Origin of the sequence: Mesobacillus maritimus (assembly GCF_044803185.1) — a bacterium.
GTDB classification, from domain to species: domain Bacteria; phylum Bacillota; class Bacilli; order Bacillales; family Cytobacillaceae; genus Mesobacillus_B; species Mesobacillus_B maritimus_B.
On record NZ_CP085225.1, the window covers coordinates 1,845,487 to 1,903,157 of the forward strand.

The window sequence follows — 57,671 nt, forward strand, 5'->3', positions numbered from 1 at the left end:
AAGCTCTAGTTAAATTGGTACAATCAATTTCGAGATTAAATAATAAAGGAGTTATGGAATTAGAGAATGAGAGGGGGATTCGTGTTGACAGTTGAACTAGTTGGTTTATTTGTCATCATTGCTGTTTTTGTTTTAATGTTTTTGCGAGTACCGATTGCCATTTCAATGGCAATACCCGCATGCATCGGTATTTTTTATTTACGCGGATCTGAGACCCTTATCACCTTTATTAACAGTGTTATTTGGGAACAGAGCTTTCATTATACGTTAAGTACAATTCCTCTGTTCATTTTGATGGGACAATTTTTGTATGTATCTGGTATTAGTCAGGAATTGTTTACGACCTTTCAAAATTGGTTTGGAAAAATAAAAGGTGGTCTGGGATTTGCGACAATTGGTTCATCAGCTATGTTTGCCGCTGCGTCCGGTTCCAGTGTTGCAACAACTGGGACAATGGGGATCATCGCATCCCGAGAAATGTTAAATGCGGGGTATAATAAGAAGCTAACGGGTGGAGCGATTGTAGCAGGGGGTACCCTAGGTATTCTAATTCCACCAAGTACAACCTTTATTATTTATGGAATGATAACGGAACAATCTATCGGAAAACTCTTAACTGCGGGTATTATACCGGGAATATTACTAACCTTATTATTTATGCTCACAATCGCCATTTGTGTTCTTGTAAAACCTGATATGGTAACTACCCATTCCCAACGAGATGTAGGTTGGAAAGAGCGTTTTCGTTCATTAAAATCAAATATCTGGATTTTTATCTTATTTATAGTTGTAATTGGAGGACTCTACTTTGGTCTTTTTACTGCTACGGAATCCGCAGGTGTTGGTGCTCTTGGTGCATTTCTAATCAGTTTGCTTCGAGGGAAGCTTACTAAAAAGACTTTTGTTGATGCTTTTTTTGAAACAATTAAAACAACTGGCTTTATGTTTGCCATTGTCTTAGCTGCATTTACCTTAAACTATGTTTTAACCATCACCCGTCTTCCATACGTACTTACTGATTTCTTGTTTTCATTAGATCTTTCAGCAACCATGATCTTTATTTTAATTGTACTTATGTATATTTTACTAGGTGCTGTCATGGATACATTAGCCATGATGGTTGTAACCATTCCGATTATCTTACCATTATTAGAAAGGTTGGGTTTTGACCTCATCTGGTTCGGCGTTATTATCGTTCTGGTCATCGAATTAGCCCTCATCTCACCACCAATCGGAATGAACTGTTTTGTTCTAAATGGAGTAGCAAAGGATTTAAAACTAGGTGAAATTTTTAAAGGCGCACTCATCTTTATCGCCCCAATCCTAGTCTTAATCACACTCATTTACATTTTTCCAGATATCGCCCTATTCTTACCAAACACTATGCAATAGTGAAGGAGATAAGTGAAACAGGGATAAATTTTTTGTTAACAACGCGGGGACGGTTCCTCCGTTTCAATATTTGACTACAAAAAACACCGGATCCGTCCCGTTGTTTTCTATATGGGGTGCCTGGCACTTTCTATTTTTTTCGGGATGGTTATGGACTAATTGATTGACTAGATTTCTTCTTGTCGTACATGTCAATAACAAAAAAAGGAACTTATCACACTAGTAAAAAGGGAGTGTTCATATTGGGTAAAAGATTAATGTCTGAAATGACTTGGATGGAAGTCAGAGATGCAGTTGATATGGGAGAGGGAGTCATTCTACCAATCGGTGCGACGGAACAGCACGGTCCACATATGCCTCTTTGTACAGATGCACTTCTATCGGAGAAAATGGCACTTGATGTGGCAAAGAGGAGTAACTTGATTGTTGCACCTACGGTTTGCTACGGATTTCGCTCACGTCCTACAACAGGTGGTGGACAGACCTTCCCCGGTACAACTTCAGTTAGGGGCTCTACCTTGACAGCAATTATAATGGACGTTGTCAAAGAATTCATTCGTACGGGCTTTAGAAAAATCGTGCTTTTTAATTGGCATTTTGAGAATACCAATTTTATCTATGATGCAGCGTACAATGTGATGGAGGATACAAAACAAGAGTATCCCGATGTAAAGTTGCTTATTATTGAAACACCCTTTAGCAAATTGAAGCCAGAGACCATGGAGTATGTCTTTGAGGGACAATTCCCAGGCTGGGGGATTGAGCATGCTTCTATTTTTGAAACATCTGTCATGATGTATGTAGCACCGAATCTAGTTAATTTTTCGAAGGCAAAGGATGATCAAGCGGAGTATTATCCATTTTATGACATGCTTCCTATTCCTAAAAGAATTACGACAGAGAGCGGAATTCTGTGGAAGGCAACCTTAGCATCTAAAGAGAAGGGGGAAGTGGTATGGAAAGAGATTTGTGAAAATTTAGTAAATTCAGTAAATATGGAATTCACGAGATGGGAAAAGGAAAACTAGATAGCTAATCTACTAGCATGACGTGAAACCCTTGTAGCTGGTGTCAATTAGGCTCATTAAAAGGCCCCGTGCTGGAGGTAACGGGTAAATGAAGATTTCTCGATCACATTTTGGGAGGGGAAACAATGATAGGTTTTCAGCCGAAATCGGAACATAATCTTTATAGTGAATCGTTGGCTCCAGTAGAGTTTTCCGAGAGAAAAGTAGGGTCATTTGGTATTGGCATGATTTGGTTTGGTATCGCGGTCCAGGTGACGAGCTTCTTGGTTATGACACCGTTGGTACAATATTATACAGTTGGGGAACTTGTATGGATTAATCTGATTGGTCAGTTACTCGTGTGTTTAGCCTGCTTTGTCACACAGGAAATTGGGTTGAAATATGGCGTGTCCTTTGCTACAACCATAACGGCGGTGGCAGGTCCTCTGGGTGGGAAAATTGTTGGAATTGTGCGTGCGTTACCAGCGATTATATTTGTGGGATTAAACGGTTTTATCGGCGCAACCGCAGTCAACATGTTTATGAAATCTGTGTTTGGATTTGACAACATGTTGATTGCCATCATCATTAATGCCTCGTTACTCATACTAGTCACAATTACCGGTGCCAAAGGCATCGAACGATTTACGACTTTTGCGGCACCACTGATGATCATCATTGGCGCTATTATGTTTTATGTATTAATGAAAACGCATGGTGTCGGCTTGATTGATGTTTGGGACCTTGGTCGTACGTCGGGGACAGATAAAAGCTGGTTGTATGGGTTTGGTGTCTGTTTAGGTGGCTATGCGGCCGTAGCAATGGGATTTAATGATTTTACTAAAGACTGTAAGGTGAAAAATGGCAACATGAAGAAAGCCGCAAGAACTCACTTAATTTTTTATAGCCTGATGTCGGCACCATCATTTATGTTCTTTACTATGATTGGGATTATTACCGTAGTTTTGGTACCTGGAATGACCGGAGCGGAAGTACTTCCTTATCTTACGGAATTAGTAGCTGGAGGAAATAATGCCATCATCGCAATCTTAGCCTTGTTTGTATTTGTCGCACAACTATCAACCAATACTGCGGCAAATCTGTTCCCGTCTGAGTATGTAATCTGCGCACTTGCTCCTAAGAAGATTAATTTCAAAACAGCTGCCGTTATTGTAGGCGTGGTTGCGTTTGCTATACAGCCTTGGAATTTTGGTCCAATTCTTGATGTGTTTCTAGCGGTATTCGGGGCAGCAGGCGGTCCTGCACTAGGAATCATTGCGGTAGATTATTACTACTTCCGGAAAAGGAAATACAGCCTTGGGGATCTCTTTAATAGCAAGGGGAAGTACTCATACTGGTATGGAATCAATCCCGTATCCTTATCTTGTTATTTAATAGGAATCATAATTGGTCTTATGTTCCTAGACTATAATTACTTTGTTTCTTTAATTTCTACTTCTGTCCTTTATATGGTTGCAGGCAATTTGTTTGCAAAGAAATTCCCAGTTATGGTGACTGAAACAGCAGAAAATATTACGAACTTCACTATTAATGATGATCCTACCATTCCGATGTAGTTTGCCACTTCTCAATCGTATTAAATGAGGAGAATGATTTGGAACCTGGATTCTGGTAGCAATCTTCTAATCCTGTCCTAAGGCTGGTTTGTCTCGCATATTAGATTGCACAAGGAGTTGGGGAACATTGTATTTTTTTATGGAATATAAATGGGTCATCTTAATAACCCTTGAGGTGTTTGCGTGGGCGTCCATCTTTTTTCTCTTATATGCTAGATACGGGTTGAAATCAGACTTCTGGTTCAAGGTTGCCACAGTTCTGTTTGCCATCACAGGAGTGATACCCCAAGTAATAATGGGGATTATTAATTTCATTATCACAAAAAAAGTAGACCTTTTTACGCTGATTATTGTGCTATTGATTCTGTATGGATTTACTGTCGGAAAAAAACACATAAATAAGCTGGATGCCTGGGCACAGATGAAATTTTCAAAGCAAAGATTATAACTAGAACAGTGCCAGTGTTAGCTCGGATATTCTTGTTTCACAGAAATGTTTCAGGTTAGACTGTTTCCATTAATACCTTTCCTACGTTGATGATAACAAGATAGTTGCAAGGTACAAGCGGGCGTTTCCTACTTAAAGGATGCGCCCGTATTTAGTTTTATTAGGGATTCTTTTACATAGGTGGTTACAGGGATATTTTTTAAAAATATGATATGGACAAATCGCCCTCTCGTCCGTTAAGCAGGCAACATAAATTAGTAGTGGCCTGTCGCCCGCAACGCAATTGTTTCCTAGCGGAAGAACGATCCCAGGTAAATTTATCCTCGACCTTACAGCGGGGAAGAGTCATGTGTATTGCTGAAAAAACTTTTTTAGGAAGCTTGATGAAGGCGGAGTACTTACTCAAAGACACCGTGATTCAACCTGAACAGCTAGAAAGTACACGGCATATAGAATTAATGCGACGGATGGTGGGGTTCACACAAGCTGGCAAGCCTATTGATTGCTCCACTTAACCACCTAGCTATGCCGTATTTGTACCGCACAATTTTATGATTCGTTTACCTCAATCCATACGAATATAGCCTTTACATATAAGTATCGTGTATCCAGTTCAAATCTCAGAGAAACTAGGTTAGAAAGGTTGTCACAAAACCAACATCTCTAGGCATAAATGTTACTCAAAGGCGTACCACCTTGCATCTCCCGATATTTTTGAAGGGTATAGAGCAAACTATGGGGGAAAGAGATTCGAATAAATCTACATAGTTTAATAGTTAAATACGATATCTCAATGCGCGAACTTTGGCTTATTCCGGATATTCGTCATGCCACCCTTGTTGGGCTGGCGAATGGGAAGAGACAAACATCCACTTCAATCACAAGAATTGCGGATGCCTCTGGATATAACCGATATCAATAAGATTATTTCCATTGTTGATGTAGATATTATTAATCAAAACTAAACATCATCGTTGACTTCTGTCTTACCTAACTACCTGTCGTCACACCATCGATAGGGGGATATAGAGTGGTCCGTCACTCTATATTCAATTCTTTTAATTTTCGATACAATGTTGTTCTACCGATACCTAAGTTCTTTGCTAATCTTCCCTTATTCCCATTAAACATTTCTAAAAAAGTGGACAATATTACTTTGTCAGCTTCGAATACACTATCTTTGTAGCTTTCCATAATAGGTATTTGGATTTTGCTTCTTATATTACTTTCATTATCAATCTCCATGCATTCTTTTAATAACTGAAGGCAGGACTCTTTTGCTATTTCTTCATTAGAAGGATATAGAATAATAAACCTTTCTAAAATGTTGTATAGCTCGCGTATATTACCAGGATAATGATAACCGCTTAAAATATCACATAGACTTTTGAAAAAAGGTTCGGTTGAATAATATAGGGATTTATTATTATCCAATATGAATTGTTTAGCTAAAGGGAGGACATCGTCAATTCGGTTACGCAGTGGTGGAATATGTATTTTTAATACATTAAGTCGATAGTAAAGGTCTTTCCTAAATTTATTTTCTTTAACTAGGGAACTTAAATCCTCATTGGCGGCAGCAATGACTCTAATATTTACAGGAATGACTTTACTTCCGCCAATTTTCACAACCTCTCTCTCCTGTAAAACTCTTAATAAGCGAGATTGAAAATGAAGAGATACTGAGTTAATTTCATCTAAAAAGATCGTTCCATTATGAGCGATTTCGAATAATCCCTTTTTTCCTTTTTTATTAGCTCCAGTAAAAGCACCATCCTCATAACCAAATAATTCACTTTCGAGTAGGTTTTCTGGTAATGCCCCACAGTTGATTGCTACAAAAGGGCTGTTATTTCGATTGCTATAGTTGTGGATACTTTGAGCAAACAATTCCTTCCCTGTTCCTGTTTCCCCAATAATTAGAATTGTGGAGTCCGTTTGTGCATATCGCTTCGCTTTTTCAATATTTTTTTTCATAATTGGAGTTTGGTAAATGATTTGATTAAAACTGGTTTTTGCTATCAGTCCTTTTGCTTCGGTTTCATAGCGGTATTTTTGTTCCAGTTTTTGAATTTCAGTAATATCTTGAAAAATAGTAACGTTTCCAGCTTTAGATTCTTTAACCATAATAGGCACTCTATTGACGTTAAATGTCGTATTATTATACTCAATTAACTCATCGTTTAAAATTTTCTTGCTAACTATATTCTGGTGATCGGTCTTAGTAAAAATAGATTCAACTTTTTTCCCGATTTTATTTCCCTCAAGTGATAATAGTTTACTAGCTGAATGATTGATAAGCGTGATTTCATTTTCTTCATTAGTAGCAAGTATTCCATCACTAACTGAGTGGAAGATAGCTTCAAATTCTTTTGCCTTTTTTTCTTCTTTTCTATTAAAATCAATGATTTCAATAGCTCTATTGATTGCTTCTAAAATAGTATTTTCAAGTGAATATATTAAAATATTGTTTAGATTATACTTTTTAGCATAATTAACCGCAACGGTTGTTCCAATTACTGTCCCGTTAGATGAAGCAAACCCTTTTATTTTGGTTTCAAGTTCGTCTTGCGTATTATAAGTGATAAATTCAAAATTTAAATCTAATAAATCCACTAAAATAGAATAATCATATTCAATTTCTTCAAATTTAGCCATAGCAATAGCTATATGATTTGAGTGCTTAAGCGCCTTTTTTATTGCTGAAAGTATATCGATTGCAGTTATTTTAAAAGTAATAATAGGTATGTCAGTTATTTGTTTAAGTAATTGCTGATTGGCTCTGCCCGTAATAATAATATCTGTTTGTTCCTCAGTTAGGATAGGTAGGACTTCCAGACACTCCTCCAAAAGGCACTGATAAACATCAATGGTTACATTATTATTAATATTTTTTATAATGCCTTTTGTGAGATCTATAAAATCTTTGTAACCAAGTATAGCTATCTTTGGCTTCATCCTTATCCTCCTCAGAAACGTAATATACTAATTTTAAAACAAAAATCCCATTTTTGAAACAATTTATCTATATTTTCTGAAAAGATTAAAATATCTATTTATTAAAAATGTGAAAAGTTATACTATATAAAAAAACAGGAAAAATTACAATTTAGATAAGTTTATAAACGATAATTTAAAATTTACAGCTAAAATAAATTACGAATCTAGGGGGTTGGCACAAATCTTGCAATACTTTTTTATAAGTTTGAAAGGGGGAATCTGAAAAATGAAACTAGGTCTTAAGATTTATTCTGTTTTGTTGTTACTTCTTCTTGTAATTTCTGGATGTAGTTCAGAAAGTAATTCAGAAGGTAGCGGCAATAGTAGTTCCGGAGAAACCTTGAAATATTCCATAGCAGCAGGTAGTACCGGAGGTGGTTTCCATTCAGGTGGTACCGCTCTATCAACGGTCTTAAATGAAAACACCTCGAATCTGGAAACTGTCGTAGAAGTTACCGGTTCGTCAAAAGACAATGTCCAGTTATTGCAGGCAGGGGAAGTAGAGATGGGTTTATCTTCGACAGAAATTGCTTGGGAAGCATATAATGGTGAATTTACTTTTGAAGGACAGCCCCATGATAAATTACGGACCTTATTTCCCGGGTGGCCTGGCGTTTATATGTTTGTAACTCTTGAAGACTCAGGGATTGATAGTGTTCATGATTTAGATGGGAAAAAGTATAGTTCAGGACCAAAGGGAAGTGCGAATGAGGTTTATGCTGACAGGGTTTTTAAAACCTTTGGAATAGAACCAGAAATCGTGAATTTGCCAACATCAGATGCTGCTAATGCATTGAAAGATGGAACAATTGACGGATTTTCCATTGCTTGGCCTTCATCAGCCGTAACGGAATTAGAAACAAGTCATGACGTTAAAATAGTGTTGCTTGGTGACGAAGACAAGCAGGAATTTCTAGATCAGAACCCACCATACGTTTGGCTTGATATTCCTGTTGGAACATATAAGGCTGTTCCAAATGGTGCTGAAAGCTTTGGGTTATACAACTTATTCCTTGTTAGTAGTGATATCAGCGAAGACACAGTTTATGAAATTGTGAAAGCTGCTTATGAAAACACCGACTATATTAAACAGGTTTGGCCGCAGATGGCAGACGGGATGGCAACAGAGTTTGTTGATAAAACGACGATTCCATATCACCCAGGTGCAGTGAAATACTTTGAGGAACAAGGGGTAGAAATTCCTGAAGATTTATTACCTCCGGAATCAAACTAACTATTAAGCGGGAAGCGGGATTTTATTCCCGCTTTGAACATTCTAAGAGGTAGGTGATGGGAAATTGAAAGATGTATCATTTAAACTTGCTGGAGTGGTCCTTTCACTCTTTGTAGTTTGGACATTAAATTTTTATCCTTTAGGTCCTGATTTATTTAGACCCGCCATTGTCCTATTATCAGCCATAATTATTTTCACTGTTTATAAATCAAAATTCCGATGGCTCGATTATATTTTACTGATTCTAGGTGTTATTACGTTTGGATATGCGCTGAGAGAAATAGAAGGTATATTGGATAGGGCGGGGATTTTTACCACTAATCTAGATTTAATTTTTGGAACGCTTGCTATTTTACTTATATTAGAAATGACCCGAAGAACCGTTGGGATAGCACTTCCAGTAATAGGGTTATTGTTTTTCTTATATGCAGTCTATGGGCACATGTTACCTGGAGACCTTGCTCATAATGGATATTCTTATAAGAGGGTTATTACTGCACTTTTTACGTATAACGGGATCTTCGGAATGCCTTTAGCTGTCGCTGCAACTTTTGTTGCCATGTTTATTGTATTTGCCGCAATTTTGGAGTTAACAGGAGTTGGGAAGATCTTTTTGGATTTATCAAAAGGGATTGCCGGAAGAACAAGAGGCGGTCCGGCAAAAATGGCTACTCTAGCTAGTGCCTTATTTGGTAGTATTTCTGGTAGTGCCGTTGCAAATGTTGCATCAACAGGTTCGTTTACAATTCCTATGATGAAAAAACTAGGTTATAAAGGAACTTTTGCTGCAGCGGTTGAATCGGCTGCTTCCACCGGTGGTCAGATTATGCCCCCGATTATGGCAGCTGGAGCCTTTTTAATGGCTGATATTTTAGGAGTGCCTTACTCAGAAATAATGAAGGCGGCACTCATTCCAGCCATTCTCTATTTTGTTACTATCTGGTTTTCTATTGACTTGCGATCTGCTAGGAGAAATCTTAAGGGATTACCAGCGAATGAACTTCCAAATGTCAAGAAACTACTATTAAAAGATGGGATGATGCTCATTCCACTTCTAGTGTTAATCATCGAACTTGCAGTATTTAAAGTTTCTCCAATACGTGCGGCCTTAATTGCAATCTTCATTTCATTAATTCTCAGCCTATTCAGCAAACAGAGAAGACCTAATATAAAGGGAATCTATGATTCTTTATTTGAAGCATCCAAGGGGATTGTGTCTATTATTGCACCAGTTGCTTGTGCAGGGATTGTTATCGGTGTCATCGGATTAACTGGGGTAGGTGGAAAAATTGCTAGTGCAGTAATTAGCCTTTCTGGCGGAAGTCTATTTATAGCTCTTGTACTTGCTATGGTGACGGCAATAATTTTTGGAATGGGTTTACCAACCACAGTTTCTTATTTACTAGTTGTAGCTGTTTTGGCGCCTGTATTGTCTGAGCTAGGTATTGCGCCAATAGCTGCACATTTATTTATCTTTTACTATGCTTGTTTATCGGGAATTACTCCACCGGTTGCACTTGCAGCTTATACAGGTGCCAATATTGCGGGTGCACCACCGATGAAGACAGCATTTGAAGCCAGCAGATTAGCTATTGCAGCCTATGTATTGCCCTTCTTATTTGTATTAGAGCCAGCACTATTAATGAATGGTTCAGGGGCGGAGGTGATTGTTCAGACTACCATCGCAATGGTTGGTATACTCGCACTTGCTTCAAGCTTAGAGGGATGGCTTTTCGGGGAATTATCAAGACTAAAGAGAGGGATATTATTTACAGCTTCCATTATTTTAATTATTCCAGAGTGGGTGACAGATATAATAGGAATCTTACTTTTGGTTGTAATTGCCTCTTTACAATTCATTAAATCAAGATCATCACAATATTCAAATAATGATTCCAAAATGGAAACATAAATATTCAAAAAGAGCCGTCTAGGCTCTTTTTTTTAGTTCTCGAGGGACCTTTTCGGTAAATGGTATAACTGTTCCAATTTTGGAACGCGCTGAACTTAAAGTGTTATCTGTAAGGCATTTCCTTTATATATATAACAAGGTTTTTATAAAAAAGTAGGTTTGGCACGAATATTGCATTGTTTTATGTAAAGAAGATTTATTTTAAAGGAGGAAATGCTATGGGTTATAAATTAGGTGTAGATGTAGGGGGAACCTTTACAGACCTTTGTCTGTTTAATGAAATTCAGCGAGAAACAAAGGTCTTAAAACTTCCTTCAACACCAGAAGATCCTTCCAAAGCAATTATAGAAGGTATTAAAAATATATTGAAATTAAATAATGTAGAAGCCGAATCTATTCAATATGTGGTCCATGGTACCACGGTTGGAACAAATGCAGCAATTGAGCGAAAAGGAGCCAAAACGGCACTAATAACGACAGAGGGATTTCGTGATTTATTAGAGTTAGCTAGACAGACTAGACCTTCTATTTACAATTTATTTAAAGATAAACCAGATCCATTGATTAATAGAAGCCTTCGTAAAGAAGTTACCGAACGATTAAACTTTGATGGTTCCGTAGATACAGCAATTAATAAAGAACAAGTAGAGCAAGTAATCAAAGACCTTGTAAAAGATGACATTAAAGCTGTTTCAGTATGTTTCTTACACTCATATGTAAATCCGGTCCATGAGCAACTCGTAAAAGAGATGATCCAAGAGATACTACCAGATGTCTATGTGTCCATTTCTAGTGAAGTGCTATCTGAATACAGGGAATATGAGCGTTTAACCACCACCACCTTAAATAGTTATTTAGGTCCTGTTGTGAGTCAATATGTCACAAACTTTGCCGAAAATGTTGAAAAAATAGGAATTCCAGTTAAACCGTATATTAACCAATCCAATAGTGGGGTTATGTCCATTGAGGTGACAAAAAACAACCCTGTTCGGACAGCCTTGTCTGGTCCAAGTGCAGGTGTATCAGGCGCTGCGCACATTGCAAAATTAGCTGGTTATGAAAATATTATTACATTTGATATGGGAGGAACAAGTACAGACGTAACTTTAATTGAAAACTCTACCCCAAAAGTCTCTACAGGAAAATCAGTAGCAGGATTCCCTGTTCAAGTACCTATGACAGATGTTCATGCTGTTGGTGCGGGTGGTGGTAGCATTGCATGGGTGGATAATGGAGGAATATTAAAAGTGGGACCTCATAGTGCTGGAGCAAATCCAGGGCCTGCTGCTTATGATCGCGGTGGTACAGAACCAACGGTAACAGATGCTAATGTCTTCCTTAAAAGACTAAACCCTGAGTATATTCTAGACGGTAGTATGAAAATAAATTATCAGGCTGCTAATGGTGTGATTACAGATAAATTGACCAATCAACTCGGGCTTCAAACAGAGGAAGCTGCAAAAGGAATTATTAAGATTGTTAATTCCAATATGGTACGCGCCATACGTGTGGTATCCGTGGAGCAAGGACATGATCCTCGAGAATTTACCCTCGTTGCATTCGGTGGTGCGGGAGCCTTACATGCTGCTGATGTTGCCAGAGAATTAGGGATGAAGAAAGTATTAATTCCAGAAAACCCAGGTATCCTTTGCGCACTGGGCCTACTTGTTTCCGATTTAAGAATGGACTATGTCAGAACAAAGCGCTTATTATCTGGCATTTCGAATCTTCCTTTAATCAATCAGGAGTTGGATCAATTAAAGGACCAAGCCAATCAATGGCTACAACAGGAAAATGTGCCGGATGAGCAACGACTGATTGAATGTAAGATTGATATGCGTTATTTAGGGCAAAACTATGAGCTCTCGATTCCAATAAGCGGGGAACTCAAAACGGCAGAGGATTTACAAAACTTAAAGAATATATTCCATACAGAACACCAAAAGACGTATGGGTACGCCAATGAAAAAGAAGAAATTGAGTTTATTAACTATCGAGCAGTAGCAAAAGGGGAAGTATCCAAAATCGATATGCGAAACTACGAAATAGGAGATAATGATCCTTCGCAAGCATTAGTAGGAGAGAGAGAAGTTTATTTTGAAGAAGAAGGCTCGTTTGTCAAAACGTCGATTTACAAAAGGAAAAGACTGGTACCAAATAATATCATCGAAGGTCCTGCAATTGTAGAACAGATGGATTCTACCGTTGTGATTCCGCCTAACTGTAAAGCGGAAATAGATTTATATCTTAATATCATTATCACTTTATAAGGAGGAACTGACATGCAAACAAGATCTATTGATCCGATAACAATAGAGGTAATGGGGAATGCCTTGCTATCCATTGCCGAAGAAATGAGTGTGACACTTGTACGCACCTCGTATTCTACCAATATCAAAGAAAGAAAAGATTCTTCTACAGCTATTTTTAATGAAAAAGGGGAGACGATTGCCCAAGCTGCCGCCATACCCGTTCACCTTGGGTCCATGCTTGGAATATGCAAGGAAATACTCGGAAAATATTCTTTGGTGGATATCCACCCAGGAGATATGTTTATTGCCAATGATCCTTATAATGGTGGAGGAACCCACTTACCGGACATCACCATTGCACAGCCCGTATTTAAAGACGGGAAAATCCATGCCTTTGTTGCAAACATTGCCCATCATTCAGATATTGGTGGAAGAGTGGCCGGCAGCTCTTCGGGAGATTGTACTAGTATCTTCCAGGAAGGGTTGAGAATTCCACCAATAAAGATTTGTGAAAAAGGAAAAATCAAGCAAGATATTCTAGATATGATACTCCTAAACTGCAGAACACCTCGAGAAAGATTAGGAGATTTATGGGCTCAAATCGCTTCTAATCGAATTGGGGAAAAAAGAATACAAGAAGTAATCAATAAATATGGAGAGTTTATGTTTAAGGAAGGAATGGCAGCCTTCCTGAATTATTCGGAAAAGAAGATTCGTGACGGCATTAGCAAAATTCCAGACGGTTCTTATGAATTTACCGATTACTTAGATGATGATGGAATTGAACTAGAAAAAACAAATTTACCTATTAAAGTAACCGTTACCGTACAGCATGACAACATTTTACTTGATTTCACAGGCTCATGTAACCAAGTAAAAGGTGGGATTAACGTGGTGAAGACTGCCTTATATGCCACTGTTTATTATGCCTTAAAAGCCATTATTGACCCGGATATCCCTTCCAATGCAGGTTATTACAGGGCGATAAAAGTGGTTGCACCTGAAGGTACTATCGTAAATGCAGTACCGCCAGCAGCAGTAGGGGGAAGAACAGACACTTGTCAAAGAATTGTGGATGTTATATTCGGGGCACTTGCAAAAGCAGTACCAAATCAAGTGGTTGCAGGTTGTAATAGTGCTGTAACGACCGTTCTGTTTTCGGGCGTAGACCCACGAAACAACAATTTCTTCGTGTATCCAGAATCACTGGGGGGAGGTCTAGGAGCAAGACCTTATAAGGATGGAATGGATGGGGTCCACGTGCATGTCACGAATTCCTCTAACTTACCAATTGAGTGCCTAGAAATGGAATATCCGATTAAGATTGACCGTTTTGAACTTATTCAAGATTCTGGTGGTGCAGGAGAATACCGCGGAGGACTTGGAATTCGCCGAGACTACAAGATTCTAGCTCCGTTGGAATTTGCTTCCCATGCGGACCGACAAAAAAATGCACCTTGGGGATTACTCGGTGGCCTACCTGGGAAGACTGGCAAGTTTGTCATTAACCCAGGTACGGAAAACGAAAGGATTCTCCCATCGGGGAAGGTTTCTGAAATCAAACTCAATCCAGGGGACATTTTAAGTGCTCAAACACCAGGGTCAGGTGGATATGGAGATCCATCCGACCGTGTGAAGGAAAAGATTGTGAAAGATCTTTTGAATGAAAAGAACAGTAAAAGCGAAGTGCAAAAAAGCTATGGCTTTGAGCTTTAGACAGCTTTCACATACATGATACACACTTCTGTCTTTAGAAAAAAATCTTAAAAAGGATGGGCGTTATGAATCAATTCAAAATGCTTTTTTTAAATCAACATGATGTGAAAGAGTGTGGCGGAGACCAAATGCCATTATTTATTGAAACAATGGAAAAAGTATTTGCACTTCATGGAAAAGAGGATTATGTTCTCCCACATAAAACAGTCCTTCGTTGGGGAGATCTTGATTCGGAATCTACGCTCGGTCGAATTAATTCAATGCCAGGTCATATAGGAGGGGAATTTGGTGCATGTGGTATTAAGTGGATTTCAAGTGCACCCAATAACCCATTTAAGCATAATCTTCCTCGTGCCACAGGAATCGTCATTTTAAATGATCCTGAAACGCTACTTCCGATTGCGATCATGGATGGAACACTTATTAGTGCCATGAGAACAGGAGCGAATTCAGGAGTTGTGGCCAAACACTTAGCAAAAAAAGATGCAAAAGTACTTGGGCTAGTAGGAGCAGGTGTGCAAAATCGGACACAATTATTAGCTATCTACCATTCAGTGCCGTCATTAGAAAGAGTTAAGATTACAGATCTTGATCCGGTACGTGCTCAAAGTTTTGTTGACCAAATGAAAGAAATAATTCCATTACCGATTGAAGTGGTGAAAAATGCGGATGATGCGGTGAGAGGATCCGATATTTTTATTACAGCAACAGTCACTAAAAAACCGATTGTCCAACCAGAATGGGTTGAGAACGGTTCCCTTTATATTCATGTTGGCAGCCACGAGTGTGAATTTGATGTCATTCATCGATCAAACAAAATCATCGTCGATGATTGGGAGGAATTGAAGCACAGAGGTGTAGAAACTATTTCGATTATGTATAAAAATCAAGAATTTGATGAAACCAACTTATATGCCGAGCTGGGGGAAATTGTCACTGGTAAGAAGGCAGGAAGGGAAAATGATTCCGAGAAAATTTACTTTAACAGCTGTGGTATGGGGATACAGGATATTGCTATGGCGAAGGTCATTTACGAAAAGGCATTAAAAGATAACCGCGGAGAATGGCTTTCTCTCTGGGAACAGCCTGCCTTTATGTAATTAAAACATCCTAAGGCAGTGATCAATTAGTCACTGCCTATTTCCTTTAAATTAATATGAAAAAGCAGGTTGATAGAAGATGTTGCTAATTCCTAAAGCCCATCTGCCAAAGAAATTATTCTACGGGAAATTCATTTTCTTAATGTGCTTCCTGTATATACTAAGTTTCATTTTTGAAACCATGTATATAGAGATTGTGTATAGTACAGTAATTTTGCTCGTTTTTATGATTTCGTTATGGAAAGCTAACAAAATACTTTCCTTCTTTAGTGTTGGTATGGCTATAACGGGAATCATAATCATCGTTTTAAAGGGTGGGGGAGTTGAAGAACTTTCAACAGGAATAAAAGTCAATATCCCCATTTTGACCTTAATGCTTTTGGCTCCCTTAATATCGATACCTTTTCGTTTAGGAGGCTATCTTTATCCTATTCAAGCTTACTTAATAAAAATTTATAAAAACTCAAATAAATTTTTTCTATTAACAACCATTTTTATTTTTTTTATTGGACCGATCATGAGCCTTGGAGTAATTAAAATTTTACACGATCTAATAGAAGATTTTAAAGTGAACCCTGAATTTCTCGCCAAAAGTTATCTAGGTGGCTATTCAACAGTCGTTATCTGGTCTCCCTATCACGCATCCGTTGCACTTGTTCTTTATTATTTAGATGTATCAATTAGAGAGTATTTTCCATTAGCACTAGGATTATCACTTATTCTATTAGTTATTCTAAATGGTTTATATAGGATAAGTAAAAAGAAGCAACCAGATGATATTACCTTAATTGACCATATTGAGGGATCTAAACATAGATCACACCATTCACTAAAGAGGCTACTCATTCTAGTATTCTTTCTCATGGGATTGATATTAAGTGTTGAATATGTGACCAAGTGGCCAATGGTCTTTATTGTTTCTTTAACAGCAATATTGTTCCCCTTAATCTGGTCACTTGTAAAAAAAAGAATAGAATCTACTCTGATAGAATTTAATAAATTTAGTGAAAACCTGGCAGGAAAATCAAATAACGAGGTTGTTTTATTTATTAGCGCTGGTTTATTAGGGACTGCATTAAAGGATACATGGATTTTGGAAAGGTTTCATTTTCTCTTAGGCACTATTTATGAAGAATCTTATTTTATTTTTATGTTGTTTATCATTTTTATCATCATCCTCTTTACTTTTATTGGCATTCACCAAGTGGTAATAGTGACTGCATTATTAATTCAAATTGATCCTGAAACAATGGGAACATCATCTGTATTACTAGCTCTGTTGTTTATGTTGGCTTGGTCATTGTCAGCTGTATTAAGCCCTGTTAACCCATTAAATATAATCGTTAGCAATCTAGTAAACCGACGAGGAATCATTTTAGGAGCAAAATTAAATGGCGTTTATTTATTCCTTATGGTTTTAGTAGGGTGTGCTTATATTTATATTCTTCATCTATTCATAGATGGAGTGGTCTAATACGCACACTGTCGTTTAGATAGAAAAATAATTGTTAAGAAGGTGTTATTATGCACATCGAAAATCACCCAGTGTTTGGGAAGCAAATGCATGAACCTGTAACCATTTATTTTAATGGTAATGAATATAAGGCTTATAAAAACCAAACGGTTGCTTCAGCCCTTATCGCAAATGGCGTTAAAAAGTTCGGAGTAAGTAGAAAGCTTGTTCAATCAAGAGGATTGTTTTGTTCTCGAGGAAGGTGTTGTAGCTGCTATATGACAGTAAATGGGGAGCACCATGTACGTACATGTATGAAGAAAGTAGAAGAAGGAATGGATATCTATCCGAACTTAGAAGACCCAGAGGTAAGGAGGGATTGAGATGGATACGGACGTTCTTATAATTGGGGCAGGACCAGCTGGACTTTCAGCTGCATATGAAACGGCATCAAGAGGATTAGAGGTGATGGTTGTGGATGAAACCCTCACAAAAGGAGGTCAGCTCATACAGCAGACACAGCAAATTCATTCTTTACCCTCTTTATTTCCGCCAATGCGTGGATTTGAACTAGCTAATAGATTAAAAGAAGCCTTAAAAAACTTACCTATTCAATGCTTACTAGGACACCGAGTGGTTGGCTTATATAAGGATGGCAGTATTGGAATTACCAATGAGGAGGACGTATTCCCAGTAAAAGCAAAAAAAATAATTGTAGCAACGGGCGCTTCGGAAAATGCCATTTCATTTCCAAAGTGGACGTTACCTGGGGTTATGACGATTGGAGCGGCTCAAACACTCATAAACAGGGACTTTGTTGTTCCAGGGAAAGAAGCCGTAATCGTTGGATCGAGTGATTTTACAATGGATGTCGTTCTACAGCTTTTAGCAGTTGGGGTTAAGGTAAAAGGGATAGTGGAAGAAGGGAATACAGCTGTTTCGAAAAATACGGATCTGGTTAACCAGGTTAAAGAAACTGGTGTTCCTCTTTATTTCGGTTCTTCAATAAAAGAAGCAAGAGGAAATGGCGAGGTCGAGGAAATCGATATAGAGACGACCAAAGAGCTTTTAACGGTTCCTGTTGATTTAGTATGCATAGATGGCGGAAGAGCGCCTATTTTGGATGTTTTTTATCAACTAGGTTGTGCTTTTGGTTATCAGGAAAAGCTGGGAGGATGGATTCCACTGTATAATACCAAGTTTCAAACCAACCGAGAGGAGATCTTTCTAGCTGGTAATGCTGGTGGAATCAGTACGCAAGGAGTCTTAATTCTAACCGGTATGATAGCTGGGGTTAGTGTATGTGAATCCTTCAATCTAATAAAAATGGAAGAGGCAGAGCGAATAAGAGGGTCTCTCTGGGAGGAACTCGAGATATTTGAGAATAAGTTGGATGCCGCAAAATGGCAGGGGCGAAAAAAGCATATGGAGAACTTTAAAGTTCCGCTAATTAAAGATCAATTTATATCGTAGACTGATAGACTCTAAACTAGAAGGTGAAATATGTTGGAGAAATCAACTATTATTTGTCGATGTGAAGAAATTACCTGTGAAGAAATAGAGGAAGTGATTGGGCTAGGTGCAAGAACCTTAGATGATATCAAAAGATTAACACGTTGTGGTATGGGTCCTTGTCAGTCAAAAATCTGTGCAAATCTTGTTACAAAAGTGATACATGAAAAAACCGGTACACCGATAAAGGAGATTCCACTACCAAGAATGAGAATGCCTATATCTCCCATTAAACTTGAAACATTAGCTACGGAAGTCTCAGGTAATTCTACAGAAAAAGATAACTTGAATAAAATGGTCATAGAAGAAGGTAAGGTGAGATAAATGGAAACAAGATATGAGACCATTATTATTGGAGGAGGTGTAGTTGGCAATAGTATTGCTTATCACCTTTCTGAACGGTATAAAGAAGGCTTGTTGGTGCTTGATAAGAAATTTCCGATGACTGGAACATCAGGGTCTACTCAGGCTTGGGTGTGGGTACATACTAAAAATCCAGCTTGGTATGCTGAATTTAGCATGTATAGCGCTGAACTCTATCCATATTTATCAAAAAAAATTGGCGATGTGGAGTTTAAAAGGACTGGTGGTTTAGCTCCTTTTTTTAAGGAAGAAGATAGGGAAAAGGCCAAACAGCTAGCGGAAGACTATCAAAAAGTGGGTATTAAAATTAAAGTCTTATCAAGAGAAGAAGTACTTGAAAAAGAGCCAGCAATCAACCCAAATGTAGCTGGAGCAACCTTTAGTTCGATTGACGGGAACGTGAATCCATTTCGCTTAATCGATATGTATATGAGAGCTGCCAAGAAAAACAGTGTCGATTACTCTACGTATAACAAAGTCACAAACATTGAAAGACAAAATGGGAAATTTATCATCAATACAGATAACGAAATATACCAGTGCAAAAAACTAATTTTATCCGGTGGTATTTGGTCAAGGGAATTAGGAAAAATGCTTGGGGTTCATATTCCTGTAAACCAGCAAAGAGGGCAAATATTAGTTACCGAACCCCAAAAGCCATTTCTCAACCATACGATAAGAGGGATGAGACAGGCAAATAATGGAGAGGTATTAGTTGGGTATTCAAAAGAATCTGTTGGATTTGATCGGTCTACTACCCTAGATATCATGCAGGAAACAGCAAATATGGCTATCAAATATGTCCCAGCCTTAAAAAAGGCTAAAATTGTCCGTGCATTTTCTGGGATTCGAGCAATGCCTGAAGATGGCTTCCCTATTTTAGGCGAGGTTCCTAGTATCGATGATCTTTATGTGGCAACCACACATAGTGGTGTAACCTTGTCTCCCCTCATAGGTACACTTATGGCTGAGTTAATCATTGATGGAGAAACATCTATTCCAATTGATAGATTCTCAGTTAGCCGATTTAATTAGGATTGGAAATACCAATTATTACAGGGGACCAGTGCCTATGACACTCCAGGATTTTCTTGTATACAGGACGTATCAACCAAGAATAAGGAAATGTACCATATTATTAAATTTTTTCTAATCTATATTTGACCGCACGATGAATCTTTCACTCGTGCGGTTTTTCCAATTTATTAAATTTTGGTGCGTTTTTGGCTTTCGGAACCTTTACGGGAAACAATGAATCACAGGTAGGTAATGGTAAGGATTCCACCCCTTGTCATAAAACGTCCACAAATTCCTAAAAACCATCCTGTCCGATTTTTCCCATTTTCCCCTATATGAACAATGAAAGCTATGTTCATAAAAAAGGAAAGTGTCAGGCACCTTTTCCTTCATGTGTGGTAAAAAAAGTGTCCTAACTGTCAGCAACGTTTATTTTGGATTTCTTCCTATCCACACTATCTCCAAAGATAGTATGTGGCAAAAAAGTGCATACTTGTTTGGGAATTTATCTCTGCTTATAATACATTCAAACTTCAAGTTAGGAGAGTTCGTAAAAAATATACACTTCTGAGTTTCCGACGTTTTGGCTAGGTTGCTCCATAATCAATCGGTGTTCACGAAGATTTTGCTATAGTATTACAATCACTTGTTCTGGTAAAATTTGCTGACCATGTTTAAAGCAATTATATGTAGAATAAACTCTATCATCAGTAAAAATGGGAGCTGTTTTATGTACAACTCCCATTTTTATTATTAAAATTTGTGTTAGCGTTGTTGTAGGAAATCCTCGGTAGAAATTACATTTGCGTACATACCATTAAGTGCGCCGACAAATGCATAATGAACCTGTTCTGCTGGAACTTTCTTTTCTTGATAAGATAAGTCTAGTGTTGCACAAGCATCTTCTATAAGTGTAGTTTCAAAGCCTAGATCAACTGCAGCTCTAACAGTTGCATCAATACACATATGTGTCATCATCCCTACAACGACTACCTTCGTTACACCTTTTTCACTTAATTTGCTTTCTAAATCAGTCTTCAAAAAGCTGTTAGGGAAATTTTTTACGATGATGTTTTCGTTTTCTAATGGTCGAACCGTTTCATGTATTTCAGCTCCCTCTGTATCTGGAAGAAAGAAGCCTACCTCCGGACTACCTGCGATATGCTGAACATGAAAAATATGATCTTTGTTATTTTGTCTAAACCAATCAAGAACTTTAGCAGCATTAGCGGCCGCTTTATCCGGATTGCTTAACTCCATCTTTCCATTAGGAAAATAGTCGTTTTGTATATCAACAATGATTAAAGCTGTACTCATTTTATCCACCTCATTAACAAGTTTTTATTACAAGTATGATGATATACAATATCTTCATTTCTATCGATACTTTGATGAAACACATTTAGCTCAAAGCATTTCATGGTGAAAGGAATTTATTATGGAACTTGATAATATTGATTTTCAAATCCTTCGGTTACTATCCGAAAATTCACGTATTCAATGGAAAGACCTAGGTCAACAAATTCATATGACAGGACAAGCTGTAGGAAATCGTATAAAAAAACTTGAGGAAAGTGGAGTGATTAAAGCCTATACTTTACTAGTAGATGAAATGAAATTAGGCCTGACCTATACAGCGTTTGTTATTATCTATATGAAAACAGCAAACCATGATTCGTTTATACGTTTTGTTCATGATCGAAATGAGGTACTTGAAGTTCACCGGGTATCAGGAGAAGGATGTTACCATTTAAAAATAAAAGTTAGATCCCAGGAAGAAGTGAATCTTTTTCTTAATCAACTTCTCGAATATGGGAATTATAGTATCCATTTATCCATTCAAGAGGTTAAACAACAGAATCCGTTGACTGCCACATGACAAAAAACGTTTGCTTTTCCTAAGTATAGTATTTTAAAGCATTCTGGAATGTTTATAGGATTCACTTTTTATCGTTGCTGCTTGTTTGTTTTCAAAAACTCGGAACTGTAAAATAAAATGAATGAAGGACTGAAATTCTTGATTATACAAGCGTTTCAGTCCTTTTTACATTTTCATCAAGAGATTCTCCTCGCCCTCAGTTAAGGCCTAATCCTCTCTAGAACATTAAATTATTTGTAATTTGTTGTTATGGTTTTCATCCTTCGTTATTAAGCTTGTTAAGAAAATTATTCTGCCAGATTCTATGAGCATCCATGTGTTTATCAACAAGTGTTGTAAAGTCTTCAATTGCCTCTCTATTGCTATACAGTGGAGCCTTATTAGTAATCATATAAATCGACCTATGGGGGGGATCTTCAATAAACGGAATAATAGTAATATCTTCAAAATTTCCGGTAAGTGAGTAGGCAGCACTTATCGGAACAATTAGCCATGAATCCTGATCAAGTAAATCGAATGACAATAAAGTGGAGTCAGTAACTAATTTAGGGTTTAAGCCTTGTGAGAAATATTTATTGTGCCATTTTAAGTATTGATCCCCCCAATTTAAAAAAATTTGCTCTTCTGGATTTAAATTTTTGGGGTCAATCGATTTTGAATTGCTCATATTTTTGCTTTTGGTTACTAAGACCATTTTCTCATCCAAAATTTCTTTATGTTCAATTTGATTCATAGGGATATTATGTAAAACAAAACCAATATCAATAATTCTTGCTGCTACTTGCTCATAAATTTCATCTGTATGCTGAGTCTTTATAGTTAATTTGACATTGGGGTTTTTAAATATTTCCTTATATATTTTCCTAAACAAGTAATTGTTTACGCTGTCTACTACTCCAATGGATACGGTTTTTTTAAAAGAAGAGGAGCTGAAGTTATTAATTCTATCATTTATGATTTCCCAGTCGAGGACAATCGACATAAAATCTTTCCCATGATCGGTTAATTTAATATGTTTAAATCCCCTGTCCCTTTCCACCAGCGTTATACCAAGTTCATCTTCAAGGGTTTTCAACCGGTAGCTGACAGCAGACTGAGACAAATAAAGCTTTTCTGCTGTTTTCGTTATATTCAATGTCTTTGCCAAAACGGCAAATGTTTCAAGTAATTTATAATTCATCAAAATCAATCCTCTAATTATAAAATTATTCAACTATTTAATTATAACGTTTATTATAATCAATTTTTTTGATAATTAACATAAAAAACATTCGTTTTTAAAAGATGTAAGCGGTTGCTAAAATTAAATTAGATTTTCGGAAAAAAATTTCATTATTAAGAGGAGATAGCGAAAATCAATTTTAATTAAAAAGGGGAGATATTATAATGAATCATTTTAAGAGAAGTTTTGAGAGACCAAACAAAAGTTGGGTTGAAAAGTTTTCAGATATACCAACGCCTATAATAGGGGATGTAATGGGAAGACAAAATATTATGGATGCTAGAATCAGACCAACATGGGATGGGGCGCGATTTGTTGGACCTGCGTTAACCATTATGACTTATCCATCCGACAACTTTATGATTCATGTTGGGGTAAGCCTGGCTCAGGAAGGTGATATACTAATCGTTGATGCCGGGAACTATCAAAATGCTGGTTTATGGGGAGAAATTTTAACAATTAATGCAATGCAAAGAAAAGTGAAAGGGCTGGTAATGGACGGAGCGGTTAGAGATGTAAAAGAAATTGAAGAATTGCAGTTCCCGATGTTTGCATCTGGCATAAACGCTAGGGGCGGCTACAAGAGCAATCCCGGAAAAGTGAACGTTCCTGTGTCCTGCGGAGGGGTCGCTGTTTGTCCAGGAGATTTAATTGTTGCGGATGAAAATGGAATTGCGGTTATTCCAAGGCTAGATATTGAAAACATTTACGTGTTATGTATGAAAAAAATTGATTCTGAAAAAGAGATGATTGAACAGTTGAATCAAGGACAAGATACGTTTGAGATAATGAATATGCAAGAAACATTAGATAAACTTGGTATTAAAATTTATGAATAGTGTGGTGGTATAAATGTCCTTCTCTTTAGATCTCGCTCAATCTCTAGCATTAGCGGTAGTTGTTTTACTTATTGGCAGTGTGTTAAAGAAGAGAATTGGGTTTTTTAAGAAATATTTCATTCCCACTCCTGTAATAGGAGGGCTACTCTTCGCCATCATCATGTTGGTCGGTAATCAAACACAATCTTTTAGTGTGGAGCTTGATCAATCATTAAGTGGATTACTACTGATTGCATTCTTTACAGCAACTGGTTTCTCATTCAGTGTGAAAGACTTAAAGAAAACCGGAATAATAGGTTTGAAATTAGCAGTGTTAGTTATCGTATTAGTGATTTTACAAAATGCAATAATTCCACTAATTTCTCCCCTTGCCGGAATCGATCCTTTATTAGGACTAACGATGGCATCAATGTCGATGTCAGGTGGTCCTGGAACAGCAGCTGCATTTGGCCCAACATTAGAGAGTATGGGAATTGCAAACGCTACGTTGGTTGGACTTTCTGCTGCCACTTTCGGTTTAGTAATGGGAAGTATTGTAGGTGGACCAGTTGCAAACTATTTAATTAGAAAAAATAACCTATCTTCAAAAGATGTTAGTGAAACAATTGAACTTGACCTTTCTAGCAAATTGAATGAGTTAAATGATAAATCATTAATGAATGGCTCATTCGTCATCCTTATTTCAATGGGACTTGGAACATTGATGGTAATGTTGTTAAACCTTACTGGATTTACTTGGCCGGACTATGTTGGTGGGCTATTTGTAGCTGCTATTTTGAGAAATATCTTTGATTATATGAATATATCAATCAGTTTAAAATCAGTTAATATTATTGGAGCTATTGCTTTGAACTTATTTCTCGCCCTCACAATAATGGATTTAGAAGTATGGAATCTATTAAATCTTGCTATTCCAATGATTATTGTTTTAGCTGTTCAAACCATTTTTATGATGGTATTTGCCATTTTTGTCATATATAGAGTCATGGGGAAAAACTATGACGCTGCAGTAATGGCATCTGGTATGAGCGGTGTCGGTCTAGGTTCTACACCCAATGCGGTAGCAAACATGGAGGCGGTTATAGAAGAAAATGGTCCATCACCTAATTCAATGATCATTTTACCTGTCGTTGTAGCCGTCTTTTTGAGTGCACTTAACCCTATTATCATCACTGTATTTATCAATATTCTATAAGGTGATTTCTATGAAATCCTTTCGACCTTATGAATTCAAAGCCTTGTTATACGATAGAGTGGCTGGATATAGTTGACTGGGAGAAATTTAGAGGATAGAAACTAGTAGAAAGGAAATTAACAATGAAAATCTTTTTAAATGAATATATACATCCAACAGCAGTTGAGAAATTAAAAGATTATGCCGAAATTGTCACCGACTTTAAAAATGTAGAGGAAATCGATGCAATAATATTAAGAACAACCAATGTATCACGGGAGATTATTGAGAAAGCAAGTAATTTAAAAGTTATCGGAAAACATGGTGTGGGCTATGATACGATTGATATAAATGCAGCAAAGGAATATGGGGTAAAAGTTGTATATACTCCAAAATCAAATGTCCAATCTGTAGCAGAATTGATCGTAGCATTAATGACAAATGTTGCTAGAAACACTTCCATTGCTTTTGAAAAAGTAAAGAAAAGTGAAGTGAAAATGGTAGCGCCAAAAGAAATGGTTGGAGTAGAGTTACAAAGGAAAACATTGGGGCTAGTAGGTATGGGAAATATCGCGTTAGCTGCTACTGATATTTTGAAAAATGGTTATAGAATGGATGTTGTTGGTTACGATCCTTTTGTATCAGAAGAAAGATATCAGCAATTAGGTATAAAGAAGTACGAGAGCCTAGAAGAAATGCTTGGGGAAGCTGATTTTATTAATATTAGTGTACCTCTGACCGAAAGTACTAGGAATATGATAGATTTAGAAAAGTTGAAATGCTGTAAACCTAATGCAATTATTGTAAACACTGCTAGAGGTGGAGTAATTAATGAGGAAGATCTATATTTTGCCTTAAAAACGGGAGTAATTAGGGCAGCTGCAAGTGACGTTTTTATTCAAGAGCCGCCAACTGCAGAGAATCCCCTGACACAACTTGAAAACTTTGTAGCTACGCCACACCTTGGTGCATGCACAGAAGAAGCGATGATTCGAATGGGGATGACAGTAGTAGATGAAGTATTAGCTGTTTTAAAAGGGGAAGAGCCTCAATACTTAGTAGTTTAAAGGGAGAGTTGAAATACTAAAATGAGATGTAACTTTACTCTGTCTTTTAGTGGATTAAATTAAGACAAGATGAAAAATAGCAAAAAAAGGTATAATTCCTCGAATACTGAGAGTTGATGTGAAAGGCTTTTCGAGCGATTTGCTAACAAAATGCTAACATAAGGTATAAAAAGGGGCTTCTCATTAAATATCCTAATTTATGAGAAGCCCCTTTTTATCTCTGTAATATGGTATGGCATAGATGATTCAAAACCTAGATCGACTGCGGCCCTCACGGTTGCATCAATACACATATGCGTCAACATCCCTACAACCACTACCTAAGTTACTCCTTTATCTCTCAATTTGCTTTCTAAATCAGTTTTTAAAAAGCTGTTAGGGGAATTTTTTACGATAATGTTTTCGTCTAATGGTAGAACAGTTTCATGTAGTTCAGCCCCACTGTATCAGCGTGAAGTTTTTCATTTCAATAAAAATTACCAATGGAATAGAATTTTTATATTGAGTTAATTGTCTGATTCCTTTTGCGCCAGAACCACTTTTTTTACTTCTTGTTCTTTTTCCTTGTATAAAATTCGGCTGCCTTTTGGCGATTTCCGCACCGCTCCATACTGCACCACCGTCTTTTCCCAGATTTTGATGTATCCACAAAATAGAGAATGCAATCCTGGTGTTCACACTCCCTAATGCGGTCTGTAGAAATACTATCTAATGTATCAATAATCGAGTAGACAATATTGTAAATCACATGATCTCTTGCAGTTATTCCCTCGGAGACTAATTTTAAGTTTTCATGCTTCGAAACTATAGTCAAACCAACTTTTATTTGTTGAACAAACCTCTTTAATTGATCGACAGTATCTTGAGAGGGTTTTCCTTGTGGTTTTAATTCAGATAGAATCATTTTGCAAAGGTGACGAAGCGAATGGAGCTCCTCGATTAATTGATCAAGTAATTCTTCGTTTTCTAAAGCTAGAACATCAGACTCCCGTAATAGGTTATTTTCCTCAAGCCATTGGAAGGTTATTAATGGGTCGAGGAGGATATCAACCACTTGTTTATTGGATATATATTTCGTATTAATTAGGTTTATCCATGTAGCTCCACCTAATACGAATTGTAATTTGTCCATGAATATTTCACCTCAACAATTATTATAACCGTTAAAAAATTATTTACAAGTTAGAAAAAACGAAGTAATATATAACCATTAAAACAGAATATTAGAGGTTACGCAGTAAGTTGAATGTGCTTTAAGGTGGAGAGGTTTTTTCGAAATTAGTTAAATGGGGTGAAAATATGTCAGTACTATACAAAACAGTAAATATTAATAACATTAATATCTTTTATAGAGAAGCAGGTAGTACAAGTAATCCTACAATTCTACTGCTTCATGGCTTCCCGTCTTCTTCTCATATGTATCGAAATTTAATAACTAAATTGATGGATGAATATCATATTATTGCGCCAGATTATCCAGGTTTCGGAAATAGCGATCAACCCGAAATGGATGAATTTGAATATACTTTTGATAAGTTAGCCCATGTAACAAATGATTTTGTAGAAAAATTAAAATTAGAGAAATTTAGTATCTATGTTCATGATTACGGCGCACCAGTAGGATTCAGAATAGCAACGAAACATCCTGAACGAATTCAAGCCATTATAACTCAAAATGGAAATGCTTATGAGGAAGGATTATTGTCTGCTTGGGATCCTATACGCACTTATTGGGAAAATCCTACTGAGGAAAATAAGAATAATTTAAAAGCTCTTTTATCTGTAGACTTTACAGAGTATCAATATACAAATGGGACTCGTAACCCTGATCGAATTAGCCCCGATGCATGGAATATGGATCAATTCGTTTTGGATCGTCCTGATAATAAAGAAATACAACTTGCACTATTTTATGATTATCGAAACAACGTTAAACAGTATCCTAGCTGGCAGGAATACTTTAGAACACATCAGCCTCCTGTATTAGTAGCATGGGGGAGAAATGATATTTTCTTTGGACCGGAAGGAGCCTTGGCTTTCCAAAAAGACCTAAAAGATTCTGAGGTACATTTATTAAATACTGGGCATTTTCCTTTAGAAGAAGAACTAGAAACTAGTGAATTTCTGATAAAACAATTTTTAGGAGAACGATTGAAGTAGCTATGTTGATAATTGTGTTTGACCCTTGATAGATAAAAGGTGTTGAATGATCAGTTACACCTTCACTAATAAATATTCTAAGTCATGAGAAGTACGTCTCCGGGTTTCCTGAAACTCGTATTTAGATAAGGGGTGATAATTTGGAAGTGTTTCATCCAGGCGAACGAAAAGTCCAGTCTATGCTTAGTGTAACCAAAAGCGCAAATTTAGTTGGACGGACAATTCTACCTTTTATGAAGGAGTCTTTTCAATTTTTTATAGAATCACAGCCAATGGTAGTAATAGGTTCCACTGACCCGCAAGGGTATTTATGGAGCTCTTTAGTTTGTGGTAATCTTGGTTTCATCCGAATTATTAATGAAAGGATTATAAGGATTCATATAAAAAAACAAGAAAATGAAATGTTGTTTACTAATATAAACTCTAACAATAATGTCGGAATGATTGTTATTGATTTTTCATCAAGGATTAGGATTCGAATAAACGGTGTTGCTAATATTCTTGATGATGAAACAATTGAAGTAAAAACAGAGCAAGTATACGGTAACTGCCCCAAATTTATACAAGCAAGAAAGATAAAAATAAATAAGTTTGATGATAATAAAACAATTCAGACGTTACACCGTAAGAATTTAAATAACAATCAGGAGATTTGGATAGAGCAGGCGGATACTTTTTTTATATCAAGTTCAAATTCGTTAGGAAAAACAGATGTTTCTCACAGAGGAGGTCAAGCAGGCTTTGTAAGTATTCTTAATGAAACGACTCTCCTTTACCCTGATTACGTTGGTAATATGATGTTTAACACTCTTGGAAATATTGTTGAAAATACTAAAACAGGGTTGCTATTTATAGATTTTCAAAAGGGGCATACATTGCAACTAACTGGAGACTCTGAAATTATTTGGGATCTAACGGATGAAGAAAAATTAATATATAAAGGTGCCAAAAGATTAATAAAGTATGTTATATCTGGTGTAATAGAAAAACAGAACGCTAATATGTACTCGTGGGATTTTTTGAACTATTCTCCATTTAATCCCAAATAAGAAGGGGGAAAAACGATGCAGATTAATTTTACTGAACAATCAATTGCTCAATTATTGAAACAGTTAAATTCTAGTTCAAATCATTTATATTTAATTTATGGGCTTGGTGGATGTGGAAACCCACTAGATGGTACAATTCGCTTACATTTTATTGCTACTCTCCCAAGTAACAAAATAAAAATCCCAACAAACTGGATTCCCGTTTATACGGAACCCTCAACTTTAAAGTTCTTAGACGATATTCTTATAATAGATTTTCATTTTCAATCGGGACGGTACTTAGTAAAAAGTAATAACCAAATATATGGTTACTTCTCTAGTGTGAAACAATTATGAAAAGGATTAGTGTTAGTGATAGACAAAGTTGGAAGAATAATAAATTTATGATTCATGCTGGAAGGACATCCTTTTCAATCCTGTTGATATAAAGGTTAAAATAATTGATAAATAATCAAATTTTTTTATTTGCATACCTATCGTGGGTATGGTAAGGTGTAATCAAGTTAGGAGGTTAAGCATATGGAAAACACAGTGAAAGAAAATGCTTGCCATACAGAAGATGGTACGACTTGTCGAAAAAGTCATCATCCTGAACGTGTAAAAAAGGATTTAACAAGTCGATTAAATCGTATCGAGGGTCAAATTCGAGGCATTAAGGGAATGATCGATAAAGACGTTTACTGTGACGATGTGATTACACAACTTTCTGCCACACAATCTGCTTTAAATAGTGTGGCCAAAATTCTTTTCGAGGGTCATTTAAAAGGTTGTGTCGTAGATCGCCTTTCAGAAGGTGATGATGAGGTTTTAGATGAATTAGTGGTTACGATTCAAAAGCTAATGAAAAAATAAAAAAATTTTATATTTTATATACCCATACGATGTATAGTAATCTAGGTAACATTTCATTTAAAGGAGAGAGAAAACATGAAAAATACAACATTAAACGTACAAGGAATGTCATGTGGACATTGTGTTAAGGCTGTGGAAGGTAGCGTTGGTCAATTAGATGGTGTTAACCAAGTAAACGTAAAATTAGACGAAGCTTTGGTTGAAGTAGCCTTTAATGAATCAAAAGTATCACTTGATAAAATTAAAGAAACGATTGAAGATCAAGGATATGATGTAGAATAAGAGTGCTTTTAAAGCACTCTATCATTTTCATAAAAATATACCCCTTATAGGTATAGTGAAGGTGGGAAAGAACATGAGTACAGAAGCACTAGAAGTAAGTAAAGTAAAAGAAGCGAGTATTCAAATTACAGGAATGACTTGTGCAGCGTGTGCGACACGTATCGAAAAAGGGTTAAATAAAATGGAGGGCGTCGAGCAAGCATCTGTAAACTTGGCACTTGAAAAGTCTTCGATTAAATATGACCCATCAAAATTTAATGAATCAGATTTTGAAAAGAAAATTCAAGCACTGGGTTACGGTGTTGTGAAACAAAAAGCAGAATTTGAAATTACAGGAATGACTTGTGCAGCTTGTTCTACTCGTATAGAAAAAGGGTTAAACAAGATGGAGGGTGTTGCAACTGCGAACGTTAATTTAGCGCTTGAAAAAGCAACCATTGAATTTAATCCTTCAGAAGTAACAATTGCAGACATTATTGCAAAGGTAGAGAAGCTTGGGTACGGTGCACACCAAAAACAAGAGAATAAAGAGCAGGTAGATCACCGTGAAAAGCACATTAAAGATCAACAACGAAAATTCATTATTTCAGCCATATTATCGTTTCCATTATTATGGACGATGGTTGGGCACTTTTCTTTTACATCGTTTATCTATATGCCGGATTTCTTAATGAACCCATGGTTCCAAATGATATTAGCAACACCAGTACAGTTTATTATCGGGAAACAGTTTTATGTAGGTGCTTATAAAGCACTTCGTAATGGAAGTGCGAATATGGATGTACTTGTTGCTATGGGTACTTCTGCAGCCTATTTTTATAGTGTATATCAGGCGATTGTTACAGCTGGGACACACCACGGTCCACACCTATATTTTGAAACAAGTGCGGTGCTAATCACACTCATTCTTTTAGGCAAATTATTTGAGGCAAAAGCAAAGGGCCGTTCATCTGAAGCGATTAAAAAATTAATGGGACTTCAAGCAAAAACAGCGATCGTTTTACGTGATGATGTTGAAAAGGAGATACCATTAGAAGAAGTAGTCATTGGTGACACCATTTTAGTGAAGCCGGGCGAAAAAATTCCTGTTGATGGGGAAGTATTTGAAGGAACAACAGCCGTTGATGAATCCATGTTAACAGGTGAAAGTTTACCAGTCGATAAAAAACCCGGAGACTTACTATACGGATCCACCATTAACAAAAATGGTTTCATTAAAATGACAGCGACAAAAGTTGGACGTGACACGGCATTAGCCCAAATCATTAAAGTTGTAGAAGATGCACAAGGGTCAAAAGCACCGATTCAACGTATGGCAGATAAAATTTCGGGGATTTTTGTGCCGATTGTGGTGGGGATTGCGATCCTTACATTCCTAGTTTGGATCATCTGGGTTCTACCAGGAGAGTTTACACCTGCACTTGAAGTGTTAATTGCAATACTGGTTATTGCTTGTCCATGTGCACTCGGGTTAGCCACACCGACATCCATTATGGCCGGAAGTGGACGTGCAGCTGAATTTGGGATTTTATTCAAAGGTGGCGAGCACTTAGAACAAACACAAGGAATTAACACAGTAGTTGTTGATAAAACAGGTACAGTTACACACGGTAAACCTGTATTAACGGATGTTTTAGTAGCAGAAGGCCAAGATGAAGAGGAGTTTTTATCACTGCTTGGTGCAGCAGAAAAACAATCCGAGCACCCATTAGCAGAAGCGATCGTTCAGGGGATCCAAGAGAAAGGCATCAAGCTTGGGAACGTCCAATTCTTCGAAGCGATTCCGGGTTATGGAGTTCAATCAACTGTTTCAGGTCAAGCTGTTGTCATTGGAACACGTAAACTCATGCAGCAATACGGCATCGATATGACAGCCGTTCTCCCTGCAATGGAAAAATTAGAGCGCGATGGAAAAACAGCGATGTTAGCTGCTATAAATGGACAATATGCTGGACTAGTTGCCGTAGCAGATACCATAAAAGATACATCTCGAGAAGCTATTCGCCGTTTACAAAAAATGGGCATCAAAGTTATTATGATGACTGGTGATAACGAGCGTACAGCACAAGCAATTGGGAAAGAGGTAGGAGTTGATGCAGTCATTGCGGAAGTCCTTCCTGAAGGTAAGGCAGAAGAAGTGAAAAAGTTACAACAACAGGGTAAAAAAGTGGCAATGGTCGGTGACGGTATTAACGACGCTCCAGCACTAGCCACAGCAGATGTTGGGATGGCAATTGGTACAGGTACAGATGTCGCAATGGAAGCTGCGGATATTACGCTTATAAGAGGAGACCTCAATAGTATTGCAGATGCGATATTAATGAGCCGTAAAACGATGCGTAATATTAAGCAAAACTTATTCTGGGCATTTGCCTATAACACGATTGGAATTCCTATTGCGGCGGCTGGATTCCTTGCACCGTGGGTAGCAGGTGCAGCGATGGCATTTAGCTCTGTATCGGTTGTTCTCAACGCACTAAGACTGCAGAGAGTGAAGTTAAAAGCTTAAATGTGGAAAGGTAATTGATAGTTGATAGTATATAGCCTGCTGCCTTCTTGTGGGCAGTTTATATATTCACTATTTTATACCCTTCGGGAGTATAGTATATTATTTTCTTAAAAGAGGGGAGAAATGAATATGGGGGACGATGTTAAAAGAATGAAAATCGCAATAAATGGCGGAATAGGGTTTGGGGCAAAACTGAATTCAAAACAACTTCTAACCATTTCAAAATATATGAATGAAGAGGATGAACTTGAATTAACCACTTTCCAACAACTCTATATCGAAATTCCAGAAGATAAAAAAGATGAAATCATGGAAGAGTTTAAAAGTGTTGGATTAGCATGTTATCCGGTTGGAAACTTCGTAAAAAGCTTGAGAACCTGTAATTTTTGCAAAGGTGAAGAAGAGGAAGGAATGCCGGTAGCAAAAGAGATAAATCGTCGTATAGCAGGAAAGGCTGTACCCTTTACCCTAAAGGTTGCTTATACAGGTTGTCCTATTGGTTGCGGTGAACCCATGTTAAGCGACATAGGTATTATGAAAATGAGGGATCATTACAATTTATATGTTGGAGGAAAAGCAAAAGGGAAAGATGCTGAGGTCGGTTCCTTGCTGATGGAGCATCTAACACCAGAAGAATTATACGATACAGTAGAAAAGATCATTGCTGTATATTCACAAACGGGAAAGAAACGGGAGACATTCTATAAATTTTTAAAACGGATAGGTAGAGATAAATTGATAGGTTAATAATACTGAAAATAATCCGAAAATTGGAGGAGATTGAATTATGTTAACACATGCACAGACGGTTGCGCAACCCGACCCGAAGCGCTGGAAAGCACTTGCTTTATTGTGCACTGCGTTTTTCTTGACTATCATGGATACAACAATATGCAGGTTGCTCTGCCAGCCATCAAAGAAGGGCTCGGCTATACGCAGGTGAGTCTGCAATGGGTAATGAACGCATATATTATTTTCTTCGGAGGACTTCTGCTATTGGGAGGAAAGTTGAGCGATTTGTTCGGCCAACGGCGCATATTCATGTGGGGATTTTCAATCCTGACCCTGGCGTCTCTACTCGCAGGATTAGCTTGGAATGATTCGGTGTTAAACGTCGCACGTGCACTTCAGGGTGCCGGTTCTGCCTTAATAACACCGGCTGCAATGTCCATTGTAATGACATTATTTACCGCAAACCCGAAGGAAATGAATAAGGCGCTTGCTTTCTGGGGCCTTTCTGGTGCGGCGGGCGGATTGGCCGGTGTATTTCTTGGAGGAATCATTACGGAGTGGATTGGCTGGCGGTGGACGTTTTTGATCTACGTTCCCATCGGTGTTCTCGCTTTGGTCTTATCACCAGGGCTGCTACAAAAAGGTATACGTAGAAAGGGCCGTATCGATTATACTGGCGCTATCTCCATTACGGCTGCTATAGTCCTGTTCGTTTACGGCATCGTAACCGCAGAACACAATGGCTGGAGTTCACCTTCTGTTATATGGACAATGACTATTGGGGCCTTGTTATTCATCTTATTTATTTTTATTCAGGCCAAGAAGGAGGAGCCGCTCATGCCGCTTCGCATTTTTAAGATTCCCAACTTGGCTGCGGGCAATATTGCGCTTATTATGCTAAATGGAATGTGGATTCCATTCAATTATTTCATTATGTTGTACTTACAGCAGGTATTGAAATTTTCTCCTTTCGAAGCTGGAGCGGCCTTAATTCCGGCGCCGATACTAATAGCGATTACAATGATTTTTATAGCTGGAAAATTGGTTGAAAAATTCGGTTTAAAAGCCGTTCTATTTGTTGGATTTCTCGCACTTGGAGGTTCCATGCTCTTGCTTTCCTTCAACACAACGGTAGATGGAAATTATTTGGCTAACGTCCTATTGGCTTTACTATTGGCTTCTTTTGGTAGGGGACTAGCCTATATCCCAGCTCAAACGGCGGCTATATCAGGTGCCAAGCCGGAAGAGTCAGGGTTGGTATCGGGCATATACAATACAACGTCCCAGATCGGCGCGGCGATTAGCCTAGCCATTATTGTTGTAATTGCTGCAGCGACAACGGCCTCCAGTACCGCAGGAGACTCGGTCGTCGCTCTGAACGAGGGCTTTCAACAAGCGTTCTACTGGAGTGGGATGGTGGCCTTTGCAGGCGCTATATTGGCGCTTCTGTTTATCCGAACACCGAAGCAAGGAGAAGCGAATGGTCAAAGGTGATGCAATTATTAAAAGGGTTTGAACTAATAAGTAAGTGCAATGATAATGGGGCAGAATTCTTCTTGAAGGTCATTTGGAAGCTGTATTGAGATCGAATTAAAGAAGGCGACATGGAAGTATTAGATAAATTACTAGATACGATTTAAAAATGAATGAAAGAGTAACAGGAGATGATAGTGATGGAAAAAGTTACACATGCTGCAATTTCAGCTGTTAAAAGCGAATTTCAAGGAGGGTTAAAACCGGAATAGATCTCGTTACGGTGGATAAGCTTGAAGACTAAGAAAATAGGTTGAATTGTCTGCGATGGTTTTAAATACACAGCAACTGAAAAAGGTATAATTCTCTCAGATATTGAGGTAGTATACCTTTTTTTGCTTAGTTTTTTATCAGTTGCCTAGCAAATTTTCCCCGCAATAACCCGCAATAAATGGAGAATATCTGCATTTTTCTCTCTTTTATTTTTCTTTATTATACTCTCCCCATTGGCACATCTCTTGGATAATAGGCCATAGAGTTTGTCCTTTTTCGGCAAGGCTATATTCGACCTTTGGAGGAATTTGTGGGTATTCCTTACGATGTATTAAGCCATCACTCTCCATTTCCTTTAATGTAGAACTGAGAGTTTTATAGGTTATTTTCCCTATCATACGCTGAAGTTCATTATAGCGCACTGTACCATTTTTTGATAAATAGTAAATAATTAGCAACTTCCATTTACCGTTGATAATAGAAAGTGTGTAGCCAAAAAACGTCTCTTGATTGTCCGCAACATTCACTTTGGATTTTTTCATCTTTACACTATCCTCCTAGATAGTATGCGTCTAAAAAGTGCATACTGTTCGTTTATCTATACTCACTATATAATTCATTTAAATCCAAGTAAAGGGGGGAACGTGAAGGAAAAATATACATCTCTGGATTCAAATATTTATTTATAGAAAAGGTGCTATATAAGTGAATGTTTTGCAACTACGAAGAAAAATCGTTAGGAGGACAAAGAAAGTATGTTAACACAACAATATCAAGACAATATAGATACAACACTACAAAAAATCGAAGAGGCTGACGCAATTGTAGTTGGCGGTGCCGCCGGCATGTCTGCGGCGGCCGGATATAACTGGTATCAAGATGATGATAATTTTCGAAAGCATTTTAACGCATTCGCAGAAAAATATGGAATTGACAGCATCTTTGGAGGCTTTTACTATCGATTCCGCACGGAAGAAGAACGGTGGGCCTATCTTGCCACTTTGATCAACTTTGTAGCGGAGGTCCCTATCGGCCAGCCTTATAAGGATTTAAATAAAATACTAAGTAATAAAAACTATTATATTCTTACTACGAATCAAGATACCCAATTTTCACAAGAGTTCCCTGAAGAAAAAGTCAGTGCCATTCAGGGGAATTGGACCTATTTACAGTGTGGGGGTCCATGTCACGACGAAATTTACCCTTACGCGGAACAGGCAAAGGAACTGTGTGCCCACATCGATGGGACAAAAATTCCATCGAGCATGGTTCCCAAATGTCCGAAGTGTGGCGGCCAAATGGAACTGTGGGTACGTTCCTTTGTATTTTTAGAAGGAAGCAAATTTAGAGACGAGCATAAAAAATATCGTGAATTTCTTACAGAAAATCAACATAAGAAGGTCCTCTTTTTAGAGTTAGGCGTCGGTCTAATGACTCCGATGTTCATCAAAGAACCTTTCTGGAACATGACTCATCGTTGGCCGGACGCATACTACATCACCATCAATCCAAATCCGGAACATAACTTGTTGCCGGAGGAACTGAAGGATAAGGGTCTTGCCGTTGATGAAGATATTGCGCAAGTCATGCATGATGTTCTGGCCGAACAGCAAAAAAAGAAGAAACAAGGCGCGGTCTGACATTATAAGCAGATAGTACACAAGTACTAAGGAATTGGATTCGAATATTTCATCAAAATCTTTTAAAGGATGGAGAATCATATGAAAGAAAAATTTAGTAAGGTTTTAACAAAAATACAAGAGGCTGACGGGATTTTGATCGGCGCAAGCAATGGTCTCTCCATCTCGGAAGGCTACCATATTTTTGCAGAAAATACAGCCTTTCTAGAGAATTTTGGCGATTTTCGTGAAAAGTTTGGGTTTCGAAGTATTATACAAGGATGCTTTTACCCATTTCCTTCCGTGGAAGAAGAATGGGCATTTTTCAGCCGGATGTACAACTATTTTTTATACACTGACGGAGCCAGTCCTGTGATGAAGAGTCTTTATGAACTGGTTAAGGATAAAAACTATTTTGTGGTGACCTCAAATATAGATGATCATTTCAGACAGTCAGGATTTCCAAAGGAACGCCTCTTCGAGATAGAAGGCAATTGTCGGAATCTGCAATGTGTGAAGGGGTGTCATAATCAACTTTATCCAGGCGATGAAATAATGAGCGAAATGGCTCAAAAACAAGAGTATGGAAAGGTTCCGCTGGATCTTATTCCTAAGTGTCCAGAGTGTGGCGGACCCATGCAAGTCCATATCGAAGTTGATCGGAATTTCCTAAAGGGAGAGTCTTGGCAAACCAGTTATCAGACTTATCAGGATTTTGTTGAGAAAGCCCATGGTAAGAAATTAGTCCTGCTGGAATTGGGTGTAGGTGCAAGAAATCAAATGATAAAAGCCCCATTTATGAACCTAACCAATCAGGAGGAAAATGCTACCTACATTACTCTTAATAAAGGACGGGAGCTATATATTCCAGATGCCATTGCTGCTATATCCATTGGAATCGACGGCAATATTGCGGAAGTGTTACAGCAATTAGTTCAGATGAAATAGGCTGAATCAGATATAAGAAAATAGGGGAGGAATGGAAAGGTGTTTCTAGAAAATATTCTGAATGATCCTGTTTGTGAACCTATCAAAAAGCCTTATAAACAATGGTATACATTTATGGAAGAAACAATCGAGTTTTGGCTGCCGGATAGTGAATGGCATACGAAAACACATTGCGCTCGCGTGCTACTCTTGGCACTTGTTATCGGACACCAAAAAGGTCTAAGTGATGAAGAAAAGAATGCGCTGGCAATGGCAGCTGTTTTCCATGATTCCCGTCGCCTTGATGATGGGATTGATAGAGGACATGGTAGTCGTGCAGCAAAGTATTACAAAGATTTTTGCCATGAGCACGATTTGCCTTATGATGAGCAAACATACTATATCACCTACTACCATGACCAGGACGATTCTCTTGGCTTGTCCGAGATTGCAAAGTCTCCAATGCTCAGTGAGCGAGCTGTACTGCTATATCAGATTTTTAAGGATGCTGACGCATTGGATCGCTTCCGTCTGGGGCCGGATGGTTTGGATGTGAATTTTCTTCGAACCGAAGAAGCACATGGACTTGTTGAATTTGCAAAATATCTCTTACGTAGAAGCAGTGAAACGAATGCATAAAAAATCTGTTTATCGTGAGCAAGTCCGAGCGTATTTTCCTAGCTTAGGAGGAAAGTGTTATGAACAAGTATATTGACGATAGCTTCGCCCTCCATACAGACCTGTACCAAATCAATATGGCTGAAGCCTATTGGGAAGATAACATTCATACCAAAAAGGCAGTATTCGAAATGTATTTTCGAAAATTACCATTTGGAAACGGTTATGCAATTTTTGCTGGATTAGAAAGAATCATTGATTATCTTCAAACCTTTCACTTTTCAGATAGCGATTTGGAATATTTGGAGGAACTTGGCTATCAAGAAGACTATATTGACTTTTTGCGAACGGTTCTTTTACAGGAAATGTTCGTGCAATGAAAGAAGGGGAAGTTGTATTTGGCAACGAACCTATTCTTCGCATCGAAGCACCGCTCGCTGAAGCGCAACTCATCGAGACGGCTTTGTTAAATATCGTAAACTATCAAACACTTATCGCAACCAAAGCTTCTCGAATCAAACAAGTTGTGGGTGACCAACCGGTCTCAGAGTTTGGTACAAGACGCGCGCATGAATTTGATGCCGCCATATGGGGTACAAGAGCTGCTTATATTGGTGGGTTCTCTGGCACAAGCAATGTTCGAGCAGGAAAAAAGTTTGGTCTTCCTGTTTCAGGAACACATGCCCATTCCTTTGTTCAAGCATATCAAGATGAATACATCGCTTTCCATAAATATGCGAAACGTCACAAAGATTGTATCTTCTTAGTGGACACCTATGACACGCTAAAATCAGGTGTTCCAACGGCAATCAAAGTGGCGAAAGAACTAGGAAATCAAATAAATTTTGCAGGCATTCGGTTAGATAGTGGAGATTTGGCTTACCTCTCCAAAGAAGCTAGAAAGCTATTAGATCAGGCAGGGTTCGTTGACACGAAAATAATAGCTTCGAATGATCTTGATGAATATACGATTATGAGCTTAAACGCACAAGGAGCAAAAATCGATGCATGGGGTATTGGTACCAAAGCCATTACCGCTTTCGATCAACCGGCCTTAGGCGCTGTGTACAAACTGGTCTCGATTGAAGATGACAACGGACAGATGCGTGATACGATTAAAATTTCTGCGAGCCCTGAAAAAGTCACGACACCAGGATTAAAAAAGGTATACCGCATTATCAACAATCACACGAAAAAGTCAGAAGGGGATTATATCGCCTTAGCCAACGAACAACCAGAAAAAGAAGCCAAACTTCATATGTTTCATCCCGTGCATACGTATATTGGAAATTTCGTTACCAATTTAACGGCGAAAGACTTGCACGAAGATATTTTCGACCGTGGCACACTAGTGTATGAAAGTCCCCCGGTCCAAGATATTCAATCCTATGCTGGGCAACAACTAAACCTTTTATGGGAAGAGTACAAACGTTCATTAAATCCAGCGGAATATCCTGTGGATTTAAGTCAGGCTTGTTGGGACAACAAAATAAAAAACATTGAGGAAGCAAAAAAACACAACCGAAAATCTGTATCCATCTAAGGGGGACAACAGGATAGAAGGAAATTCTTTTTTGGGGTGGTTAAACTGGCAAAAGAAGCGTTATTAATTGTTGATATGAGTAATGATTTTATAGCGGATGATGGAGCATTAACTGCTGGTAAGCCAGCACAAGAAATTGTGCCTTATATTAAGGATCTGGCAACTAGATTTTTAGCAGAAGGAAATGCAGTTGTCGTAACAATGGATGCACACCAGCCAAATGACCCACACTTTGAATTATGGCCACCACATAATATTGTCGGTACTCAAGGGCAACAATTGTACGGGGAATTAGAAGATTGGTATCAAGAAAATAAAAATCACGGCAATCTATTTTATACGCCTAAAACGAACTATAATGCATTCTTTAAAACAGGTTTGGCTGAAACGTTAAGAAATTTAGAGTAGAAAAGGTTCATATTGTTGGGGTAACTACGGATATTTGTGACTTTTTAACCGTTGCAGGGGCAGACGCAGAAGGATTCAAGACGGGCATTCATAAACGAGGTGTAGCAACATTTACGGATCTTGGGGAAACAATGGTAAACCATATGAAACTTTGCTTCCATACTGAAGTGATTGAATAAACGAAACCAATTTAGGTCGGTGAAATAAATGATTGATTTTTTACAACGAATTAATGAACTAGCGAAAAAGCAGCGTGAAGAAGGATTGACTAATGCTGAAAAAGTCGAGCAACAGGTTCTTCGAGAAGACTATTTACGTGCAATACGGGGACAAGTGCTCCATACATTCTCTAGTGTGAAGGTGCTGGACCCACTTGGAAATGATGTAACACCCGAAAAAGTTCGGAATTTAAATACAAAAGATTAAAAGCATCTATAAGAATGGGAGATTAAAGTGAAAGATTATCTAGTAAAAGCCATTGCTCACAATAAACAAGTGCGTGCCTATGCCGCTATTACAACTGAAACGATCGAGGAAGCGAGACGCCGCCATGATATGCTTGCGGTTGCTTCTGTGGTTCTGGGACGTTCTATGACAGCTGGGGTCATACTTGGTGCCATGCTAAAAGGAGAAGAAAAACTAACCATTAAGATGAATGGCGGCGGACCAATTGGAACCATCCTTGTTGATGCTAATGCCAAAGGAGAAGTGAGAGGATATGTTTCAAATCCTCATGCCCACGCAGGTGTGAATCATCAGGGTTTACTTGATATTAAATCAGCGGTGGGCATAAATGGGATCCTTTCCGTTACGAAAGATATTGGCTTGAATCACCCGTTCATTGGCCAGGTACCCATTGCGTCAGGTGAAATCGGTGAGGATTTTGCTTCTTATCTATTGCATTCAGAACAAGTTCCTTCCTCTGTTGGTGTTGGTGTACTAGTAAACCCGGACTCTACCATTCAAGCTGCTGGTGGTTTTCTTATTCAGCTTATGCCGAACACAGAAGAAGAAACCATTCGTTTCATAGAAGAACGTTTATTAGCGATGCCTTCCATTTCTTCGATGATTGGGGAAGGTGTAACACCAGAACAAATTCTTCAACAGATACTTGGCGAAGAACATGTTAGCATTCTAGAAACAATGCCAGTTGAATTCCGATGTGAATGCTCTAGAGATAGAATCTCGAACGCTCTATTAAGCCTAGGAAGCGAAGAAATCCAAGATATGATCGATAAGGATGGACAGGCTGAAGCACAATGCCATTTTTGTAATGAAAACTACTATTTTAGTAAAGAGGATTTAGAAGCTTTATTAGAAGTTGGCAATTCATAGAGTACGAGTTAAAGACCATATAATCATCTCTTCCTTCCCTGGCAGCAGGGGTTATTGTTTTTGATAAAAGTACTACAGAAAGAAAGGAGAAAGACAAATGGAGAAAGCACCAAAAGACACACGTGTAGTTGTGGGAATGTCAGGCGGGGTTGATTCTTCCGTTGCTGCACTGCTCCTAAAAGAGCAAGGCTATGACGTAATTGGAATATTCATGAAGAACTGGGACGATACGGACGAATTTGGTGTTTGTACAGCAACAGAAGACTATGATGACGTGATCCGCGTCTGCAACCAACTGGGTATCCCCTATTATTCCGTAAATTTTGAAAAGCAGTATTGGGACAAGGTATTCACCTACTTCTTGGAGGAATATAAGTCAGGGAGAACACCGAATCCTGATGTGATGTGCAATAAAGAAATCAAATTCAAGGCATTTTTGGATCATGCGATTCAACTTGGAGCCGATTATGTGGCTACTGGACATTATGCACGAGTGGTTAGAGAAAACGGAAAAGTTCACATGTTAAGAGGGAAAGATGCAAATAAGGATCAAACTTATTTTCTAAATCAATTAACGGAGGAACAGTTAAGTAAGGTGTTATTCCCAATAGGCGATATGGAAAAACAAAACGTAAGGGAAATAGCTGTCGAAGCTAATCTGGTTACCGCATCCAAAAAAGACAGCACTGGTATTTGCTTCATTGGTGAACGAAACTTCAAAGAATTCTTAAGTGGTTATTTGCCTGCTCAAAAGGGGAATATGGAAACATTCGACGGCAAAGTTGTCGGACATCATGATGGATTAATGTACTATACAATCGGACAAAGGCATGGCTTGGGGATTGGTGGCAATGGTGATCCTTGGTTTGTAATTGGAAAGGATATCGAAAGGAATGTCCTATATGTTGGACAGGGTTTCCACCATGAAATGCTCTATTCAGATAGCATCATTGCAGATGATGTAAGCTGGATTTCAAAGGGGGAGATACTCGATACATTTGAATGTACGGCAAAATTCCGCTATCGCCAACAAGACAATAAAGTAACGGTAGAAGTGTTGGATGATTCCAAAGTAAGAGTCACTTTCCACGAACCGATTCGTGCCATAACTCCTGGACAAGCAGTTGTCTTTTATCAAGGAGAAGAATGCCTTGGTGGAGGAATCATTAACGGAGTGTATCGGGACGATAAACAATTAACTTATGTGGGGTAAATTAGAAGCCAGACTAACTGTTCTATTTGTGATGTAAGACTACATTTCAATTACTACAAAAGGGAAGAGTGGCATGAATCAAATTGAAAAGGTTAAGACAATTTCAATAGAAGAAAGAAAACAACTTATATTGTTACTTAAGATATATTCTAAAAAAGAAATAGATATGGCATTACGTCATTTAAAAAGAGTGAGATAACGGAGCCTTAATGTAGTAACTTCTAACGGGACATTCGTTTGGATTTAAAGTAAGGTGCCACGTTTGTAAAAAGATGTGATGGATCAAGGGGGATAAGTAATGCAGACGGAAATTTCTATATTACTTGCATTTGGTGCAGGTTTATTAGCTTTTGTTTCACCTTGTGTATTTCCTTTATATCCTGCGTTTTTGTCATATATAACTGGAATGAGTGTATCAGATATACAAAGCGGAAAATTAAGAGGCCAACGAAAAGCCATTTTTCATACTGTTTTCTTTTTATTAGGATTTTCAATCATCTATTTAGTGCTTGGATTAGGAGCTACTGGAAGTACAAGTTTACTAGAAATCTGGTATGTTCAATATGGTGATTTGATACGACAAATAGGAGCTATTTTAATCGTGTTCTTTGGTTTAGTCACTGTTGGGTTATTTCAGCCAAAGTTTTTGATGAAGGACCGAAAACTAAACATTCAAAATAAACCATCTGGTTATATCGGTACAGTATTAATTGGCCTAGCTTTTGCATTAGGCTGGACACCTTGTATGGGTCCAATATTAGCAGCAACGTTAGCGCTTGTTGGCGCAAATCCATCGCAAGGTCTATGGTATATGACTTCATATATTTTAGGCTTTAGTATCCCGTTTTTCTTAATGGCCTTTTTTATTACTAAATTCAAGTGGATAGGAAAATACAGTGGTACGTTTATGAAAATTGGTGGTGGAATTATGATCGTAATGGGAGTTGTATTGTTTTTTGATAAATTTTCATTCTTTAATTCATTTTTAACACCGTTTTTTGGAGATTTTCAAGGATTTTAGAATTTCGATGTACAGAAGTGAATGAGTATAACTGGCTTCAAATAATACTTATTCACAGTTAAATAACCTATTTTAAAGAAGAACACCTAATTAAACAAAGTCATTAGCTGCAGTACAAGGATACTGTTGAAAAATGGAGAGACGATTACGTTTTAGTAATCGTCTCTTTGGTGTTTGAATGATACATGGTTCATTAATACTCTGCATCAACCCTATTGTTCTTATTATATTTGATAATAATACAGGCAGGGTCAAGTTTAACGATTAAACTCCTCTTACCTAGAAATTTTTAATTAACGATTGAAACTATGTTATATTAAGTTAAAATTATTATTGCTGAAAACAAGCCATATTCTTTTTGGTTATCAGAATTTTCTTTAAGGACCTTTCTTCTTATTATTCATTTATAGGTACTTCATCTCTTGGGTTTGATATTTAAGGACATTTGTTGAAATCATCCATAATTACGTAAAAGTCAAAAATAATATATGAACAGATTAATTGGGAAGATTTTAGGCTAAGGGAGTTGCATCATGATACGAATAGCAATAGTCGAAGACGAAATTATTTACCAAGAACAGTTGATAGAATATCTTCATAGGTTTGAGAAAGAACGTGGTGAAACCATTGAAATAAAAGCGTTTTCTGATGGTGATGAGATTGTTGAAAACTATAAGGCGGAGTTTGATATCATTTTAATGGATGTTCAAATGCGCTTTATGGATGGAATGTCTGCAGCTGAAGAGATTAGAAAATCGGATCCTGTTGTTGTGATCATTTTTATTACGAATGCGGCACAGTATGCCATCAAAGGTTATGCGGTAGATGCATTGGACTATGTATTAAAGCCGATTTCCTATTTTCAGTTTTCCGAGCGCTTGAATCGGGCTGTTGATCGAATGAAAAAACGGGAAACGAATTTTATTACTATAAGATTAAAAGGTGGGGGAGTCCAACGTCTTCAGGTCTCAGATATTTATTATATAGAAAGTCAAGGACATAAGCTTGTTTTTAGTACGAAAGAAGGAGAATTTGTTGGGACAGGAACCATGAAGGAATTGGAAAAAGAATTGTCAAGCGATCATTTTTTTCGTAGCAATAAAGGCTATTTGATAAATTTAGAACATGTAGAAGGTATGAATGAGAGCTGTGCTGTAGTTAGAGGTGAAAACTTGCTTGTAAGCCGGAACAAAAGGAAACCGTTCATGGAAGCCTTGTCTAATTATTGGGGAGAAGTGATAAAATGACCGATGTCCTACCAGATATACCAAGATTGTATACTGCCTTGGCTGAGTGGCTCGCTTGTATCATTTACATCTCGATATTAAAAAAACGACTCAATGGATGGAAGCTCTTAACTCTATCAGGAGGATTTCTGATTGTACAATCTGTTTATTTGGTTTTGACAAAAGACTTACCAATTGCTTTTTGGATTCCAACGATGATTGTAGCGATAGGGATGATGTTTTCTCTTATTTATATGAGTTGCGAGATCAGTGTTCTTGAGGCAGGTTATTTCAGCATTAGGGCATTTGTTGCAGCAGAACTTGTGGCATCATTAGAATGGCAGGTACATTCCTTTTTCTTAATGGGTGAGAAAATTGATGGGATGTATGATCTGCTTCTTTTGGTTTTTATATACGGGCTTTCCTTTTTCTTAATCTGGTTGTTAGAAAAACGCCATATACCGGAAGAAGGTAAATTGAATATTAGACAGAGGGAGTTTTGGTCAACAGTAGTGATAGGACTAGCGGTTTTTGCCATCAGCAATTTAAGTTTTGTCACTTCAAGAACACCTTTTAGCGGGAATTATGCTAAAGATATCCTCAATATTCGTACTTTGGTCGATTAGGTGGGTTTGCCATCTTATATGCATACCATATTCAATTAAATGGGTTTAGAATCAGGCGTGAATTAGAAGCTGTGCAAAATATTCTTCAGAACCAATATGTGCAATATCAACAATCAAAAGAAAGCATAGACATTATAAACTATAAGTACCATGATCTAAAAAATCAAATTATCGCTCTTAGAGCAGAACAAGATCCAGATAAGCGGAATGCCTTTTTGACAAAGATGGAAAATGAAATCAAATTCTATGAAGCGCAGTACAAGACAGGGAACACCGTGTTGGATACAGTACTTGCAAGCAAAAACATTTATTGTATCAAGAATGATATTACCTTAACCTGTGTAGCGGACGGTACATTGTTAAACGATATGGATGTCATTGATATCTGTACCATTTTTGGAAACGCCTTAGATAACGCAATAGAATATGAACAACAAATTGAAGAAAAGGAAAAAAGATTAATCCATGTTTCGGTATTTTCTCAAAAGGGGTTTCTTATGATTCGATTTGAAAATTATTTTGAAGGGGAACTTAAACTTGAAGGAGATTTACCGGCAACAACTAAAGAAAATTCGTATTACCATGGTTATGGGTTAAAGAGTATTCGATATGCGGTAGAGAAGTATGATGGCGTTGTAAATGTAAATCAAAAAGACAATTGGTTTGAACTAACCATTTTAATTCCCTTATCGAACTAGAAAAAAATAAGGCTTGGATATACACAATATGTATGTCTAAGCCTTTTTATTTTTCAAAAAAATAGGACGGTGAATACCGTTTGTGCAAAAATACCTACAGTTTATGCGACGGTTCCTCACGGAGAAATTAACCGTGTTACAATTCAAACACATAACGAAATAGAGAGATAACAGATGGGATTATCCATAAAAAAATGAAAAAACATTTCAAGAATCGTTATGTAAGCCCTCACATAGCGTGGGCTGTTAACCGATATAAGGGAGGAAAATAGAATGTTAAAAATTGAAATGGCGGATGTCTTAGCGATTTTGGCATTGTGTGCGCCATATTTAATCGCTTTAGGAATCGCAATCGTCATTGGCATTGTCATTATCATCGTTTGTCGCAAGATGGTACCCGCGAAAAGATTTCTTGTTCGTGGGCAGACTGCACTGGCTATGGTTCTTGTAACTGTACTGATTGCGAATATGATTAGTTTTGGCCCGATGTCCACACTTATTGGGCTTTCAACTGGTAGCGGTACCATTAGCGATGAGACCTCTGCTGAAGCTATGAAGGTGGCGGAAGAGGTAGCTCAAGAGGGGATTGTTCTGCTTGAAAATGATGGTCTTCTTCCATTAAATAATACTACAAATATAAACCTATTTGGGTGGGCCTCTTCTAACCCTCTTTATGGAGGAGCTGGATCTGGTGGGATTAATGAACTTTACCCGATTGTTAGTTTGTCAGAAGGGCTTAAAAATGCTGGATTTACTGTAAACGAAGATTTAGCTACTTTTTATAATGAGTACACCTCTGAGAGACCGGAAATGTCAATTCAAAAGCAAAGTTGGACACTACCGGAACCTCCTGTAAATACCTATCCAGAAGAACTTATCCAAGGTGCAAAAGATTTTTCGGATGTAGCAGTTGTCGTACTTTCACGTATGGCTGGGGAGGGGCATAATGACATGCCTCATGATGTAGGCGAAGTCGCTTTTGACCATAACTCTAGTGAATATGAGGATTTTTCAGCCGGTGAGCATTATCTTCAATTGTCCCAGACAGAAGAAGATATGGTGAAGATGGTTACTGAAAACTTCGAAAATGTGGTTGTTGTTTATAACGGTGCCAATCCTTTGGAAGTTGGCTTTGTTGATGAATATAGTCAGATTAAATCCGTTATTTGGGCTCCGGGCCCTGGTAATATTGGTTTTAATGCTCTAGGTCAAATCATGAGCGGTGAGGTTAACCCCTCTGGTAAAACAGCAGATACGTTTGTTTATGATCACACGAAAGCTCCATGGTGGAACAACTGGGTTAAAAGACCTTATGAGAACTTAGCTGATTTGGCTGTTGAAGGTATGAATTTTGGTAAACCAGAAATTTTTGCACCTTCATTTATAAATTATGTTGAGGGCATCTATGTAGGCTATAAGTATTATGAGACAGCCGCGGCAGAGGGCTTAATAAACTATGAAGAAACAGTTCAATATCCATTTGGGCATGGTCTAAGTTATACGACGTTTACACAAGAAATGGGTCCTGTTTCTGAAAATGAAGGCATCCTTACTTTTGATGTAAGCGTTACGAATACAGGTTCTGTTGCCGGAAAAGAAGTGGTAGAGGTTTTCTATAATCCGCCTTACACAAATGGTGGGATTGAAAAGGCTTCGGCAAATTTAGTGGCTTTTGATAAGACAAAAACTTTGGAGCCAGGCGAGTCGCAGACTTTGACCGTTACTTTTAATGTTGAGGAGATGGCATCCTACGATTCTAAAGGAGCAAAAGCCTATGTATTGGAGGCTGGTGATTATCGGATCTCCATCAACAGCAACTCCCATACAATTCTTGACGAACAAACTTATTCTGTGGATTCTCCAATTGTATATGATGGCGAAGAGGGACGTTCTAGTGACCTATTAACGGCAACGAATCGTTTTGATGAGGTAGCAGGTGAAGTGACGTATCTTTCCCGTGAAGATGGTTTTGCCAACTTTGAGGAAGCTACTGCTGCACCAGAATCTCTAATCCTTCCTGAGGAGTTTGCTTCAGATTACAATCTGAACAGCAACTTTGATCATACACAATATCTGAACGATGACGATGAAATGCCGACGACTGGTGCTGACAATGGAATGGTTCTTGCCGACTTACGTGGGGCAGATTATGACGATCCACGTTGGGAGAAACTCCTTGATCAGATGAGTGTCGACGAAATGAGGCATCTAATTGCAATGTCAGGTTACCAAACTCCTGCTGTTGAATCTGTTGAAAAAGTGAATGCGGTAGATGCTGATGGACCTGCCGCTTTAAATAATAACTTTACGAAGGCTGGCTCTGTTGGCTTTCCTGTAGCGGTAGTGGTTGCAGCTACTTGGAACGAAGAATTAGCTCTTAAATATGGTGAGAGCATGGGGGAAATGGCCCAGGAGATGAATGTTGCAGGCTGGTACGCTCCTGCAATGAACACGCATCGTGTACCTTTTGGTGGTCGAAATTATGAATACTACTCCGAAGATGGCGTCCTTGCAGGGAAGATTGCAGCAAATACTATTTTAGGAGCTAAAAACTACGGTGTGTACTCATTTATGAAGCATTTTGCTTTGTATGATACAAACGGAAAGATGGTTAGTGTCTGGTCGAATGAACAGGCGATCCGTGAAATTTACCTAAAACCATTTGAATTATCTGTAAAAGAAGGTACTGTTGATGCTCTTATGGTTGGTTGGAATTTCCTTGGACACAAATGGGTTGGAGAAAACAGTCAGTTGATGAATACCGTTCTACGTGATGAGTGGGGCTTTAAGGGGATGGCGTTAACTGACTTTTTCCGAAACAATGGACATGGCTTTATGAATGCGGATATGGCACTTGCGAATGGTGTCGATGCCATGTTGTCGACGTTTGATGGAGAGCAAAACAATGTAAAAGACCCGAACCACCCGACTTCTGTTAAACAAATGCGTAATGCTTCTAAAAATATTATGTATACAGTTGTAAACAGCTGGGTTTATGAAGATGGCAACGTTGAGGTTGGGATGAAGCCTTGGCAGAAAGTGGCAATTGCTATCGATGTAGTCTTGGGTGCCATTTTGGTAGTGGGAGCAATCATGATTTACAGGAAATCTCGCAAGATTGCAAATAAAAACTAAGTAGTAGCGAAACGGTGTCAGACGGATAAAAACAAAAAATCGGCGGTACTTCATTCTGAGGTACCGCCGAAACCACAGGAAGAGGATTAGAGATGAAATATAAGAATTTAATTAGTAAGATGACTTTGGAAGAAAAAGCATCCCTAATGTCTGGTAAAGATTTTTGGCAGACACAAAATATAGATCGTCTTGGAATCAATAACATGTTTCTCGCAGACGGACCACACGGTATTCGAAAACAAGCAGCCGCCGCAGATCATCTTGGACTTAATGCAAGTATACCTGCAACTTGTTTCCCGACAGCTGCAACCGTAGCAAATAGTTGGAATGAAGAGCTAGGAGAGAAAATGGGGGAGTACCTAGGGGAAGAAGCAGTTGCACAGAAAGTGAACGTTCTTCTTGGACCTGGAATCAATATGAAGAGAAACCCACTAGCCGGTAGAAACTTTGAATATTTTAGTGAAGACCCTTATCTTGCCGGTAAACTGGCTGCAGGGATGATTAAAGGAATTCAATCACATGGAATTTCTGCCTGTGTGAAGCACTTTGCTGTCAATAATCAGGAAGAAAGACGGATGGCAATTGATACGATTGTCGATGAAAGAACCCTACGGGAAATCTATTTAACTGCATTTGAAATCGCGATAAAAGAAGGCAAGACGAAGACGGTTATGTCTGCTTACAATATGTTAAATGGTGCTTATACAAATGAGAACATGCATTTGATGCGAGATATTCTGCGGGATGAATGGAACTATGAGGGTGTTGTCGTAACGGATTGGGGCGGAAGTAATGACCGGGTAGCAGGGTTACTTGCTGGGAATGAACTTGAAATGCCGACGACGGCAGGTGAGACGAACGAAGAAATTATCGAAGCTATTAAAACCGGTAAAATTAAAGAAGAAGTATTAGATGAGAATGTAGACAGATTACTTGATCTTATTTTTACTACTGAGGAAGTTTTTAAGAAAACTCATAAAGAAATTGATCAGGAAAAGCATCATCGATTTGCACAAAAGGTTGCAGAAGAATCCATCGTTCTTTTGAAAAACGAAGAAGAGATCTTGCCAATTAAAAAAGGAAAGAAAGTCGCGATTATTGGAGATTTTGCGAAAGAAGCACGTTATCAAGGCGCCGGTTCATCCATTGTAAACCCGACAAAATTAGATAGTACCCTAGATTGTATCGGCGATTGCGGATTTGAGAGCATTGGATTTGAACCTGGTTTTGACCGATACGGCAAAAAAAGTCAGAAAAAAATAGATGCAGCATGCGAACTTGCAAGAAAAGCAGATGTTGTTCTTTTATATATTGGTTTGGATGAAGTGACGGAAGCTGAAGGGTTAGACAGACAAAACATGAGCATTCCAGAAAACCAGATTGAGTTACTAAACGCGCTATATAATACTAACCAAAAAATCGTTGTGGTTCTTTCTGCTGGTGCGGCAGTTGAAATGCCTTGGATTGATAAAGTAAAAGGGGTAGTTCATGGATATTTAAGCGGGCAGGCAAGCGCCAAAGCGATCCTACGGGTATTGTCTGGTGAAGTAAATCCATCTGGAAAACTTGCTGAGACTTATCCAATTAAATATGAAGATACCCCTTCTTTCTACCAATTCCCTGGGAAAGAGGTTAGTGTTGAATACCGTGAAGGTCCGTTTATTGGCTATCGCTATTATGATACAGCAAATGTAAATGTATTATTTTCATTTGGATTTGGACTAAGTTATACAACCTTTGAATACTCCAATCTTCAAGTGAGTAAAGATGGAGTCACATTTAACTTGACCAACTCAGGCAGTATGGCGGGAAGTGAAGTTGCACAGCTTTATGTTGGTTGTCAATCTGAAGATATTTTTAGGCCGAAAAAAGAATTAAAAGGTTTTACGAAAGTATTCTTACAACCTGGTGAGACAAAAACAGTGACCATTCCTTTTGATGATAAAACATTCCGTTATTTTAACGTGAAAACGAATGATTGGGAAATCGAAGAAGCGAATTATAAAATTTGGGTCGGTTCGTCCGTTGAGGATATTCGAGTGGAGGAAACTATTTTTATAGAAGGGACGAAAGCGCCCCTTCCGTATGACAGCACAAACCTTCCATCCTATTACTCTGGAAAAGCAAACAACGTAAGCCAAGCCGAGTTCGAACAACTTCTAGGGTTTAAGGTCCCTGTTGCTACTTGGGACCGTTCGCAGCCGCTTGGGTACAACGATACGATTGCGCAGTGTCAGTATGCAAAGGGAGCAAGTGCAAGGTTTGCGTTTCAAATGATTCGGTTTGCGCACTGGTTTTTAAGAAAAATCGGAAAGAGAAGCACCGCTAATATTATCATGATGTCCATCTATCATATGCCGTTTAGGGGCGTAGCGAGAATGACAGGTGGAGTGATAAATATGCCGATGTTGGATGGAATCTTGATGATCGTAAATGGTCAATTCTTTAAAGGTGTGAAACATGTTTTAAAGGAAAGACGCAAGATGATCAAAAGTACAAAGGAGAAAAGTTCCATAGCGAAGCCAGCAGAGGAGATGTAAAATGGTATGGGCCACAACAATCAAAATATGTTAAAACTCTTACGAAAACCAATAGATGTTTGGAATAGCTATAAGGAAAAGCATCCGAATACTGCACAATTCCTAGTGTTTTTTATGTTGAGTAACGGAATAACGGTGTTGCAACTTGTGTTGATGCCCGTTTTTAAAAGTATATTCGCACAAACAGCGTTAGTTACGACTAGTTTCCAAGTATTACAGTTTGGAACAAACTTTGATGGCAGTCCTTATTATGTTTTCGATTATGCTGCAGGGTCCCTTGGATCCGGAGGTGGTGGTGGGCTTGCCTACTTCCTTGCCGTTCAAATTACTATTGCGATTGCACAGATTCTTAACTTTTTCGCACAGAGAAGCATTACCTTTAAATCCAACAGTAACGTTTGGAAAGCTGCTTTTTGGTATTTTGTTGCGTATATTGGGATCACAATTGGTGCTGCGGCAGCACAAGGGTTCTACAAGGCGCCAATCTATAATTTGTTAATGAATACATGGGGAATGGGCGCAGTCGGGGAAACAACGGCAGATGTGATCACGATGGTCATCAATAGCGCGATTTCATTCTGGGTTTTCTTCCCAATATTTAAAATTATTTTCAAGCAAGAGCCTGAAAAACAGGCTTAAAAATAAAGGTAGGGGTCTTAATGAAATTATTATCAGTAGTCATTCCTTGCTATAATTCACAAGATTATATGAAGTATTGCATCGAGTCACTTTTACCTGGTGGAGAAAGCGTAGAGATACTGATAGTAAATGATGGCTCGGTTGATCAAACAGCAGAAATTGCTGATGAATATGCTAAAAAGTATCCAACTATTATCAAAGCGATTCATCAGGAAAATGGGGGACATGGTGAAGCGGTCAACGCAGGAATCAGAAATGCATCAGGAACTTATTTTAAAGTTGTTGATAGTGATGATTGGGTTGATACAAGAGCCTATCTCAAAATCTTAGATACTTTGGCAAAATTTGCTACGGAAGACCAATCGGTGGATATGATGATTAGCAATTTTGTCTATGAAAAAGAAGGCGCAAAATATAAAAAAGTGATGAAATATGAAAATGTTCTTCCCGAAGGAGAAATTTTCACTTGGAAGGACATCAAGCGTTTCCGTAAAGGGCAGTATCTTTTGATGCACGCTGTGATTTATCGAACAAGTATCCTCAGAGAGTGCGGACTTGAACTTCCGAAGCATACCTTTTATGTTGACAATCTATATGTATATCAACCACTTGAATATGTTAAAAATATCTATTATCTGAACGTAGATTTCTATCGATATTTTATTGGCAGGGACGATCAATCGGTGAACGAAAAGGTCATGATCAAAAGAATTGACCAACAGATTAAAGTAAATAAGCTGATGATTGATCAAGTTGAGATTAACAGTATTCAGGACCAAAAGCTTCGTGAATATATGCTTCACCATCTAGAAATTGTAACGGTCGTTTCAGCCATTTTGCTCATTCGTTCAGGCACGGAAGAGAATTTGAACAAGAAAAAAGAATTATGGAAATATATCAAGGAAACGGATCATGAATTGTATCATCAACTTAGATACGGCATGATGGGCCAATTGTTGAACTTACCGGGTCGAGCAGGACGGAGTATTTCTGTAGGAGCCTACAAAATATCACAAAAAGTTGTAGGATTTAACTAATATTCAAAGAGAAAACAGTTTCAGTTTCATACTGAAGCTGTTTTCTATTAAAAAGATTATATTTAAAAAGAAATAGGTGGAAAATAGATAAAAAGGATTAGGAGAATAGCGACCATGGAAACGAAATATGATTTTCTGATTGTTGGAGCAGGTCTTTATGGGGCGGTGTTTGCCCATCAAGCTAAAAAAGCCGGAAAATCCTGCCTCATGATTGATAAACGGAGCCATATTGCTGGAAATATCTATACAGAGAAAGTCGAAGATATACATGTACATAAATATGGGGCACATATTTTCCATACCAACAACAAAGAGGTATGGGAGTTTGTGAACCAGTTTGCTGAATTCAATCGCTATACGAATAGCCCGGTTGCTAATTATTATGGTGAAATCTATAATTTGCCGTTTAATATGAATACGTTTAATAAAATGTGGGGTGTTACAACTCCAGATGAAGCGAAGGAGAAAATTGAACAGCAGAGAAGGGAAAGCTACGTTGAAAACCCGAAAAACTTGGAAGAACAGGCGATTAACCTCGTCGGCAGAGATGTATATGAAAAACTCATTCGCGGCTACACAGAAAAGCAATGGGGCCGTCCTTGTACAGAAATTCCAGCCTTTATTATTCGTAGATTGCCGGTGAGATTTACATACGATAATAATTATTTTAATGATCCTTATCAAGGGATCCCCATTGGCGGATATACAGCTATGGTTGAGCGAATGATTGAAGACATTGATGTAAAACTAAATACGGATTATTTAGAGGATAAAAGCTATTGGGATGGTCTTGCAGAGAAAGTCGTGTACACTGGTCCTGTTGATGCTTATTTTAATTATCAGTTTGGTGTGCTCGAGTACAGAAGTTTGCAGTTTGAAACAGAAGTGCTGGATAAGGACAATTTCCAAGGCAATGCGGTCGTAAACTACACCGATCGCGAGACACCGTATACACGAATCATTGAACATAAACATTTTGATTTCGGAACTCAACCGAAAACAATCGTCACTCGGGAATACAGTGTGGAGTGGAAACTAGGAGATGAACCATATTACCCGATCAATGATGATAAAAACAGTGCGCAGTATGAAAAATATAAAACACTGGTTGAGAAGGAAAGCAATGTGATCTTCGGAGGGCGTTTAGGAGAATATAAATATTATAATATGGACCAGGTTGTAGAAGCGGCGTTACGTAAGGCCGAAGATGTTATAGAGAATAGATAGTGTTCTCGTTTTTATATAGGTTTTGAAAAGTTGGAATCCGGAGATGCCCAGTATCGGATTCCACTTTTTCTTTCTGGAAGTTCTCTGTTTAGGTATGTTTGATAATAGAATAGGAGCAATAGAAACATAGGACCGACGTTTCGTTGCCAAAGTTTCCACAGTTACTCAAATAAATAAAATAGAAGTTTAAAATTGATGGTGCCAGGCACTATCCGCGTATGTGCCTGGCCCTTTTTCTATCTTAGTCTTCTATTTCCAAGACTTCTCCGGTTGTAGCATCGAGTTTGATGTCTATGTCGGAGTCATTCTTTTCAAAGGAAACATGGGGACGGTTCGTCTGTCCCGCATAAACACATATTTCTCATCGCTATCCAGCCTACAAAAAAATTATAAAGTAAAGGAATGCTACCAATGCATGACACTTATATCTTCAGCCACAGTGAATCATTTATATTGAAAGTAATAAGCATAAAAAATGCGTAAAGCCACATTCCATCTCTCCTTTTACTTGAATGGGACCTAGGAACCGTCCGAGAACAGTGAAAAAGTCTCGGAATTTCCGGTAAGTTTGGGTTTTTGTAGAAGTTAGAAAACCGTTGGGTTTTCAAAACATAAAAAACCCCCTAAATGGTATAATGGATGTTGACTAGACACCAAACCATAGGGGGTTTTTTATATGCTTCGACAAGAGCCAAAGCAATATAGCTTTCATTCTGTATTATACGATAAAATTCCAAAAAATCATATACTCAGGAGAATTGTTAGTGTAATAGATTTTAGTTTTATTAATGATTTACTAAAGGAATATTATTGCGAAACCTTTGGAAGACCAGCTAAAGAACCTCAATTAATGTGTAAGCTCCTATTCCTTCAGGAATTATACAATCACTCTGACGAGAAATTGATTGAGGAAGCCAGTTACAACCTGGCTTATTTGTTCTTTCTTGGCTTAGATCCTGAAGATACTCTTCCAGACAAGAGTTTACTCTCAAAGTTTCGCACAAAACGTTTCCCAGATGATAAACCTTTAGATAAAATTTTGACTACTATTGTTAAGCAATGTGTAGAAAAAGGACTTATTAAAGGAAACAGTGTTAGTATTGATGCTACTCATATTGAAGCCAACACTATCAAGAAAACACCTGAAAGACTTATGAAACATTTAGCCCGAAAAATTAAACAAGCTTTTGAAGTTGAAAAGGGTGAAACTCTTTGTGAGTTACCTGAAGCTCCCAACTATGAAGAGATTGAAGATCACAAAGAAGCAAAAGCTGTTATGAAAGACTACATAGAAACTGTTATTGATATTGTTGAAAATCAGTCCACGCCTGCAGATCAAAAGACCTATCAAACAATCCAAAAAGCAATAGAAATTATTAGTGACCCAAAATTTCTTCAACAAAAAGGTGTTCGTTCCATTATTGATGAAGATGCACGAGTTGGACGTAAAAGTAGGCACCAAGATTTCTATGGATATAAAACTGAATTTGTTATGACCACAGATGAACGTCTTATCACTTCTGTTCGTACAGCGGATGGAGCCTATATAGATGGGAACTACGCTAAAGAAATGTTAAATGACACATTAGAATCCGGAATAACAGTAAAAGAAGTTTATGGGGACAAAGCTTATTTTAGAAAACCAATTCTGGATGATATTGCATCGTTTGAAGCTAATGCCTATATTCCTGTCAGTGCTGTTGTTTATAGATTGGATGAAAGTGAGTTTAGTTACAATAAAGATTCTGATGAATGGATGTGTAGTCAAGGAAACACAACTGTCCAAAAGAAGCATTTTACATCTCAAAGAAAAGGTGGTGAAAGATCAGGGTATAAATACTATTTTGATATTAACCAATGTAAATCTTGTCCTTTGCATGATTTATGTGCTAAAAAGAGTGCAAGAAGAATTCTTGCTGTTGGATTGAACACAGCTGAATTTTATGAGATTTCTCAGTATCAAAAGACTGAGGAGTTCAAAAAAAAATACAGGAAGAGAGCCTCTATTGAAGGAAAGAATTCTGAGCTCAAAAGATTTCATGGCCTCTCCCGAGCCAGGGGGTATGGTCTATTAAGTGTGTCCAAACAATCTAAATTAGCTGCCATAGCAGTAAACTTGAAGCGGATTGCAACACTTGCATCCGCTTCAACTACTTAATAGAGGAGGAATTGATACTTCAATTCCCCTTAATGTTTAAAATATGTGTCAATTCACTTATTTTTTTGGAAGATAGCCAAAAATTTCGAAGAAATGAGGTTTGGGTTCGAAAAAACCTCTACTTTTTCACTGGTCTCGAACCGTCCATGTGTCTTCGAAAGGTGGGCTTTTTGTGGATTCAATGAAGAGATATGATTATGGGGTCCT

The 57,671-nt window shown here is 37.9% G+C and carries 50 protein-coding genes and 2 pseudogenes (1 of these 52 running past the window's edge); 46 read left to right on the top strand and 6 right to left on the bottom strand.

The window, feature by feature from the left end; genetic code table 11:
• The 5 genes from LG336_RS08770 to LG336_RS08790 all read left to right on the top strand — a co-directional run.
• Positions 1 to 95, top strand: the final stretch of a protein-coding gene (locus LG336_RS08770) for a TRAP transporter small permease (protein WP_404332195.1). Its footprint begins 424 nt before the window's first position; only the last 95 of its 519 coding nucleotides appear in the window; its start codon lies off the left edge, out of view; the stop codon is at positions 93 to 95.
• Complete coding sequence (locus tag LG336_RS08775; RefSeq protein ID WP_404332196.1) at positions 85 to 1,392, top strand: TRAP transporter large permease; 1,308 nt, start codon at positions 85 to 87, stop codon at positions 1,390 to 1,392. Before LG336_RS08770 ends, LG336_RS08775 begins: the two co-directional genes overlap by 11 nt.
• Positions 1,393 to 1,634: 242 nt before the next feature.
• A complete protein-coding gene (locus tag LG336_RS08780; protein WP_404332197.1) occupies positions 1,635 to 2,420 on the top strand; it encodes a creatininase in 786 nt (261 codons plus the stop codon).
• A gap of 125 nt (positions 2,421 to 2,545) precedes the next feature.
• Positions 2,546 to 3,976 (top strand): cytosine permease, encoded by a 1,431-nt coding sequence (locus tag LG336_RS08785; RefSeq protein ID WP_404332198.1) that lies wholly within the window; start codon positions 2,546 to 2,548, stop codon positions 3,974 to 3,976.
• Positions 3,977 to 4,103: 127 nt separating this feature from the next.
• Positions 4,104 to 4,424 carry a hypothetical protein gene (locus tag LG336_RS08790; protein ID WP_404332199.1) on the top strand — a complete coding sequence of 107 codons (321 nt, stop codon included), beginning with the start codon at positions 4,104 to 4,106 and terminating at the stop codon, positions 4,422 to 4,424.
• Between the two features lie 1,038 nt (positions 4,425 to 5,462).
• Here the strand turns inward: LG336_RS08790 and LG336_RS08795 are convergent.
• Complete coding sequence (locus LG336_RS08795; RefSeq protein WP_404332200.1) at positions 5,463 to 7,382, bottom strand: sigma 54-interacting transcriptional regulator; 1,920 nt, start codon at positions 7,380 to 7,382, stop codon at positions 5,463 to 5,465.
• Between the two features lie 268 nt (positions 7,383 to 7,650).
• Between LG336_RS08795 and LG336_RS08800 the strand changes: the two genes are divergently transcribed.
• The 10 genes from LG336_RS08800 (at position 7,651) to LG336_RS08845 (ending at position 20,001) form a co-directional block, all read left to right on the top strand.
• Positions 7,651 to 8,658, top strand: coding sequence for a TAXI family TRAP transporter solute-binding subunit (locus LG336_RS08800; protein ID WP_404332201.1), 1,008 nt, complete (start codon positions 7,651 to 7,653; stop codon positions 8,656 to 8,658).
• A gap of 64 nt (positions 8,659 to 8,722) precedes the next feature.
• Entirely contained in the window at positions 8,723 to 10,570 is a 1,848-nt protein-coding gene (locus LG336_RS08805) for a TRAP transporter permease (protein ID WP_404332203.1), read from the top strand.
• A gap of 218 nt (positions 10,571 to 10,788) precedes the next feature.
• Positions 10,789 to 12,840, top strand: coding sequence for a hydantoinase/oxoprolinase family protein (locus LG336_RS08810; RefSeq protein WP_404332205.1), 2,052 nt, complete (start codon positions 10,789 to 10,791; stop codon positions 12,838 to 12,840).
• A 12-nt stretch (positions 12,841 to 12,852) separates the two neighbouring features.
• Positions 12,853 to 14,538 carry a hydantoinase B/oxoprolinase family protein gene (locus LG336_RS08815; protein WP_404332207.1) on the top strand — a complete coding sequence of 562 codons (1,686 nt, stop codon included), beginning with the start codon at positions 12,853 to 12,855 and terminating at the stop codon, positions 14,536 to 14,538.
• 149 nt (positions 14,539 to 14,687) lie between these two features.
• Positions 14,688 to 15,638, top strand: coding sequence for a hypothetical protein (locus LG336_RS08820; RefSeq protein WP_404333120.1), 951 nt, complete (start codon positions 14,688 to 14,690; stop codon positions 15,636 to 15,638).
• A gap of 79 nt (positions 15,639 to 15,717) precedes the next feature.
• Positions 15,718 to 17,112 carry a hypothetical protein gene (locus LG336_RS08825; RefSeq protein WP_404332209.1) on the top strand — a complete coding sequence of 465 codons (1,395 nt, stop codon included), beginning with the start codon at positions 15,718 to 15,720 and terminating at the stop codon, positions 17,110 to 17,112.
• A 50-nt stretch (positions 17,113 to 17,162) separates the two neighbouring features.
• Positions 17,163 to 17,474 (top strand): (2Fe-2S)-binding protein, encoded by a 312-nt coding sequence (locus tag LG336_RS08830; RefSeq protein WP_404332210.1) that lies wholly within the window; start codon positions 17,163 to 17,165, stop codon positions 17,472 to 17,474.
• 1 nt (position 17,475) lies between these two features.
• The gene (locus LG336_RS08835) at positions 17,476 to 18,564 is read left to right on the top strand and encodes an NAD(P)/FAD-dependent oxidoreductase (protein ID WP_404332211.1); all 1,089 of its coding nucleotides are present in this window, start codon (positions 17,476 to 17,478) and stop codon (positions 18,562 to 18,564) included.
• A gap of 30 nt (positions 18,565 to 18,594) precedes the next feature.
• Positions 18,595 to 18,927, top strand: a complete 333-nt coding sequence (locus LG336_RS08840; RefSeq protein WP_404332212.1) for a (2Fe-2S)-binding protein — start codon at positions 18,595 to 18,597, stop codon at positions 18,925 to 18,927.
• Positions 18,928 to 20,001, top strand: coding sequence for an NAD(P)/FAD-dependent oxidoreductase (locus LG336_RS08845; protein ID WP_404332213.1), 1,074 nt, complete (start codon positions 18,928 to 18,930; stop codon positions 19,999 to 20,001).
• Between the two features lie 747 nt (positions 20,002 to 20,748).
• Here LG336_RS08845 and LG336_RS08850 read toward each other — a convergent pair.
• Positions 20,749 to 21,300 (bottom strand): cysteine hydrolase family protein, encoded by a 552-nt coding sequence (locus tag LG336_RS08850; protein ID WP_404332214.1) that lies wholly within the window; start codon positions 21,298 to 21,300, stop codon positions 20,749 to 20,751.
• A 121-nt stretch (positions 21,301 to 21,421) separates the two neighbouring features.
• On the opposite strand from LG336_RS08850, the gene LG336_RS08855 reads away from it, so the two are divergent.
• On the top strand, positions 21,422 to 21,862 hold the full coding sequence (locus LG336_RS08855) for an Lrp/AsnC family transcriptional regulator (protein WP_404332215.1): 441 nt from the start codon (positions 21,422 to 21,424) through the stop codon (positions 21,860 to 21,862).
• A gap of 256 nt (positions 21,863 to 22,118) precedes the next feature.
• On the opposite strand, the gene LG336_RS08860 is transcribed toward LG336_RS08855, so the two are convergent.
• Positions 22,119 to 23,042 (bottom strand): LysR family transcriptional regulator, encoded by a 924-nt coding sequence (locus LG336_RS08860; RefSeq protein ID WP_404332216.1) that lies wholly within the window; start codon positions 23,040 to 23,042, stop codon positions 22,119 to 22,121.
• A 206-nt stretch (positions 23,043 to 23,248) separates the two neighbouring features.
• Between LG336_RS08860 and LG336_RS08865 the strand changes: the two genes are divergently transcribed.
• The 3 genes from LG336_RS08865 (at position 23,249) to LG336_RS08875 (ending at position 26,164) form a co-directional block, all read left to right on the top strand.
• Positions 23,249 to 23,923 carry a 4-carboxy-4-hydroxy-2-oxoadipate aldolase/oxaloacetate decarboxylase gene (locus LG336_RS08865; RefSeq protein ID WP_404332217.1) on the top strand — a complete coding sequence of 225 codons (675 nt, stop codon included), beginning with the start codon at positions 23,249 to 23,251 and terminating at the stop codon, positions 23,921 to 23,923.
• 13 nt (positions 23,924 to 23,936) lie between these two features.
• Complete coding sequence (gene gltS, locus LG336_RS08870; RefSeq protein WP_404332218.1) at positions 23,937 to 25,118, top strand: sodium/glutamate symporter; 1,182 nt, start codon at positions 23,937 to 23,939, stop codon at positions 25,116 to 25,118.
• A 122-nt stretch (positions 25,119 to 25,240) separates the two neighbouring features.
• Positions 25,241 to 26,164, top strand: a complete 924-nt coding sequence (locus LG336_RS08875; protein ID WP_404332219.1) for a hydroxyacid dehydrogenase — start codon at positions 25,241 to 25,243, stop codon at positions 26,162 to 26,164.
• A gap of 197 nt (positions 26,165 to 26,361) precedes the next feature.
• On the opposite strand, the gene LG336_RS08880 is transcribed toward LG336_RS08875, so the two are convergent.
• Together LG336_RS08880 and LG336_RS08885 are read right to left on the bottom strand one after the other, a co-directional pair.
• Positions 26,362 to 26,481: an isochorismatase family protein gene (locus LG336_RS08880; RefSeq protein ID WP_404332220.1), complete on the bottom strand. Its 120-nt coding sequence runs from the start codon at positions 26,479 to 26,481 to the stop codon at positions 26,362 to 26,364.
• Between the two features lie 227 nt (positions 26,482 to 26,708).
• Positions 26,709 to 27,296 carry a CGNR zinc finger domain-containing protein gene (locus LG336_RS08885; protein ID WP_404332221.1) on the bottom strand — a complete coding sequence of 196 codons (588 nt, stop codon included), beginning with the start codon at positions 27,294 to 27,296 and terminating at the stop codon, positions 26,709 to 26,711.
• A 167-nt stretch (positions 27,297 to 27,463) separates the two neighbouring features.
• On the opposite strand from LG336_RS08885, the gene LG336_RS08890 reads away from it, so the two are divergent.
• The 8 genes from LG336_RS08890 (at position 27,464) to LG336_RS08925 (ending at position 35,242) form a co-directional block, all read left to right on the top strand.
• Entirely contained in the window at positions 27,464 to 28,324 is an 861-nt protein-coding gene (locus LG336_RS08890; RefSeq protein WP_404332222.1) for an alpha/beta fold hydrolase, read from the top strand.
• A 146-nt stretch (positions 28,325 to 28,470) separates the two neighbouring features.
• Positions 28,471 to 29,373 (top strand): pyridoxamine 5'-phosphate oxidase family protein, encoded by a 903-nt coding sequence (locus LG336_RS08895; RefSeq protein WP_404333121.1) that lies wholly within the window; start codon positions 28,471 to 28,473, stop codon positions 29,371 to 29,373.
• A gap of 15 nt (positions 29,374 to 29,388) precedes the next feature.
• Complete coding sequence (locus LG336_RS08900; protein ID WP_404332223.1) at positions 29,389 to 29,709, top strand: iron-sulfur cluster biosynthesis family protein; 321 nt, start codon at positions 29,389 to 29,391, stop codon at positions 29,707 to 29,709.
• A gap of 183 nt (positions 29,710 to 29,892) precedes the next feature.
• Entirely contained in the window at positions 29,893 to 30,225 is a 333-nt protein-coding gene (locus tag LG336_RS08905) for a metal-sensitive transcriptional regulator (protein WP_404332224.1), read from the top strand.
• Positions 30,226 to 30,300: 75 nt separating this feature from the next.
• On the top strand, positions 30,301 to 30,507 hold the full coding sequence (gene copZ / locus LG336_RS08910; RefSeq protein WP_404332225.1) for a copper chaperone CopZ: 207 nt from the start codon (positions 30,301 to 30,303) through the stop codon (positions 30,505 to 30,507).
• A 73-nt stretch (positions 30,508 to 30,580) separates the two neighbouring features.
• Complete coding sequence (locus LG336_RS08915; protein WP_404332226.1) at positions 30,581 to 33,016, top strand: heavy metal translocating P-type ATPase; 2,436 nt, start codon at positions 30,581 to 30,583, stop codon at positions 33,014 to 33,016.
• A gap of 129 nt (positions 33,017 to 33,145) precedes the next feature.
• Entirely contained in the window at positions 33,146 to 33,763 is a 618-nt protein-coding gene (locus LG336_RS08920; RefSeq protein ID WP_404332227.1) for a nitrite reductase, read from the top strand.
• 144 nt (positions 33,764 to 33,907) lie between these two features.
• Positions 33,908 to 35,242 carry an MFS transporter gene (locus LG336_RS08925; protein ID WP_404333122.1) on the top strand — a complete coding sequence of 445 codons (1,335 nt, stop codon included), beginning with the start codon at positions 33,908 to 33,910 and terminating at the stop codon, positions 35,240 to 35,242.
• 458 nt (positions 35,243 to 35,700) lie between these two features.
• Here the strand turns inward: LG336_RS08925 and LG336_RS08930 are convergent, their stop codons facing one another.
• Positions 35,701 to 36,036 carry a winged helix-turn-helix transcriptional regulator gene (locus LG336_RS08930; RefSeq protein ID WP_404332228.1) on the bottom strand — a complete coding sequence of 112 codons (336 nt, stop codon included), beginning with the start codon at positions 36,034 to 36,036 and terminating at the stop codon, positions 35,701 to 35,703.
• Positions 36,037 to 36,249: 213 nt separating this feature from the next.
• Here LG336_RS08930 and LG336_RS08935 point away from each other — a divergent pair, with 213 nt between their 5' ends.
• The 19 genes and pseudogenes from LG336_RS08935 to LG336_RS09025 all read left to right on the top strand — a co-directional run.
• Positions 36,250 to 37,134: an NAD-dependent protein deacetylase gene (locus LG336_RS08935; RefSeq protein ID WP_404332229.1), complete on the top strand. Its 885-nt coding sequence runs from the start codon at positions 36,250 to 36,252 to the stop codon at positions 37,132 to 37,134.
• An 81-nt stretch (positions 37,135 to 37,215) separates the two neighbouring features.
• On the top strand, positions 37,216 to 38,061 hold the full coding sequence (locus tag LG336_RS08940) for a Sir2 family NAD-dependent protein deacetylase (protein WP_404332230.1): 846 nt from the start codon (positions 37,216 to 37,218) through the stop codon (positions 38,059 to 38,061).
• Between the two features lie 39 nt (positions 38,062 to 38,100).
• Complete coding sequence (locus LG336_RS08945; protein ID WP_404332231.1) at positions 38,101 to 38,679, top strand: hypothetical protein; 579 nt, start codon at positions 38,101 to 38,103, stop codon at positions 38,677 to 38,679.
• A 59-nt stretch (positions 38,680 to 38,738) separates the two neighbouring features.
• Positions 38,739 to 40,201: pseudogene (locus LG336_RS08950) on the top strand (nicotinate phosphoribosyltransferase).
• A 36-nt stretch (positions 40,202 to 40,237) separates the two neighbouring features.
• Positions 40,238 to 40,609 (top strand): cysteine hydrolase family protein, encoded by a 372-nt coding sequence (locus LG336_RS08955; protein ID WP_404332232.1) that lies wholly within the window; start codon positions 40,238 to 40,240, stop codon positions 40,607 to 40,609.
• A gap of 207 nt (positions 40,610 to 40,816) precedes the next feature.
• Positions 40,817 to 41,035: a DUF896 domain-containing protein gene (locus tag LG336_RS08960; protein ID WP_404332233.1), complete on the top strand. Its 219-nt coding sequence runs from the start codon at positions 40,817 to 40,819 to the stop codon at positions 41,033 to 41,035.
• A gap of 27 nt (positions 41,036 to 41,062) precedes the next feature.
• Complete coding sequence (gene hslO / locus LG336_RS08965) at positions 41,063 to 41,944, top strand: Hsp33 family molecular chaperone HslO (protein WP_404332234.1); 882 nt, start codon at positions 41,063 to 41,065, stop codon at positions 41,942 to 41,944.
• 97 nt (positions 41,945 to 42,041) lie between these two features.
• A complete protein-coding gene (gene mnmA, locus LG336_RS08970) occupies positions 42,042 to 43,157 on the top strand; it encodes a tRNA 2-thiouridine(34) synthase MnmA (protein WP_404332235.1) in 1,116 nt (371 codons plus the stop codon).
• Positions 43,158 to 43,230: 73 nt separating this feature from the next.
• Complete coding sequence (locus tag LG336_RS08975; protein WP_404332236.1) at positions 43,231 to 43,356, top strand: hypothetical protein; 126 nt, start codon at positions 43,231 to 43,233, stop codon at positions 43,354 to 43,356.
• Between the two features lie 99 nt (positions 43,357 to 43,455).
• Positions 43,456 to 44,178 carry a cytochrome c biogenesis CcdA family protein gene (locus LG336_RS08980; protein WP_404332237.1) on the top strand — a complete coding sequence of 241 codons (723 nt, stop codon included), beginning with the start codon at positions 43,456 to 43,458 and terminating at the stop codon, positions 44,176 to 44,178.
• A 533-nt stretch (positions 44,179 to 44,711) separates the two neighbouring features.
• Positions 44,712 to 45,425 carry a LytR/AlgR family response regulator transcription factor gene (locus LG336_RS08985; protein WP_404332238.1) on the top strand — a complete coding sequence of 238 codons (714 nt, stop codon included), beginning with the start codon at positions 44,712 to 44,714 and terminating at the stop codon, positions 45,423 to 45,425.
• Entirely contained in the window at positions 45,422 to 46,030 is a 609-nt protein-coding gene (locus LG336_RS08990; protein WP_404332239.1) for a hypothetical protein, read from the top strand. The genes LG336_RS08985 and LG336_RS08990 overlap by 4 nt, the downstream gene beginning before the upstream one ends.
• A 71-nt stretch (positions 46,031 to 46,101) precedes the next feature.
• On the top strand, positions 46,102 to 46,728 hold the full coding sequence (locus LG336_RS08995; protein WP_404332240.1) for an ATP-binding protein: 627 nt from the start codon (positions 46,102 to 46,104) through the stop codon (positions 46,726 to 46,728).
• Positions 46,729 to 47,001: 273 nt separating this feature from the next.
• Entirely contained in the window at positions 47,002 to 49,863 is a 2,862-nt protein-coding gene (locus LG336_RS09000; RefSeq protein ID WP_404332241.1) for a glycoside hydrolase family 3 C-terminal domain-containing protein, read from the top strand.
• Positions 49,864 to 49,955: 92 nt separating this feature from the next.
• Positions 49,956 to 52,403: a beta-glucosidase gene (locus LG336_RS09005; RefSeq protein WP_404332242.1), complete on the top strand. Its 2,448-nt coding sequence runs from the start codon at positions 49,956 to 49,958 to the stop codon at positions 52,401 to 52,403.
• Positions 52,404 to 52,409: 6 nt separating this feature from the next.
• Entirely contained in the window at positions 52,410 to 53,042 is a 633-nt protein-coding gene (locus tag LG336_RS09010) for a hypothetical protein (protein WP_404332243.1), read from the top strand.
• Between the two features lie 20 nt (positions 53,043 to 53,062).
• The gene (locus LG336_RS09015) at positions 53,063 to 54,079 is read left to right on the top strand and encodes a glycosyltransferase family 2 protein (protein WP_404332244.1); all 1,017 of its coding nucleotides are present in this window, start codon (positions 53,063 to 53,065) and stop codon (positions 54,077 to 54,079) included.
• A gap of 114 nt (positions 54,080 to 54,193) precedes the next feature.
• Positions 54,194 to 55,306, top strand: a complete 1,113-nt coding sequence (gene glf / locus LG336_RS09020) for a UDP-galactopyranose mutase (RefSeq protein ID WP_404332245.1) — start codon at positions 54,194 to 54,196, stop codon at positions 55,304 to 55,306.
• Between the two features lie 676 nt (positions 55,307 to 55,982).
• Positions 55,983 to 57,452: pseudogene (locus tag LG336_RS09025) on the top strand (IS1182 family transposase); the annotation flags it as partial.
• Positions 57,453 to 57,671: the final 219 nt, after the last annotated feature.

Excerpts from the sequence above, each read along its gene's own strand:
- LG336_RS08785 (WP_404332198.1), top strand. The coding sequence starts at position 2,546 with ATGATAGGTTTTCAGCCGAAATCGGAACATAATCTTTATAGTGAATCG.
- LG336_RS08795 (WP_404332200.1), bottom strand. The coding sequence starts at position 7,382 with ATGAAGCCAAAGATAGCTATACTTGGTTACAAAGATTTTATAGATCTC.
- LG336_RS08800 (WP_404332201.1), top strand. The coding sequence starts at position 7,651 with ATGAAACTAGGTCTTAAGATTTATTCTGTTTTGTTGTTACTTCTTCTT.
- LG336_RS08810 (WP_404332205.1), top strand. The coding sequence starts at position 10,789 with ATGGGTTATAAATTAGGTGTAGATGTAGGGGGAACCTTTACAGACCTT.
- LG336_RS08815 (WP_404332207.1), top strand. The coding sequence starts at position 12,853 with ATGCAAACAAGATCTATTGATCCGATAACAATAGAGGTAATGGGGAAT.
- LG336_RS08820 (WP_404333120.1), top strand. The coding sequence starts at position 14,688 with ATGGAAAAAGTATTTGCACTTCATGGAAAAGAGGATTATGTTCTCCCA.
- LG336_RS08825 (WP_404332209.1), top strand. The coding sequence starts at position 15,718 with ATGTTGCTAATTCCTAAAGCCCATCTGCCAAAGAAATTATTCTACGGG.
- LG336_RS08830 (WP_404332210.1), top strand. The coding sequence starts at position 17,163 with ATGCACATCGAAAATCACCCAGTGTTTGGGAAGCAAATGCATGAACCT.
- LG336_RS08835 (WP_404332211.1), top strand. The coding sequence starts at position 17,476 with ATGGATACGGACGTTCTTATAATTGGGGCAGGACCAGCTGGACTTTCA.
- LG336_RS08840 (WP_404332212.1), top strand. The coding sequence starts at position 18,595 with ATGTTGGAGAAATCAACTATTATTTGTCGATGTGAAGAAATTACCTGT.
- LG336_RS08845 (WP_404332213.1), top strand. The coding sequence starts at position 18,928 with ATGGAAACAAGATATGAGACCATTATTATTGGAGGAGGTGTAGTTGGC.
- LG336_RS08850 (WP_404332214.1), bottom strand. The coding sequence starts at position 21,300 with ATGAGTACAGCTTTAATCATTGTTGATATACAAAACGACTATTTTCCT.
- LG336_RS08855 (WP_404332215.1), top strand. The coding sequence starts at position 21,422 with ATGGAACTTGATAATATTGATTTTCAAATCCTTCGGTTACTATCCGAA.
- LG336_RS08860 (WP_404332216.1), bottom strand. The coding sequence starts at position 23,042 with ATGAATTATAAATTACTTGAAACATTTGCCGTTTTGGCAAAGACATTG.
- LG336_RS08865 (WP_404332217.1), top strand. The coding sequence starts at position 23,249 with ATGAATCATTTTAAGAGAAGTTTTGAGAGACCAAACAAAAGTTGGGTT.
- gltS (WP_404332218.1), top strand. The coding sequence starts at position 23,937 with ATGTCCTTCTCTTTAGATCTCGCTCAATCTCTAGCATTAGCGGTAGTT.
- LG336_RS08875 (WP_404332219.1), top strand. The coding sequence starts at position 25,241 with ATGAAAATCTTTTTAAATGAATATATACATCCAACAGCAGTTGAGAAA.
- LG336_RS08885 (WP_404332221.1), bottom strand. The coding sequence starts at position 27,296 with ATGGACAAATTACAATTCGTATTAGGTGGAGCTACATGGATAAACCTA.
- LG336_RS08890 (WP_404332222.1), top strand. The coding sequence starts at position 27,464 with ATGTCAGTACTATACAAAACAGTAAATATTAATAACATTAATATCTTT.
- LG336_RS08900 (WP_404332223.1), top strand. The coding sequence starts at position 29,389 with ATGCAGATTAATTTTACTGAACAATCAATTGCTCAATTATTGAAACAG.
- LG336_RS08905 (WP_404332224.1), top strand. The coding sequence starts at position 29,893 with ATGGAAAACACAGTGAAAGAAAATGCTTGCCATACAGAAGATGGTACG.
- copZ (WP_404332225.1), top strand. The coding sequence starts at position 30,301 with ATGAAAAATACAACATTAAACGTACAAGGAATGTCATGTGGACATTGT.
- LG336_RS08915 (WP_404332226.1), top strand. The coding sequence starts at position 30,581 with ATGAGTACAGAAGCACTAGAAGTAAGTAAAGTAAAAGAAGCGAGTATT.
- LG336_RS08920 (WP_404332227.1), top strand. The coding sequence starts at position 33,146 with ATGGGGGACGATGTTAAAAGAATGAAAATCGCAATAAATGGCGGAATA.
- LG336_RS08925 (WP_404333122.1), top strand. The coding sequence starts at position 33,908 with ATGCAGGTTGCTCTGCCAGCCATCAAAGAAGGGCTCGGCTATACGCAG.
- LG336_RS08930 (WP_404332228.1), bottom strand. The coding sequence starts at position 36,036 with ATGAAAAAATCCAAAGTGAATGTTGCGGACAATCAAGAGACGTTTTTT.
- LG336_RS08935 (WP_404332229.1), top strand. The coding sequence starts at position 36,250 with ATGTTAACACAACAATATCAAGACAATATAGATACAACACTACAAAAA.
- LG336_RS08940 (WP_404332230.1), top strand. The coding sequence starts at position 37,216 with ATGAAAGAAAAATTTAGTAAGGTTTTAACAAAAATACAAGAGGCTGAC.
- LG336_RS08960 (WP_404332233.1), top strand. The coding sequence starts at position 40,817 with ATGATTGATTTTTTACAACGAATTAATGAACTAGCGAAAAAGCAGCGT.
- mnmA (WP_404332235.1), top strand. The coding sequence starts at position 42,042 with ATGGAGAAAGCACCAAAAGACACACGTGTAGTTGTGGGAATGTCAGGC.
- LG336_RS08975 (WP_404332236.1), top strand. The coding sequence starts at position 43,231 with ATGAATCAAATTGAAAAGGTTAAGACAATTTCAATAGAAGAAAGAAAA.
- LG336_RS08980 (WP_404332237.1), top strand. The coding sequence starts at position 43,456 with ATGCAGACGGAAATTTCTATATTACTTGCATTTGGTGCAGGTTTATTA.
- LG336_RS08985 (WP_404332238.1), top strand. The coding sequence starts at position 44,712 with ATGATACGAATAGCAATAGTCGAAGACGAAATTATTTACCAAGAACAG.
- LG336_RS08990 (WP_404332239.1), top strand. The coding sequence starts at position 45,422 with ATGACCGATGTCCTACCAGATATACCAAGATTGTATACTGCCTTGGCT.
- LG336_RS09000 (WP_404332241.1), top strand. The coding sequence starts at position 47,002 with ATGTTAAAAATTGAAATGGCGGATGTCTTAGCGATTTTGGCATTGTGT.
- LG336_RS09005 (WP_404332242.1), top strand. The coding sequence starts at position 49,956 with ATGAAATATAAGAATTTAATTAGTAAGATGACTTTGGAAGAAAAAGCA.
- LG336_RS09010 (WP_404332243.1), top strand. The coding sequence starts at position 52,410 with ATGGGCCACAACAATCAAAATATGTTAAAACTCTTACGAAAACCAATA.
- LG336_RS09015 (WP_404332244.1), top strand. The coding sequence starts at position 53,063 with ATGAAATTATTATCAGTAGTCATTCCTTGCTATAATTCACAAGATTAT.
- glf (WP_404332245.1), top strand. The coding sequence starts at position 54,194 with ATGGAAACGAAATATGATTTTCTGATTGTTGGAGCAGGTCTTTATGGG.